Consider the following 52,434-nt stretch of genomic DNA (forward strand, 5'->3'; position numbering starts at 1 on the left):
GGCCTTTCCATACCTGAATTCTCCCAGCACCCTACGACAAACCAGGGGACCTTGAAACGTTCCCCAAAGGCACACGTGACATCAACAGCCGGTAGGGAAAGCACCCGGCTAAAGGACGAACCCGGCGCTCACCGCTCCCTCAGGATCGGGTTCAAGAGTGGCCCCGGCCGCAGCAAGCAGGTGCTGCGCAACGACGTTCCCCCCGGTGGTCGAAGCGGATAAGCGGGACACGCCGGCAGCCCGTGCTGCAGCCAGCACCAGCGCCAATGCTGCCGACCCGATGCCCCGGCCCCGATAACTCCTGCCCAGCCAGATCCCGGTTTCGGCCTCCCCAGCCCCGGCGCCCGTGGCTTCGGCTGCCGGAATCCGTTTGAGCCGCACGGATCCTGCTAACTCCCCGTTGGCCATAACAGCCCACGATTTCTCGCCGGACGGGCCATCCAGGCCGGTCGCCGAACGGTGGTACGCCAAAAACCACTCATGCCGTTCGTGGTTCCAGCCCGGACCGCCCAGCGGGGGAGTCACCTCGTCCGGGGCCGCGTCCCGCACCGCGAGTTCCCACAGGCCGGTCAGGACCGATTCGTCCACATCTGCGAGTTCAACTGCCATGCGCAGTGTCCACCCATTCGGTTCCTTCGAGCGTCAGGGTCGCGGTTCCGGCCGTCAGCGACTGCAGGCGGTGGTTGGCGGCGTCGATCGCCTCCGCGTCGTCCGGGAGGGCCAGTCGCAGGATGGTGTGGCTGCCTCCGTATGCGGTTTGCCCCAGGGTGAACCCCGCAGTCCGCAGGTCATTCTCCAGTCGCCCCGCCTGCCCCGGCGGCACGGAGGTGGAACAGATCCGCAGCCGGCTCCTGTGCGTCAGACGTGCCAGTGCCAGCGACGTCGAAACCGACTCCGAATATGCCCTGACCAGGCCCCCGGCGCCCAGCAGCACACCACCAAAATAGCGGACGACGACGGCCGTAACGTCACTGAGGTCCGTCACCCCGGGCACGGTCTCCCGTTTCGCCAGGGCTTCGAGCATGGGGGTTCCGGCGGTGCCGGCCGGTTCGCCGTCGTCGTTGGAGCGCTGGACGGTCCGGTCCGGACCCACAATAAAGGCGGAGCAGTGATGGCGGGCGTCGTGGAATTCGCGGCGCAATTCGGCCACGAGGTCCCTGGCCGCAGTTTCGTCAGGAGTCCGCCGAAGGACAGTGATGAACCGGGAGCGGCGGATCTCCAGTTCATGCCGGAAATCGTCGCCTGCAGCCAGCGTGGTGTACCGGGTGGCGCGGCTCTCCTGCTCTTGCACCGCTCAAGTGTAGTACGGGCAGCGGGGCCGGTTCCCGGGGGTTGCCCGGCAACGGCGATAGTGTTGAAGTGTGCTGAAAATCGGTTTGACGGGCGGCATCGCCTCCGGGAAGTCCATGGTGGCCACGCGCCTGAGGGAGTTGGGTGCCGTCCTGGTGGATGCCGACGCCCTGGCCCGCGAGGTGGTGGAGCCGGGGACTCCGGGGCTGCGGCGCATCGTTGCTGAGTTCGGAGCGGCCATGCTGGACGACGGCGGCCGGCTGGACCGGGCCAAGCTGGGCGCCGTGGTGTTCGGTGAGCCCGGGCGCCTGGCGGCCCTTAATGGAATCGTCCATCCGCTGGTCCGGGCCCGGTCCGCGGAACTCGTGGCAGCTGCCCCCGAAGGTTCTGTAGTGGTCCAGGACATTCCCCTGCTGGTGGAAACCGGGCAGGGGAGCGCCTTCCACCTGGTTCTGGTGGTGGATGCACCGGAAGAAGTGCGCGTGCGGCGGATGGTGGAACACCGCGGGATGACGGAGATGGAGGCGCGGTCGCGGCTGGCCGCCCAGGCCAGCCGGGATGAACGGCTGGCGGCTGCAGATGTGGTTCTCGACAACTCGGGCGGGCGTGGGGATGTCCTCGATCGGGTGGACAGGCTGTGGGCGGACCGCCTGCTGCCCTTTGCGCACAACCTCGCCGCGGGTGTCCGGGCCTCACGAAACAGCGGTCCGGTGCAGGAACCGTACCGGGACAGCTGGCCACTCCAGGCCGCCCGGCTGGGCGGCCGCATCCGGGCGGCCGCGCCGGATGAGATCCGGGCCGTGGACCACATCGGCTCAACATCCGTTCCTGGGCTCGGTGCCAAGGACGTCATCGACCTCCAGGTCACCGTTCCCGACCTTGCCGCAGCGGATCGGATCGCGGAACTCCTGGCCGCCGCCGGGTTCCCCCGGGTCCCCGGCGTCAACCGCGACACTCCCAAGCCCCCCGAGACTGACAGCGCCCGGTGGCAGAAGCGCTTCCATGCCAACGCGGACCCCGGCCGCGACGTCAACGTGCACGTCCGTGCCGTGAATTCGCCGGGATGGCGCTATGCCCTGATGTTCCGCGACTGGCTCCGCGCCGATCCCGGGGCCGCTGCCCGCTATGCAGAGCATAAAAACGTGCTGGCCAACCAGTTCGCCGGCGCCGGCACCACCCGCGGCTATGCCGAGGCGAAAGAGCCGTGGTTCACGGACGAAGCCTGGCCCCGGATGACCGAATGGGCTGCCCGCTCCGGCTGGGCGCCGCCGTCGTACACTCCCTGATGGCTGTCCGGGCGGGCACCGGATGTTCGCCGGTAACGGACTGGCAGCCTGGCTGTCGGTGCCCGGTTGTAGATTAGATGCATGAGCCTTGCGCAGGAAATAAACCGTGTTGTTTCGCCCTTCGAAGTCATCAGCGAGTTCAAACCTGCAGGCGACCAGCCGGCGGCCATCAAGGAGCTCACCGAACGTATCAAGAACGGCGAGAAGGACGTGGTGCTCCTGGGCGCCACGGGTACCGGTAAAAGCGCCACCACCGCCTGGCTCATCGAGCAGGTGCAGCGCCCCACCCTGGTGATGGTGCAGAACAAGACCCTTGCCGCGCAGCTGGCCAACGAATTCCGCGAGCTGCTGCCCAACAATGCGGTGGAGTACTTCGTCTCCTACTACGACTATTACCAGCCTGAAGCGTACGTGGCCCAGACGGACACCTTCATTGAGAAGGACTCGTCCATCAACGAGGAAGTCGAGCGGCTCCGGCACTCCGCCACCAACGCGCTCCTCACCCGCCGCGACGTCATCGTGGTGGCCACTGTGTCCTGCATCTACGGCCTGGGCACGCCGGAAGAGTACATCGCCGGCATGGTGACCCTGCGCAAGGGTGCCGAAATGAACCGGGATGACCTCCTGCGCAAATTCGTCTCCATGCAGTACGCCCGCAATGACATGGACTTCCACCGCGGCACGTTCCGCGTCCGTGGCGATACCGTGGAAATCATCCCCATGTATGAGGAACTCGCCATCCGGATCGAATTCTTTGGCGACGAAATCGAGAACATCCAGACCCTCCATCCGCTCACCGGTGAGGTGCTCCGGGAAGAGGACGAAATGTACGTCTTCCCCGCCTCCCACTACGTGGCCGGACCCGAGCGGATGGCCCGCGCCATCAAGCGGATCGAGGATGAGTTGGCCGAACGGCTCCAGGTGCTGGAGAGCCAGAACAAACTCGTCGAGGCCCAGCGGCTGCGGATGCGGACCACCTACGACCTTGAAATGATGCAGCAGATGGGGTTCTGCAACGGCATCGAGAACTATTCCTCCCACATCGACGGCCGCGCCCGCGGCACCGCACCGCACTGCCTGATCGACTACTTCCCGGACGACTTCCTCCTGGTGGTGGACGAATCACACGTGACCATTCCCCAGATTGGCGCCATGTACGAAGGCGACATGTCCCGCAAGCGCAACCTGGTGGACTTCGGGTTCCGGCTGCCGTCCGCCATGGACAACCGGCCGCTGAAGTGGGACGAGTTCCTGGACCGGGTAGGCCAGACCGTCTATCTCTCCGCCACCCCCGGCAAGTACGAACTGGGCAAGGCGGACGGCTTTGTGCAGCAGATCATCCGGCCCACGGGCCTGATCGATCCTGAGGTGGTGGTCAAGCCCACCAAGGGCCAGATCGACGACCTTCTGGGCGAGATCCGGACCCGGGTGGAGAAAAACGAACGCATCCTGGTCACCACCCTCACCAAGCGCATGGCGGAGGATCTTACGGACTACCTCCTGGGGCACGGGATCAAGGTCGAGTACCTGCACTCGGACGTGGACACCCTCCGCCGGGTGGAACTGCTGCGTGAACTCCGGATGGGCAGCTTCGATGTCCTGGTGGGCATCAACCTGCTGAGGGAAGGCCTGGACCTGCCCGAAGTGTCCCTGGTCAGCATCCTCGATGCGGACAAGGAAGGCTTCCTCCGGTCCTCGACCTCGCTGATCCAGACCATTGGCCGTGCCGCCCGCAACGTCTCCGGCCAGGTCCATATGTACGCGGACCGGATCACGGACTCCATGGCGCACGCCATCGATGAAACCAACCGGCGCCGTGCCATCCAGGTGGCCTATAACACCGAACGTGGCATCGACCCGCAGCCGCTGCGGAAGAAAATCGCGGACATCACCGACCAGCTCGCCAAGGAAGACGCCGACACCGATGCGCTGCTGGGCAGCTTCGACTACGGCAAGGGCAAGCGCGGGATCACGGGGGCAAACAAGGGCGGCGCGAAGAAGGGCTCAGCCCAGGTCCGCGCGGACGGGCTCGCTGCGGCGCCGGCCGAGGATCTGGTGGGGCTGATCGCACAGCTCACCGAGCAGATGCATGGCGCAGCCGCCGATCTTCAGTTCGAGGTGGCCGCACGGATCCGCGACGAAGTCGGTGAGCTGAAGAAGGAACTGCGCCAGATGCAGGCAGCCGGGCACGCCTGACCGCCACGTCATCTTGGGTGGGCCGGGGTCCTTTGGTGCCGGTCTGGGTTACAGTTAACGTCGCGTAGGGGAGTATCCCGAGTGCTACGATCGTCAACACGCAGGGCATGGTTGCCCCGCCGGGCGTAGCGGGCCGCCACATCAGCACCAAGTGCATCGGCAGGCCGGAGAGACTTACACGACTTTTCCGTACCCTGCGAAAGGCTACCTGTGCTCGATTTGCCCGTATGGTTCGAGGTTGGCTCGTTTGTCATCCTCGGCCTGATCCTCCTGATTGACCTCCTCCTGGTGGTGCGTCGTCCGCACGAACCCTCCATGAAGGAAGCCGGCCTCTGGGTGGCCTTCTACGTCAGCCTCGCGCTGGTGTTTGCCGGTGCCATGTTCTTCTTCACCGGCCCTGAATTCGGCGGCCAGTTTGTGGCCGGCTGGGTCACGGAGTACAGCCTCAGCATCGACAACCTCTTTGTCTTCATCATCATCATGGCCAGGTTCTCCGTACCCCGAAAGTACCAGCAGGAAGTCCTGATGGTGGGCATCATCATCGCCTTGATCCTCCGCGGCATCTTCATTCTGCTCGGCGCCATTGTGATCGAACAGTTCAGCTGGGTCTTCTACATCTTCGGTGCGTTCCTGCTGTGGACCGCCTGGAAGCAGGCACAGGACGAAGGTGAGGACGAGGAGGACAAGGAAAACCCGCTCATCGCCCGGATCCGCAAGATCATCCCGATGTCGGAGAAATTCGATGAAGGCAAGCTACGCACCACCGTGAACGGCAAAAAGGTCTTCACCCCGATGCTGATCGTGTTCATCACCATCGGCCTCACCGACCTGCTGTTTGCCGTTGACTCCATCCCGGCCATCTTCGGCCTCACGCAGAGCCCCTTTATTGTGTTCACCGCAAACCTGTTCGCCCTCATGGGCCTCCGCCAGCTGTACTTCCTGCTGGGTGGCCTCATGAACCGCCTGATCTACCTGAAGCACGCACTGTCGTTCATCCTGGCGTTCATCGGCGTCAAGCTGGTCCTGCACGCCATGCACGTGAACGAGCTGCCCTTCATCAACGGCGGCAACCACATTGAATGGGCCCCGGAGATCCCCACCTTTGTGTCCCTCGCAGTCATCGTCGGCACCATCATTGTCGCCGTCGTCGCCAGCCTGCTGAGCTCCAAAGCCAAGGACGCCCACGTGGACCCGCGGCTCGAGGAAGACGCCCGCAAGAGCCACAGCGACTAACACCCGCAGGCACAGCACCACAGCAATCCCGGCCGCACCTGCGGCCGGGATTGCTGCTTTAAACGCCATGCGCCGAGGGCTGGGGCTATGCTTCCAGCATGGCCGCCAGAACCCCCTCGGACCCCGACGTGCGCCGCATTCAACAGCGCACGGTGGCACTGTTGGCCGGCGCCCAGGTCTTCGGCGGCATCGGCGCAGGAGCAACGGTATCCATCGGCTCCATCCTCGCCGTGGAGCTCTCCGGGTCCAGCGCCTGGGCAGGAGTGGTGGCCACCGCCATGACCCTCGGTGCAGCCGTGGCCGCCGTTCCCCTGGCGGCGTTGGCAGACCGGAGCGGCCGGCGGATCAGCCAGGTGGGCGGACTGTTGACTGCCTTTGGCGGCACCGTCCTGATGGTCCTGGCAACGGTGACCGGCCTGTTCCCTTTGCTGCTGCTGGGTGCGGCTGGAATCGGCGTGGGTTCGGCCGCAGGCCTGCAGGCACGGTTTGCCGCCGTGGACCTTGCGGCGGCCGGGAGCCGGGGGAAGGCGCTGTCCACTGTTGTGTGGGCAGTGACAGTAGGTGCCGTTGCCGGACCGAACCTGATCCGGCCCGGTGCCGCGGTGGGGTTGGCCTTGGGCCTGCCGTCCACCGCGGGACCGTTCATCATCTCAGGCACCGGCCTGCTCGTCGCCGTCGTCATTGTCTTCGCCGGACTCCGCCCGGACCCGCTGCAGCTGGCCAGGGAACTTGCCGCCGTGCCCCGCGCCCCCGCCAAAGCTGAAGATCCCGCGGGGGCAAAAGGGTCCCTGGCCAGGGGTTTCCGGGCCATCCAGGGCTCCGCGGGTGCCCGGCTGGCCGTTGCCGCGGTTGTCGCCGCCCACGCGGTAATGGTGGGCATCATGTCCATGACGCCGCTGCACCTGCAGCATGTGGTGGAAGGACCCGCCGCCTCGCAGGCCGGGCACCATGCGTCAGCCGACGCCCTGGTTGTCATTGGCTTCACCATTTCCCTGCACATCGCCGGCATGTATGCACTCTCGCCGGTGATGGGCTGGCTGACCGACCGGGCAGGCCGGATCCAGACCATCATGATCGGGCTTACGCTGCTGCTGGGCGCGGCGGCCGTGGCCGGCCTCGGCCAGGGCTCCACCACCGCCGTAGCCGTGGGCCTCGTGCTGTTGGGCATGGGCTGGTCGGCGGCCACGGTGGCCGGGTCCACGCTCCTGGCCGAAAGTGTGGACCCGGACTCCCGCGTGGTGGTCCAGGGGGTGTCCGACATGCTGATGGGCGCCGCCGGTGCGGTGGGTGGTGCCGTCTCCGGGCTTGTGCTCAGCTGGGCAGGCTATCCGGGCCTGAACATGCTGGGCGCAGTGATCGGGGCAGGTGTCCTGGCCGTGGCCTTCCTCTCGCTGGCAGCGCGGCGCAGGCAGTCAGCGCCGGACTGACCGGACCATTCCCAGCAGCTGGCCGAAAATGGCTTCGCCGTCGTCGGCAATTCCGTCGTGGTGGAAGTCTGCAGTCTCCCAGACCTGCAGCCCGCGGACGGCTGAGGCGGTGCCCAGGGACAAGTCCCGGTCCACATAGATGTCCTCCGCATACACGGCGGCAGCCACGGGCACCGTGTTTGCAGCCAGCCGGTCGACGTCGTACAGCGGCGCCCAGTCCTCCTTCGCCGCCAGCAGTTCCGCGACGCCGCGCAGGGGCTGCAGCGCCGGGTCCTGGTCGAAGTACCACGGGTAGACCATTTCGCCCGTCAGTAGGACGTGGTCGGCGTCCGGCCGGAACTGCGGGTACTCGGCGAGGACCCGCCAGGCGGCCCACGCGGTGGCTGAACCCTGGCCGTAGATGGATTCGTGCACCACTGCGTACAGCGGGTTTGAGCGGCGGGAAACGATGCCGTGCACCTGCTCGAGGAAGGCGTCCGAAAGGCGGGTGCCGCCGTCGGCCGCGACGAACGCATCTTCCAGGAGGTGGTGCAGCGCGTCCACCCGGGTGTTGCCGCCCAGGAAGGAGCCCACCATCTGGAACCGTTCAACGGTGAGGACGCTGCCGTCCGGCAGCGTTTCGGCAGTGCTCCGCAGGTGCCGGGCAATCCGGTCCACCGTGTCCCGGTCTTCCGGGTACCAGCCGAAGTACTGCGCGTTCCGGGCTGCCACGCGCCGGAAGGTGGCCCGGTAGACGTCCTCCGCAGGTACTGACAGGGGAGCGAGCCCGCCGGTGATCAGGGCTTCCCTGAGGCCCTGCGGCGCAAACGAAAGGTAGGTCAGGGCGCAGAATCCGCCGTAGCTTTGGCCAAAAATGCTCCAGGCCGGCGAGCCCAGCGTGTTCCGGATGAGTTCCGCGTCGGCCACAATCGAATCAGCACGGAAGTTTTCCAGGTAGGCGGCCTGCGCTGCCTCGTCGCCCTGGAGCGCCAGCGTATTCCGGTCGATCGGCGTGGACAGGCCGGTGCCGCGCTGGTCCAGCATCAGGATCCGGAAATCCTTGGCAGCGGCTTTGCTCCAGCCGCCCAGGGACGCAAACCTGTTGCCACGGCCGCCGGGGCCGCCCTGCAGGAACAGCAGCCAGGGCAGGTCTTCCGCTTCCTGGGGGGTGTGCGCCGTGGAAACGTACTCCCGGGCAAATACGGTGATGGTTTCCGAGTCAGTCCCGTGCACCAGCGGCACGGTGAAGTAGTGCTCCACCGTCCGCATGCCGCGGTACTCGTGCCGCGCCTTGACCTGGTGGCCCGCGGTGCGGGCAGGCCCGACAGCCGTCACGGCCGCGTCAGCCATTGACCGCTGCCGGGACGGCCGTGCCGAACTGCGTCAGGGCCGCACCGGTGAGCCGGAACGTGGACCACCCGTCCATGGGGCGGGCGCCGAGGCTCCGGTAGAAGTTGATGGACGGCTCGTTCCAGTCAAGGACGCTCCACTCCACACGGGCGTACCCGTTGGCCAGGGCGATCCCTGCAAGGTGCTGCAGCAGGGCCTTGCCGTGGCCTTCGCCGCGGGCGGCAGGGCTGACGTAGAGGTCCTCCAGGTAGATTCCGTGGACACCTTCCCAGGTGGAGTAGTTCAGGAACCACAGCGCGAACCCCTGGACCTGGCCGGCCGCGTTTTCCGCGATGGCCGCGAAGACACGCGGGTCCGGACCGAACAGGACCTCCTGCAGCATTTCCGGGGTGTTCCGGACGGCGTCAGGCTCTTTTTCGTAGTCGGCCAGTTCGTGGATCATCCGAAGGACTGCAGGTACATCGTGCTGGTTTGCGGCGCGGATTACACTCATTGTTCGAGCTTACCGCCGTGACACCGCAGGACGCGCCGGGCAACGGGTGCCGTGCGCCAGGTCCTACAGGCGGTTCACGGCCGTCACGGTGAGGACCGCGGTGCCGGCCTCGTCCGAAGCCGCAAGGTCCACGTCGGCGGAGATGCCCCAGTCGTGGTTCCGGGCGGGGTCGTCAAAGATCTGCCGCACCTTCCACGTGCCGGGTTTCTCGGTGATGATCAACAGGCCGGGTCCGCGGGCATCCGGGCCGGTGCCGATGTCGTTGTGCTCGTCGAAGTAATCGTCAAGGGCATCCTCCCACCGGTCCGCATCGAAGCCGGCAGCGCCGTCCAGCAGGCCCAGCGCAGCGGCATCTTCGTCCGCGAAAAGTTCCACCCGGCGGAACATCTCGTTGCGCACCATTACCCGGAAAGCCCGGATATTGGCGGTCAGCAGCGGAGGCGGCGGCGGCGGAGCGTCGTGCGGGGTGAGCGTGTTGCCGGCGGCCAGCTCCTCCCATTCGTCCAGCAGGCTCGAGTCCACCTGGCGCACCATCTCACCCAGCCACGCCACCAGGTCCTCCAGGTCTTCGCGCAGCATGTCCTGCGGCACCGTCTGCCGGAGCGCTTTGAACGCGTCGGACAGGTACCTCAGCACAATGCCCTCGGACCGGGCCAGCCCGTAGAACTGGACGAACTCGCCGAAGTTCATGGCCCGCTCGTACATGTCCCGGACCACGGACTTGGGGGCGAGTTCGAAATCGCCCACCCACGGTGCCGCCTTCCGGTACACCTCGAACGCTTCACCCAGGATCTCGGCAAGGGGCTGCGGATACGTGACCTCCTCCAGCATCGCCATCCGCTGGTCGTATTCGATCCCGTCGGCCTTCATGGCCGCCACAGCCTCGCCGCGGGCCTTCTTCTGCTGGGCGGAAAGGATCTGGCGCGGCTTCTCCAGGGTCGCCTCGATCACGGACACCACGTCCAGGGCGTACGACGGCGACTCCGGATCCAGGAGCTCCAGCGCAGCAAGTGCAAAGGGGGAGAGCGGCTGGTTCAGGGCGAAATTGGCCTGCAGGTGCACGGTCAAACGGACTGTTCGGCCGTCCGGGCCCTGCTCCTGCACGGGGATGCGTTCGATGACCTCGGCCGCCAGCAGCTCCCGGTAAATCCCCAGCGCCTTCTTCATCAGCCGGAGCTGGGAGGACCTGGGCTCGTGGTTTTCCGTCAGCAGCCGGCGGGCGGCCGTGAAGGGGTCGCCCGGCCGCTCCATCAGGTTCATCAGCATGGCGTGGGTCACCGTGAAGCTGGAACCCAGTGGATCAGGAACAGACTCGACGAGACGCTTATAGGTGGGTTCGCCCCAGGAGACAAAACCCTCCGGCGGCTTCTTTTTGACCACCTGGCGCAGCTTCTTCTGGTCATCGCCGAACTTGGCGGTCGCTTTCGCCATGGCCTTCACGTTTTCGGTGACGTGCTCCGGCGCCTGGACCACCACGGTCCCGGCGGTGTCGTAGCCTGCCCGGCCTGCCCGGCCGGCAATCTGGTGGAACTCCCTGGAGTTCAGCAGGCGGGTGCGGACGCCGTCGTACTTGCTCAGGGCGGTGAACAGGACGGTGCGGATGGGCACGTTGATGCCCACACCAAGGGTGTCCGTGCCGCAGATGACTTTCAGCAGTCCTGCCTGGGCGAGCTGTTCCACCAGCCGGCGGTACTTGGGCAGCATGCCGGCGTGGTGCACGCCGATGCCGTGGCGGACCAGCCGGTTCAGGGTCTTCCCGAAGCCGGCGGCGAACCGGAAGCCGGCAATCAGCTCCGCGATTTTGTCCTTTTCCTCGCGGCTGCAGACGTTGATGCTCATCAGCGTCTGGGCCCGGTCGATCGCTTCGATCTGGCTGAAGTGGACCACGTACACGGGGACCTGTCGGGTGGAGAGCAGTTCCTCGAGGGTCTCGTGCACCGGGGTCTGGTGGTAGTAGTTGTGCAGCGGGATGGGCCGCTCGGCGGAGCTCACGGTGGTGGTGGGCCGGCCGGTCAGCTCCGTGAGTCCGTCCTCGAACCGGGCCACATCGCCGAGCGTCGCGGACATCAGGAGGAACTGCGCCTGCGGGAGTTCCAGCAGCGGGACCTGCCAGGCCCAGCCGCGCTGCGGGTCGGAGTAGAAATGGAACTCGTCCATGATCACGGTGCCCAGCTCCGCGGCTGTTCCCTCGCGCAGCGCCACGTTCGCCAGGATCTCCGCGGTGCAGCAGATGATCGGTGCGTCCTGGTTCACCCCGGAGTCCCCGGTGACCATGCCCACGTTTTCCGCGCCGAAGATCTCGCAAAGGGCAAAGAACTTCTCGGACACCAGAGCCTTGATGGGCGCCGTGTAGTAGCTGCGGCGGCCCTGGGCCATCGCCTGGAAATGCGCGGCGATGGCCACCAAGGACTTACCGGAACCTGTGGGGGTGGCCAGGATCACGTTGGCCCCGGTGGCGAGCTCCATGATGGCCTCGTCCTGCGCGGGATACAGCGCCAGGCCCCTGGCCTGCGTCCATTCAACGAACCGCGAATACAGGACATCGGGGTCGACGGCGGCAGCCGGGTTCAGAGCGGAAAGATCAGTCAGCTGGTCAACGAGTTTCATTGATTTCCAGCTTAGTGCCCCGGTACGCCCCGGAATCCGTTCCGGCCGGGCTAGGCTCGGCAGCATTGCTGCAGCACCAGAAACTGGAGGAAAACATGAAGTGGGATCCGGCGAAGTATGTTCAATTCGGCGATTACCGGGACCGCCCGTTCTTCGACCTCACCGGCAGGGTACACGCCCAGGCCCCGCAGCAGGTGGTGGACCTGGGCTGCGGGCCCGGCAACCTCACCGCAACGCTGGCGGAACGCTGGCCGGCTGCGACCGTGGTGGGCCTGGATTCCTCCCCGGACATGCTCACCAAGGCGGCGGGCCTGGCCGCCGGCGGCCTGCGGTTTGAGCAGGGCGACATCGCGGGCTGGCGGCCCCCGGCCGGGACGGACGTGGTGGTGACCAACGCCGCCCTGCAATGGGTTCCGGGGCACCAGGACCTCATGCGGACCTGGCTTGCCGCACTCCGACCAGGGGCCTGGTTCGCCATGCAGGTGCCCGGCAACTTCAACGCGCCCTCCCATACCCTGATGCGCGGCCTCGCCGCGTCGGAGCGCTGGGCCCCCCAGCTCGCAGGGGTCCTGCGGGGCGGCGAGTCGGTGGGGGAGCCGGCGGAGTATCTGGACCTGCTGCTTGATGCCGGCTTCACCGCCGATGCGTGGGAAACGAGCTACCAGCAACTGCTGCCGGGTGCCGATCCCGTCCTTGAATGGGTCCGCGGCACGGCTCTGCGGCCGGTCATGGCTGCACTGCCCGCTGAAGAGGGCGCCTTGTTCGAGGCCGAATACGCTGCCCTGCTGGCCGAAGCCTATCCGCCGGGCAAACACGGCACGGTCTTTCCCTTCCGCAGGATCTTCTCCGTCGGCCAAAAGAACGGCTGAGGCAGCCGCAGCGCCAGCCTCTACAAGACCGGTCACGCGATATGACACCGGTCGAATGTGATGTGCCCTACAATGACGGAATGGTTGATGGGGTGGAGGCTACCGCCCACCCCGGCCATTCGACCTGCACTGGAGGTTCCTTGCTGATTGCGTTGATGGGGCGGCTCCTTCGGGGCCACAAAGCAGCCGTGGTCGCCCTGGTCCTCCTGCAGCTGGTCCAGGCCGGCGCCACGCTCCTGCTTCCCACCATCAACGCCGCGATTATCGATGACGGCATCGTGGCGGGCGACGTCAGCGTGATTTCCCGCCTCGGCCTGGTGATGGCCGCCGTCGCCGCCGTCCAGGCCGCCGCCGCCATCGCTGCCGGGTACCTCGGCGCCGTGGTGGCGATGAAAATCGGTCACGGCCTGCGGGCCCGCATCTTCGACCGGATCCAAGCCCTGTCCTCCCAGGATGTGGCCCTGTTCGGAGCCCAAAGCCTCACCACCCGCGCCACCAACGACACCCAGCAGATCCAGGCGTTCGCGCTGCTGGTGTTCACCATGTTCTTCGCGGCCCCGGCCATGGGAGTGGGCGGCATCGCCCTGGCCCTGCACCAGGATGCGGGCCTGTCCGCAGTGGTGATCGCCATTGTGCCGCTGCTGGTGCTGATCATGTATCTGATCGTCCGGCGGCTCATCCCGTTGTACCGCGAAGGCCAGGACTTCCTGGACCGCGCCGGCGGCATCCTCCGCGAGCAGATCATCGGCGCCATGGTCATCCGGGCGTTTGTCCGCCAGGACCATGAGGTCCAACGGTTCGCCGGCGTGAACAGGAAGCTCACGGCCAACAACCTGCAGTCCGCGCTGCTGGTCGCCGGGATGCTGCCCCTGATCATGCTGGTGGTCAACCTTTCCTCCGTGGCCGTGGTCTGGTTCGGCGGGCACCGGATCCAGGCCGGGCAGATGAACCTTGGCGCATTAACGGCGTTCATCGCCTACATCCTGCAGATCCTGCTGGCCATCATGATGGCCATGTACGTCCTGATGACCGCACCCCGGGCCGCCGTTTGCGCAGAACGGATCACCGCCGTCCTGGACGCCGAACCGTCGGTCACCGATCCCGGCCCGGCCGCCACCGCGCCCCGCAGGTTTCCGGCAGCGCGCCACCTGCAGACACCGTCCCGTGCCGCCGCCGTCGAGTTCCACAACGTTGGCTTCTCCTACCCGGGTGCTGAGGCTCCGGTCCTCGCCGGCATCTCCTTCACGGCCGCGCCCGGAACCACCACTGCCATCCTGGGATCCACCGGCAGCGGCAAGTCCACCCTCCTGAACCTGCTGCCCCGCTTCCTGGACTCCACAAGCGGCCGGATCAGCCTCGACGGCACGGACATCAAGGACCTGCCGCTGGATGGCCTGCGCCGGAGCATGTCCATCGTCCCTCAGCACTCACACCTCTTTTCCGGCACCATCGCCGCGAACCTGAGGGTGGCTGCGCCGGAGGCCACAGACAGTGAATTGTGGGCGGCGCTGGAAACCGCACAGACCATGCGGTTCATGCGGGACCTGCCCCATGGCCTGGAGACACGCGTGGGCCAGGGAGGCACCAGCCTGTCCGGCGGGCAGCGGCAGCGCCTCTGCATTGCCCGGGCGCTGCTCCGGAAGGCGCCGCTTTACCTGTTCGACGACAGCTTTTCCGCCCTCGACTATGCAACGGACGTCAGGCTGCGCGAAGCACTCCAGTCCAACCTGTCCACGGCCACCGTGATTGTGGTGGCCGAGCGCATTTCGGCGGTGGAGGCCGCTGACCTGGTGCTGGTGCTCGACGGCGGGCACCTGGTGGCGCAGGGGACGCACCTTGAACTGCTGGCAGGGTCTGCCACCTACCGTGAAATCGCGGAATCGCAGCTTGCCCTGGATGGCCGGCAGTGACAGCCGGCGGCAGCGGGGGAGAGGAGCCCGGATTCTGGCCCACCGCGGGCAGGCTGCTGGGCCTGCTGCGGCCCTTCCGGCGGAGGATGGCGGGCGCCGTGGCAGCTACCTGCGCGTTCGCCGGATTCAACGTCGCAGCCCCGAAGTTCCTGGGCGACGCCACCGACGCAGTGGTTGATGGGCTGATGAGTGGCCGGCTGGACCAGGTCCGGCTGGCCGGGCTGCTGGCGCTGGTGGCGGGGATGTACATTTTCGCCTCGCTCTTCAACTGGATCCAGGGGGCGCTGACAGCACGCTCGGTGCAGGGCCTGATGTACGGGCTGCGCGAATCCGTCGCGGCCAAGCTGCACCGGCTGCCGGCGGGCTACTTCACGGACCGCTCCCGCGGCGACGTCCTGAGCCGGGCAACCAACGACATCGACAACATTGCCCAGGCCCTGAACCAGCTCCTCACCCAGCTGATTTCCTCCTGCCTGCTGCTGGTGGGTTCCCTGGCCATGATGCTCTGGATTTCCCCGCTGCTGGCGGTCATCGCCCTGGCCACCATCCCACTGTCCACCCTGGTCACCGTCCTGGTGGCCCGCCGGTCCCAGGCACAGTTTGACCGGCAATGGAATGAGACCGGCGTGCTGAACGCCCATGTGGAGGAGTTCATTTCCGGCCACGAGGTCATCAAGGCCTTCGGGTACCAGGACCGCGCCGCCGAGGTGTTCGGCCGCAGCAACGACCAACTGGCCCGCTCGGCCACCAGGGCCCAGTACTCGGCCGGAATGGTCCAGCCGCTGATGGTGCTGATTTCCAACCTGAACTACATTGCGGTGGCAGTGGTGGGTGCGCTCCAGGTGATTGCGGGCGCCATGACCATCGGCGGCATCCAGGCGTTCATCCAGTTCAGCCGGCTCTTCACCCAGCCTGTGGGGCAGATCGGCGGCCTCCTGAACCTCATCCAGTCCTGCGTCGCCTCCGCCGCCCGCGTTTTTGACCTCCTGGACGCCGGCGAAGTCCCCGGCCCCGCACAGCGCCGGGACAGCGGCCGCCCTCCGAACGCCCGCAAGGTACCGGACGGCCGCATCGCCTTCGAGAACGTCACTTTCGGCTACCCGGACGCTGCGCCGGCCGTCCGGAACCTGGCCTTCACCGTGGAGCCGGGCCAAACAGTGGCCATTGTGGGCCACACCGGCGCCGGGAAGACCACCGTGGTCAACCTGCTGCTGCGGTTCAGCGAACCCGGGTCCGGCCGGGTCACCATTGGCGGTGTTGACATCGCCACCCTGCCACCGGACAGGCTGCGGGAGCGGTTCGGTGTGGTGCTCCAGGACGCCTGGCTGTTCGCAGGCAGCATCCACGAAAACATCGCCTACGGCCGGCCCGGGGCCGCCCCGGCAGACATCCAGGCCGCGGCGGACGCGGCGCACGTGGACAGGTTCGTCAGGTCCCTGCCGGAGGGTTACGACACGATCCTGGAAAACGGCGGCGAGCCGCTTAGCACCGGCCAGCGCCAGCTGATCACCATCGCCCGCGCCCAGCTTGCAGGGCGCGAGATCCTGGTGCTGGATGAAGCCACCAGTTCCGTGGATTCCAGGACGGAGCTGCTGATCAGGCAGGCCATGAAGCGGCTGCTGCACGGCCGGACCAGTTTTGTGATTGCCCACCGTTTGTCCACGGTCCGGAACGCTGATCTAATTCTGGTCATGGACCACGGACGGATTGTTGAGCAGGGAACCCACGAGGACCTGCTGGCTGCAAACAGCTACTACACCGGGCTCTACCGCGCGCAGTTCGCTTCCCGCGAAATCCGGCCCGGAGTCCTGGAGCCCGGGCTGTGAGTCCCGACAACACCTTTCCCGGTACGTGGCTGCCCAACACCGCCAGCACCGTGGCGCTCTTCGACCAGCTCCGGCTCCAGATCATCCATCAGGTGGACAACGGCGCATTGGCGCCCGGGGCCAGGCTGCCCGCCGTCCGTGCACTGGCAAGCGCCCTGGACGTGGCACCGCACACCGTGGCCAGGGCCTACAAGGAGCTGGAGTCGGCCGGTGTGGTGGCCACCCGGGGGCGGAACGGCACCGTGGTGTGCGCGCCGGACGAACGCCTGGGCGGACTGTCCGCCGCAGCCGCAGCCTACGCAGCTGCTGCCAGGAGCCAGGGCGCCACTTTCGCGGAGGCCGTGAAGCTGCTGGCGGCGGCCTACGACGCCGGGTGAGCGCAGCATCACGTGGATATTCGAAGAAGTTTTCGATTAGCATTGGTAAGTGCCTAAAGCCGTAGCTGAAGAAACAGCCGTCCCCAACGATTCCACCGCCGTCGTCCCTGCTGCCTCCGTGCAGCGGCCGGACCTTTCCCGCCTGGTGGTGAAGGGCGCCCGGGAACACAACCTTCGCAACGTGGACCTTGACCTTCCCCGCGACGCCATGATCGTGTTCACCGGCCTGTCCGGATCCGGCAAATCGTCCCTGGCGTTCGACACCATCTTCGCCGAGGGCCAGCGGCGCTACGTGGAATCGCTGTCCGCCTACGCACGCCAGTTCCTGGGCCAGGTGGACAAACCTGACGTCGACTTCATCGAGGGGCTGTCCCCGGCGGTCTCCATCGACCAGAAGTCCACCAGCAAGAACCCGCGTTCCACGGTGGGCACCATTACCGAAATCTACGACTACATGCGCCTCCTCTGGGCCCGCGTAGGCCGCCCGCACTGCCCCGTCTGCGGCGAGCCCGTAGCCAAGCAGACGCCGCAGCAGATTGTTGACCAGCTCCTGGAGCTGGACGAAGGCACCCGGTTCCAGGTCCTGGCGCCGGTGGTCCGCGGACGCAAGGGCGAGTTTGTTGACCTTTTCAAGGAGCTGACGGCCAAGGGCTACTCCAGGGCCCGCGTTGACGGTGAACTCATCCAGCTCAACGAACCGCCCAAACTCGGCAAGCAGTACAAGCACACCATCGAGGTGGTGGTGGACCGGCTGGTGGTCAAGGATGGCATCAGCCAGCGGCTCACCGACTCCGTGGAAACCGCCCTGGGCCTCGCCGAAGGCCGTGTCCTGGCGGAGTTCGTGAACCTGGAGGCCGACGATCCCGCCCGGATCCGTGCCTTCTCCGAACACCTCGCCTGCCCCAATGAGCACCCGCTGGCCATCGACGAGATCGAGCCGCGGTCGTTCTCCTTCAACAACCCCTTCGGCGCCTGCGCGGCCTGCAGTGGCATCGGCACCCGGCTTGAAGTAGACGAGGAACTGATCGTCCCCAACGGCGAACTGTCCCTCTCTGAAGGTGCCATCGCGCCCTGGTCGCTGGGCACCGCCACCACCGAATACTGGAACCGGCTGCTCGAAGGCCTGTCCACGGAACTCGGGTTCTCCATGACCACCCCCTGGGAAAAGCTTGGCAAGGACGTCCGCCAGACGGTCCTGCACGGCAAGGACCACAAAGTGGTGGTGCAGTACAAAAACAGGTTCGGCCGCGAACGGAAATACAGCACCGGCTTTGAAGGTGCCATCCAGTACGTCCACCGCAAGCACGGTGAGACGGATTCGGACTGGGCCCGGGACCGCTACGAGGAATACATGCGGCAGATCCCCTGCCCCGCCTGCAACGGCGCCCGCCTCAACCCGGCGTCGCTGTCAGTGCTGATCAACGGCAAGTCCATTGCCGAAGTGGCGGCCCTTCCCATGCGGGACTGCTCCGAGTTCCTGAACAACCTGGTGCTGACCGGCCGCGAAGCCCAGATCGCACACCAGGTGCTGAAGGAGATCCAGGCACGCCTGACCTTCCTCCTGGACGTCGGCCTGGAGTACCTGAACCTGGAGCGGCCCTCCGCCACGCTGTCCGGCGGCGAAGCGCAGCGCATCCGGCTGGCCACGCAGATCGGTTCCGGCCTGGTGGGTGTCCTCTACGTCCTGGATGAACCCTCCATCGGGCTGCACCAGCGCGATAACCGCCGCCTGATCGACACCCTCACGAGGCTCCGCGACATGGGCAACACCCTGATCGTGGTGGAACACGATGAGGACACCATCCACGTGGCCGACTGGATCGTGGACATCGGGCCCGGCGCCGGGGAGCACGGCGGCCAGGTGGTCCACTCGGGTTCCTACCAGGACCTGCTGGCCAACACCGAGTCCCTGACCGGCGATTACCTCTCCGGCCGCAAAAAGATCGACGTACCCAAAAAGCGCCGCAAGTATGACCGCAAGCGGGAACTTAAGGTGGTGGGCGCCCGCGAGAACAACCTCATCAACGTGGACGCGGCCTTCCCGCTGGGCCTCTTCACGGCCGTGACCGGGGTCAGCGGCTCCGGCAAGTCCACCCTGGTCAACGAGATCCTCTACAAGGTGCTGGCCAACAAGCTCAACGGCGCCAAGCAGGTGGCCGGCCGGCACAAGAGCGTCCAGGGACTTGAGCACCTGGACAAGGTGGTCCACGTGGACCAAAGCCCCATCGGCCGCACCCCGCGCTCCAACCCCGCCACCTACACCGGCGTGTTCGACAACATCCGCAAGCTTTTCGCCGAGACCACTGAGGCCAAGGTCCGCGGCTACCTTCCCGGCCGGTTCTCCTTCAACGTCAAGGGCGGCCGCTGCGAAGCGTGCTCGGGTGACGGCACCCTGAAAATCGAAATGAACTTCCTGCCGGACGTCTACGTCCCCTGCGAGGTCTGCCACGGCGCCCGGTACAACCGGGAAACCCTGGAAGTCCACTACAAGGGCAAAACCATCGCCGATGTCCTGAACATGCCCATCGAGGAAGGCGCCGAGTTCTTCGCGGCGTTCACGCCCATCGCCCGGCACCTGAGCACCCTGGTGGACGTGGGCCTGGGCTACGTGCGGCTGGGCCAGCCTGCCACCACACTGTCCGGCGGCGAGGCGCAGCGCGTCAAGCTTGCCGCGGAACTCCAGAAGCGGTCCAATGGCCGGAGCATCTACGTCCTGGACGAGCCCACCACCGGCCTGCACTTCGAGGACATCAGGAAACTGCTGATGGTCCTGCAGGGACTGGTGGACAAGGGCAACACCGTGATCACCATCGAGCACAACCTGGACGTCATCAAGAGTGCCGACTGGGTGGTTGACCTGGGTCCCGACGGCGGTTCCGGCGGCGGCCAGATTGTGGCCACCGGAACACCCGAGCAGGTGGCCAAATCGACCACCAGCCACACAGCGGCGTTCCTGGCGGAAATCCTCGGCTGATCCGGCGGAAGTATTCCGGTATCGGCATGGGAGTTTCAGGCATGAGTGCTGTCGTGAGAAACTAACCCGGTGACTCAAACAACAGTGCCCGTGATCTTTGACCTGGACGGCACTCTTGTCGATCCGGCCGGCGGCATCACCGACGGAATTGCCGCCGCCCTGGGCGGGCTGGGACTTCCGGTCCCGGCCCAGGACCTGCTGGAGGCCATGATCGGCCCCAAGCTCAGTGATTCCCTGCTGAACGTAGCCGGCGTACCCGAACACCTGCTGGACCAGGTGATCACCCGGTACCGGCAGTACTACGTGGCCACGGGCATCGGCCAGGGCCGGGTCTACCCGGGGGTCCGGGAGCTGCTGGGCGCCTACGCGGCCGCCGGCCGGCCGGTGGCAGTGGCAACCCAGAAGCCGCAGGGGCTGGCGCGCACCGTGCTGGCGCACCATGGCCTGGACGGGTACTTCAAGGGCATCCACGGTTCCGCGGATGACGAAACGGCAGTGGCCGGGGTCCCGCTGGGCAAAACCGAAATCATCGCGGCTGCCTTGGCTGACCTGGGCACGCACCACGCCATCATGGTGGGGGACCGGGCGCAGGACGTCGCCGGTGCCATCGCCAACGGCCTTGACTGCATCGGTGTTGCCTGGGGATTCGCGCCCGACGGCGAGCTGGACCTTGCCGGGGCAGTGGCCGTGGTGCAGGACGCCGACGCCCTGGCCGCCGCCGTCGACCGCCTCGAGTCCATCCACTCCGCCGCCATGAGTGAGGTGACCAACGATGGAAATGTTTGACGCCGTCCGCTGGACCACCCGCACCCTGATCGGCGGCTCCTGCCGGCCCACCGTCATCGGGCTCGAAAACGTGCCCACTGACGGGCCGTTCATCGTGGCGCCGAACCACCTGTCCTTCTTCGACAGCGTTATTGTCCAGGCCCTCATGCCCCGGCCCGTCGCATTTTTCGCCAAGGCCGAGTACTTCACCACGCGGGGCGTCAAGGGCCGCGTGATGAAGGCCTTTTTCGAATCCGTCGGGTCCATTCCCGTGGAACGCGGGGAGCAGGCAGCCAGCGTCCAGGCCCTCAAAACGCTGATGGACATCCTGGAGGCCGGCAAAGGCATCGGCATCTACCCGGAGGGCACCCGCTCCCGCGACGGCATCCTGTACCGCGGCCGCACCGGTGTGGGCTGGCTGGCGCTGACCACCGGTGCACCCGTGATCCCGGTGGGCCTGATCGGCACCGAGAACCTGCAGCGCGCCGGGGAGAAGGGTGTCCGGCCCCAGCATTTCACCATGAAGGTGGGGGAGCCGCTGTACTTCGATAAAACCGGCCCGGACCACTCTTTGCCGGCCCGCCGCCAGGTCACGGACCGGATCATGGACGCCATCGCCGAACTCAGCGGACAGGAACGCTCCACCAGCTACAACCAGAGCAAGATCGCCGAGTAAGCCTGCCCGGGGGCACGGCGGTGTCCCCGGCACCCGCCGGGCCTCAGTAGACTGGACAGGTGGCAAATCCAGCAAGTTACAGGCCCCGGACGGGAGAAATCCCCATAAACCCCGGTGTCTACCGGTTCCGCGATCCGCACGGCAGGGTCATCTACGTTGGCAAAGCCAAGAACCTCCGCTCACGCTTGAACTCGTACTTTGCCAACCCGGCGGGCCTGCCGGCCAAGACCTACGCCATGGTCCATGCCGCCAGCAGCGTCGAATGGACGGTGGTGGGCAGCGAGCTCGAATCGCTGCAGCTCGAGTTCACCTGGATCAAGGAATTCAAGCCCCGCTTCAACGTGGTGTTCCGGGACGACAAAACCTACCCGTACCTGGCTGTCACCCTCAGCGAGAAGTATCCCCGCGTCCAGGTGCTGCGCGGCGACAAACGCAAAGGGACCCGGTATTTCGGTCCCTACACCGCCGGTGCCATCCGGGAAACCATGGACACTTTGCTGCGGGTCTTCCCCGTCAGGAGCTGCAGCGCAGGCGTCTTCAAGCGCGCCGAAGCCAGTGGCCGGCCCTGCCTGCTGGGCTACATCGACAAGTGCTCGGCGCCGTGCGTGGGCAGGATTTCACCGCAGGACCACCGCGCGCTGGCCGAGGACTTCTGCGCGTTTATGGGCGGCGAAGCGAAACGGTTCACGGCCAAGCTGGAAAAGCAGATGCAGGCCGCAGTGGCGGAGCTGGACTACGAACACGCAGCACGGCTCCGCGACGACATCACCGCCCTCCGGAAGGTCTTTGAGCGCAACGCCGTGGTACTGGCGGAGGAGACGGACGCCGATATCTTCGCCCTGCACGAGGACGAACTGGAAGCCGCCGTGCAGGTCTTCCACGTCCGCGGCGGACGCATCCGCGGCCAGCGCGGCTGGGTGGTGGAAAAGGTGGAGGACTTCAGCACCCCCGACCTCGTGGAGCACCTGCTGCAGCAGGTCTACGGCGAGGATGGCGACACCCATGGCCGGCTGCCCCGCGAAGTCCTGGTCCCCGTGGAACCCAGCAATGCCGGTGACCTGGCTGAATGGCTGGCCGGGATCCGCGGCGCCAAGGTGGACATCCGGGTGCCGCAGCGCGGGGACAAGGCAGCCCTGATGTCCACCGTGCGGGAAAACGCCGAACATGCCCTGCGGCTGCACAAAACCCGCCGGGCCGGTGACCTCACCGTCCGGTCGCAGGCCCTGCAGGAACTCCAGGAAGCCCTGGACCTGCCCGTGGCCCTGCTGCGGATCGAATGCTACGACGTCTCGCACGTCCAGGGCACCAACGTGGTGGCCTCCATGGTGGTGGTGGAGGACGGCCTGCCCAAAAAGTCGGACTACCGCAAGTTCGCCATCACCGGCCCCGCGGCCTCCGACGATACGGCCGCCATGCACGACGTCCTGACGCGCCGCTTCCGCTACTACCTCCAGGACAAAACAGCCCAGGTCACCGAGGCGGCCCTGGCCCCGGCGGCCGTCCCGGCACCGGCTGCCGGCGAGGAAGCGGCCGGCACGGAAGCGGCCGGCACGGAACACGCCCCGGAAACCACCACCACAGTGGACGACTCCACCACCCCCGCCCCGCGGAGCAAATTCGCCTACCCGCCCAACCTGGTGGTGGTGGATGGTGGCAAGCCCCAGGTCAACGCCGCCGCGCGCGCCCTCGCTGACCTCGGCGTCGACGACGTGTACGTGGTGGGCCTGGCCAAGCGGCTTGAAGAGGTGTGGCTGCCGGACAGTGACTTCCCGGTGATCCTGCCCCGGACCTCGCAGGGCCTGTACCTCCTGCAGCGGATCCGCGACGAGGCGCACCGGTTCGCCATCACCTTCCACCGGCAAAAGCGGGGAAAGGCGATGACGGTGTCCGCCCTGGACGCCGTTCCGGGCCTTGGTGCCGCCAAACGCAAGGCCCTGCTGGCCCACTTCGGGTCCGTCAAGGCCATCAAGGCCGCGACGGCCGCTGAACTGACCGGAGCGAACGGGGTTGGCCCGGCCCTGGCCGGTGCCATCATGGCCCACTTTGCGGCCGGCGGCACTGAGGCTCCGGACCTGCCCGCCATCAACATGACCACCGGCGAAATCCTCGAAACTTAGCTAGGGTAAAGTCCGGGGGTTTCCGCCGCGGCGGCCGCCCCACGTGATAACTACAGGAACGGGGCGGACCTCATGGCAGACACAACAGCGGAATCCGGAGCGGGGGACGAGGGGCTGCAGCCCGTCAAGCCGCTTGAAGCGGAGCTGCTGGTGGTCACGGGGATGTCCGGCGCGGGCCGGAGCACCGCAGCTGACGCACTTGAGGACCACGGCTGGTACGTGGTGGAAAACCTTCCGCCGCAGATGCTTGGAACCCTGGCCGAACTGGTCTCGCACGCCCCGCAGTCCATCCCGCGGCTGGCCGTGGTGATCGACGTCCGCAGCAAGGGCCTGTTTGCGGATATCCGGGCCGCGCTGGGGGCACTGGCCGCCAGCGGGGTGGCCTTCCGCGTCCTGTTCCTCGATGCCAGCGACAACGTCCTGGTCCGCAGGTTTGAACAGGGCCGCCGGCCGCATCCGTTGCAGGGCGGCGGCCGGATCCTTGATGGTATTGCCGCCGAACGGGAGCTGCTCCAGGAACTGCGCGACAGCTCCGACGTCGTACTGGATACCAGCGGTTACAACGTGCACGGCCTGGCCACGGCCATCACTGAACTCTTCAGCGAGACCGGTCCGGTGGCGCTGCGCCTGAATGTGATGAGTTTCGGCTTCAAGTACGGCCTGCCGGTGGACTCCAACTACGTGGCCGACGTCCGGTTCATCCCCAACCCGCACTGGGTCCCGCAGCTGCGTCCGCTGACCGGCCTGGACCAGGGCGTCAGCGATTACGTCCTCGAAGCGGAAGGCGTCAAGAACTTCGTGGACCGCTACGTGATGGCCCTCGAGCCTGTCCTGGACGGTTACCGCCGCGAAAACAAGCACTACGCCACCATCGCCGTGGGCTGCACGGGCGGCAAGCACCGCTCCGTCGCTGTCGCCGTGGAGCTTTCCAAAAAACTTGCTCAATACCCCAGGGTCACGGTGACCACCACCCACCGGGACCTGGGCCGCGAGTAATGGCACTGTTCACGGGCGCACTGCCGCTTGTCCCCGTCCCTGCCGGCTCGGCCGCAGCCCAGCAGGACAAGGGGCCCAACGTGGTGGCGCTGGGGGGCGGGCACGGGCTGTCAGCCTCCCTGTCCGCCTTACGCCTGCTCACCTCGGAACTGACGGCGATCGTCACGGTGGCGGACGACGGCGGGTCTTCCGGGCGCCTGCGTGAAGAGTACGGTGTCCTCCCGCCGGGAGACCTGCGGATGGCCCTGTCCGCGCTGTGCGACGACACCGACTGGGGCCGGACCTGGCGGGACGTGATGCAGCACCGGTTCCAGCCCGGCAAAGGCACCGGCGGCTCCCTGGACGAGCACGCCATGGGCAACCTGCTGATTGTGACTCTTTGGGAACTGCTGGGCGATGCCGTGGCCGGACTCACCTGGGCAGGCGCCCTGCTGGGCGCCCGCGGCCAGGTGCTGCCCATGTCCACGGTTCCGCTCACCATAGAAGGTGATGTCCGGGTGACCGCGCCGAACGGCGAGACGGCCCTCAACACCGTCCGCGGCCAGGCCCGCTGCGCCGTGGCAGGTTCCCTGGAACAGGTCCGGCTGCTGCCCGTGGACGCACCGGCCTGCGTGGAGGCCCTTACGGCCATTGAGCTGGCGGACTGGGTCATCCTGGGCCCGGGGTCCTGGTACACGTCCGTGCTGCCGCACCTGCTGCTCCCCGAAATGCGGCAGGCCCTCTGCGACACGCCGGCAAAACGCTGCCTCACCATGAACCTCGCCACAGACACCAAGGAGACCTCCGGCATGAGTGCGGCGGACCACCTGCACGTGCTGCGGCGTTACGCCCCGGACTTCAGCGTGGACGTTGTCCTGGCCGATCCGGCGTCCGTCCCGGACCGGAAGGAGTTCGAGAAAGCAGCCGGGATGATCGGTGCCGAGGTGGTCTTGGGTAAAGTAGGGGCGTCGGGACGCCGGCCCGTCCATGATCCGCTGCGTCTCGCGACGGCGTACCAGGACATTTTCGGGAACAGTTAGGAAGGTGCCATGGCACTGACAGCATCAGTCAAGGAAGAACTGTCCCGTCTGGACATCAAAAAGTCATCAGTCCGCAAGGCTGAGGTCTCGGCGATGCTCCGCTTCGCCGGCGGCCTGCACATCATTTCCGGCCGGATCGTGATCGAAGCGGAAGTGGACCTGGCGTCCACCGCCCGACGCCTCCGGGCCGCCATCGCTGAGGTGTACGGCCACCAAAGCGAAATCATCGTTGTTTCAGCAGGCGGCCTTCGCCGTGCCAGCCGGTACGTGGTGCGTGTAGTGCGCGACGGCGAGGCGCTGGCCCGCCAGACCGGGCTCCTCGATGGGCGTGGCCGCCCCGTGCGCGGGCTGCCGTCCGCCGTCGTCAACGGCTCCGCGGCCGACGCGGAAGCTGTGTGGCGGGGCGCGTTCCTGGCCCACGGCTCCCTCACCGAACCCGGCCGGTCCTCCTCACTGGAAGTCACCTGCCCCGGTCCCGAGTCCGCGCTGGCCCTTGTTGGCGCCGCACGGCGGCTGGACATCCAGGCCAAAGCCCGCGAAGTGCGGGGCGTTGACCGGGTGGTGATCCGTGACGGCGACACTATCGCCGCGCTGCTGACCCGGATGGGCGCCCACGACGCCCTGATGGTCTGGGAAGAACGCAGGATGCGCAAGGAAGTCCGCGCCACCGCCAACCGGCTGGCCAACTTTGACGACGCCAACCTCCGCCGCTCCGCCCAGGCCGCCGTGGCCGCCGGCGCCCGCGTGGACCGGGCCCTGGAAATCCTTGGTGACGATGTCCCGGACCACCTCAAATACGCCGGCGAACTCAGGGTGGCCCACAAGCAGGCAAGCCTTGACGAACTGGGACGACTGGCTGACCCGGCAATGACCAAGGACGCCATCGCGGGCCGGATCAGGCGCCTGCTGGCCATGGCGGACAAACGCGCCCAGGACCTGGGCATTCCCGGTACGGACGCCAATGTGACGCCCGAAATGCTGGACGAGTGAGCGCCCCCTAGAATCGGAAATGGCGTGACGGAAATATCCGGCCCCGGCTGCAGGTTAGGCCAAGGGGAGGGGCTTTCGTCACTGGAACGCCACCGCCGCAAGTTTCCGGGCGCCTGACGCCCGGATGCACAATCCAAGAAGTAGAAACCGGACCGAGAGTCCACGATATTGGAGGATTTTGTGACCGAGTACGTATTGCCGGAACTCAGCTACGACTACGCAGCACTGGAACCGCACATTTCCGCGCGGATCATGGAGCTGCACCACAGCAAGCACCACGCTGCCTACGTGGCCGGCGCCAACAACGCCCTGAAGCAGCTGGCAGAAGCCCGCGAAAAGGGCGACTTCGCCAACATCAACCGGCTCTCCAAGGACCTGGCCTTCCACACCGGCGGCCACGTCAACCACTCCGTCTTCTGGAACAACCTGTCCCCGGACGGCGGCGACAAGCCCGAAGGTGAGCTGGCAGCAGCCATCGACGACGCCTTCGGCTCCTTCGACGCCTTCCGCGCCCAGTTCTCCGCAGCAGCCCTTGGCCTGCAGGGATCCGGCTGGGGCTTCCTGGCCTACGAGCCCATCGGTGGCAACCTGGTCATCGAGCAGCTTTACGACCAGCAGGGCAACGTGGCGCTCGGCACCACCCCGCTGCTGATGCTGGACATGTGGGAGCACGCCTTCTACCTGGACTACGTCAACGTCAAAGCCGACTACGTGAAGGCCTTCTGGAACATCGTGAACTGGGCCGACGTCGCCAAGCGCTTCGAAGCAGCACGCACGAATGCAACGGGCCTGATCACCCTCCCGTAGTGATCCCTGCTACACATTCGTGTAACAAATCTCACAATCCGGTGCTTTAAGGCCGGGATGTGGACGGTCCGCCCCTGCACTTGCGGGGGCGGACCCAATTAAACGTAAGATAGGTCACGGAAGGCGGTTAGCCTTCAGCAATGAGGCTGGTCGCCCTCCGATCTGTAAATCATCTCTGCCCAATGGCGTGCGGGATCTGTTAGTTGGCTTGAACGCCCGCTCAACTAGTAGTGCTTCACAAAGCACCAAGGAGACTGAAACAACGTGACGACCCGTATTGGTATCAACGGCTTCGGCCGTATTGGCCGCAACTACTTCCGCGCAGCACTGGCCCAGGGCGCGGACCTTGAGATCGTTGCAGTCAACGACCTCACCAGCCCCGAAGCGCTGGCCCACCTGCTCAAGTACGATTCCGTCGGCGGCCGGCTGAAGGAAACCATCGAAGTCAAGGACGGCAACATCGTCGTCAACGGCAACGTCATCAAGGTCCTGGCTGAGCGCGATCCCGCCAACCTGCCCTGGGGCGAGCTGGGCGTGGACATCGTCATCGAGTCCACCGGCTTCTTCACCAAGGCCGCGGCCGCGCAGAAGCACATCGATGCCGGCGCCAAGAAGGTCCTCATTTCCGCCCCGGCGTCCGATGAAGACATCACCATTGTGATGGGTGTGAACCACGGCCTGTACGACAACGCCACGCACCACATCATCTCGAACGCTTCCTGCACCACGAACTGCCTCGGCCCGCTGGCCAAGGTCATCAACGACGAGTTCGGCATCGAACGCGGCCTGATGACCACCGTGCACGCCTACACCGCGGACCAGAACCTGCAGGACGGACCCCACAGCGACCTGCGCCGCGCCCGCGCCGCCGCCATCAACATGGTCCCCACCTCCACCGGTGCAGCCAAGGCCATCGGCCTGGTCCTGCCGGAGCTCAAGGGCAAGTTGGACGGCTACGCCATCCGCGTTCCCGTACCCACCGGTTCCGCCACTGACCTCACCGTCACCGTCGGCCGCGAAACCACCGTCGAGGAAGTCAACGCCGCCCTCAAGCGCGCTTCCGAGTCCGAGGAACTCCAGGGTTTCCTGACCTACACCGACGAGCCCATCGTGTCCTCGGACATCGTGGGGGACCCGGCGTCGTCCATCTTCGACTCCGGCCTGACCAAGGTGATCGGCAACCAGGTCAAGGTTGTTTCCTGGTACGACAACGAATGGGGCTACTCAAACCGCCTCGTTGACCTCACGGAGCTCGTCGCATCCAAGCTGGGCTAGGGTTAGACACATGACATCAAACACCCTCAACGACCTCATCGCTGAAGGTGTCCGCGGGCGGTACATTCTGGTTCGAAGTGACCTGAATGTGCCGCTCGACGGCTCTGCCGTGACTGACGACGGACGCATCAAGGCGTCCCTCCCGGTGCTGGCAAAGCTCACGGACGCCGGTGCCCGCGTGCTGGTTACAGCCCACCTTGGCCGCCCCAAAGGCGCACCCGAGGACAAGTACTCCCTCAAGCCCGCAGTGGACCGCCTGGCGGAACTTGCGGACTTCCCGGTGACGCTGGCCGCGGACACCGTGGGCAACTCCGCACGGGAAGGAGCTGCGGCGCTCCAGGACGGCGAAGCGCTGGTTTTGGAGAACGTCCGGTTCGACGCCCGCGAAACCAGCAAGGACGACGCCGAACGCGGAGCCTTCGCTGATGAGCTTGTCGCGCTGACCGGCAGCAACGGCGCGTATGTCGATGACGCCTTCGGGGCTGTGCACCGCAGGCACGCCAGCGTGTACGACGTCGCCACCCGCCTGCCGTCGTACCTCGGCGACCTGGTCCACACCGAGGTCGAGGTGCTGCGCAAACTGACGGCCGACACCCAGCGCCCCTACGTGGTGGTTCTTGGCGGCTCGAAGGTCTCGGACAAACTCGCCGTGATCGAAAACCTGCTGGGCAAGGCTGACACCATCCTGGTGGGCGGCGGCATGCTGTTCACGTTCCTGGCAGCAGCCGGGCATAAGGTGGCCGGCAGCCTGCTCGAGAAGGACCAGATCCCCGTGGTCCAGGACTACCTCAAGCGCGCAGCCGACGCCGGCACCGAGTTCGTGGTGCCCACAGACGTTGTGGTGGCGGAGAAGTTCGCCGCCGATGCGGCACACGAAACCGTGGCAGCAGACGCCATTGAGGCCAGCAGCTTCGGCAGCCAAGGCATCGGCCTGGACATCGGACCCGATTCCGCCGCCGCTTTTGCTGCCCGCATTGCCGGGGCCAAAACGGTCTTCTGGAACGGGCCCATGGGCGTCTTTGAGTTCGACGCCTTCGCCGCCGGCACCCGTGCCGTGGCCAAGGCCCTGACCGAGACCGAAGCGTTCACCGTGGTTGGCGGCGGCGATTCCGCCGCGGCCGTCCGTACGCTGGGATTCGCTGACGACCAGTTTGGCCACATCTCCACCGGTGGCGGCGCCAGCCTGGAATACCTTGAGGGCAAGGACCTGCCGGGACTGAGCGTCCTGGACCGCTAGCAGTACCGGACTGCACAGTCCGCCGGCCGGCAGGCTGCTCCCGCAGCCTGCCGGCCAAACACTTATTAACGACTTTTGGAGAACACGTGACTACGTCAACAAACGGCGCCTTTGACCGTAAGCCCTTCATTGCGGGCAACTGGAAAATGAACATGGACCACGTCCAGGGCATCACGCTCCTGCAGAAACTCGCCTGGACCCTCTCCGATGCCAAGCACGACTACAACCGCGTCGAGGTTGCCGTCTTCCCGCCGTTCACCGACCTCCGCGGCGTGCAGACCCTGGTGCAGGGCGACGACCTCGACGTTGCCTACGGCGGCCAGGACCTGTCCCAGTTCGATTCCGGCGCCTACACCGGAGACATCTCCGGCGCGTTCCTTGCCAAGCTGGGCTGCTCTTATGTCCTGGTGGGCCACAGCGAACGCCGCACCATCCACAACGAAACGGATGAGGTCCTCAACGCCAAGGTCAAGGCCGCGTTCAAGCACGGCGTGACCCCCGTGCTGTGCGCCGGTGAGGGCCTGGAAATCCGCCAGGCCGGCACCCACGTGGAACACACGCTTGACCAGGTACGCGCCGGTGTTGCCGGGCTCACCAACGAGCAGGCAGCCGAACTCGTCATCGCCTACGAACCCGTTTGGGCCATCGGCACCGGCGAGGTCGCCGGCCCCGGCGACGCACAGGAACTCTGTGCTGCCATCCGGACCGAACTGGAAAAGCTCTTCGGCGCCGACGTGGCAGCCAAGACCCGCCTGCTGTACGGCGGCTCCGTAAAGGCCAACAACGCGGCAGCCATCCTGCAGGAAACGGATGTGGACGGCCTGCTCGTGGGTGGCGCCAGCCTTGATCCCGCCGAGTTTGCTAATATTGTCAGGTTCGAGAGTCACCTGCTGACGGACTAGTCCGTCAGCACCCCCGCTCCCGCAATCCCAACTTCCTGAAAGGCCGTCGTGGACGTTCTTCATGTCATTCTGCAGATCCTCCTGGGCATCACCAGCCTCCTGCTGACGCTGCTCATCCTCCTTCACAAGGGACGCGGTGGCGGTATGTCGGATATGTTCGGCGGCGGCATGAGCTCAGGGCTGAGCTCCTCGGGCGTAGCGGAACGGAACCTCAACAGGTTTACCGTGGTCCTCGGCGTGACCTGGGGCGTGGTGATCATCGGCCTTGGCCTGATCATGCGGTTCAGCGGAGCCGGCGACTCCTGAGCAAAGCTTCAGGCAAGGATTACGCGGCGGCACTCCCGCCGCGGGTCCATCCAAACTAAACTGTGGCTGTCGGTTACCGACGGCCACAGTTTTTTTGGTTAAGCAGCCCTGCCTGCCTACCCGGCACCCGTTGCCAGTCAGGAGTTCCCATGGTCCATCCAGGCTCAGGATTTCGGGGCACCCGCGCCGGTGTCACGGCAGGCAGCGGCTCCAGCCTCCAGTCCGGGGACTCGCCGGGCAGCCCCTTGCCCCGCATGCGGGTATCGTATTGGTGCGTCTCAGGCCACGAAACCCAGCCGGTTTTCCTGCGCCTGCCGGAGGACCAGATCCCGGCCGTCTGGGATTGCCGCAGATGCGGAGCCACGGCGTCAAGGGACGGCCAGGCGGCAGCCATGGCCGACGCGGCCGACGACGGCTACAAAACCCACCTCGAATACGTTAAAGAGCGACGCTCCGGCCAGGACGCCGAAGACGTCCTGGCCGGAGCGTTGGAAAAGCTACGCGCCCGCGGCGTCCTTCCGGACGAGCTGCTGCGGGACCCGTGAGGCCGCATTCTCATCGATGAGCCACAGGGTCCGTGAGGTGCCCCGCGGCCCGGCAGCCGGAACCTGGATGGGATTGGCACCCGCAAGGGCCAGGCCCACGGCGCCTGCCTTGTCCTCTCCGGCCACCACCATCCACACCTCGGATGCGGTGTTGATGGCCGGCAGGGTCAGGGAAACCCGCAACGGCGGCGGCTTCGGTGAGTTGTGCACGGCAATAACGGTGCCGACCTTCTCGCGGATGCCGCCCTGCTCAGGGAACAGGGAGGCAACGTGTGCGTCGGGGCCAACACCCAGCAGGACCACGTCCAGGCGCGGCAGCACCGAAGGATGCTCCGGCCGGTCATCGGACATATCTGCAGCGTGCTCGGCTGCCGCCGCTTCAGCCAGCTGGCGGGCGTAGTCCGCTGCGGCCTCCTCGACGCTGCCGAAGTCGTCCGAGGAACCCGGAGCGTGGACCCGGGCCGGGTCCACCGGGATGTGGGACAACAGCGCGTCGAAGGCCTGCTGGGCGTTCCGCTCCGGATCACCGGAGGCAACAAAACGCTCATCGCCCCACCAGAAGTTGACCCTGGACCAGTCGACGGCCGGGGCCGCCGGCGAGTCAGCAACAGCCTTCAGCGTACCGATGCCCACAGTGCCCCCGGTCAGGACCACGGTGGCTTCACCGTATTTGTCCTGGACGTCAACAAGCTTGGTGATAAGACGCGCGGCGATGGCTGCCATCAGGACGGACGAATCAGGATGAATGCTTACTCGTGGATCAACGCTCACTGGGTCGGACGCTCCTTAGATTGGTACGTGGCAGTCCAATAGTAATCACTTCGCCGAACACTTCGTCGGGGTCGAGCCGGCGAAGCTCCTCTGCCAGGCAGTCGCGGAGGCTGCGGCGGGGGAGGGAGATCCGTTGGGCCGGCTGGCCCGGCTGGGTCAGTTCCGCCACGGACAGGCCGGGACGGAAGAGCTGCACGTCGCCGCTCTGCCGGCTGAGCCGGACCCTGCGGATGCCGGTGCCGGCGGGGTCGGCCACAATGGTGACCGGAGCGTCCAGGGTCAACGTGAGCCAGGCTGCCAGCAGGAGGGTGCTGGGGGAGTCGGAGGCTCCTTCGACGGCAACAGCCGTAACCGGCGAGGAATCCACCTGGTCCAGGACTGCCGCGAGCTGGATCCGCCAGTTGGTGAGCCGGGTCCAGGCCAGGTCCGTGTCGCCGGCCTTATAGGTGGCCCGGATAATCTCCAGGGCCGCCTGCGGGTCCGGTTCGTTGGCAGAGTCCGTGATCCGGCGGTGCGCGATTTTCCCGATGGAGGTCTCGCACGCGTTTTCCGGGGCGCCGTGCGGCCACCAGGCCACAATCGGCGCGTCCGGGAGCAGCAGTGCTGCGACCAGGGATTCGCTTTCGTGCGACAGTTCGCCGTAGCCGCGGAGCACAATTACTTCCGAGGCTCCGGCGTCGCCGCCCACGCGGATCTGCGCGTCGAGCCTGTCCTTGGCGTCCGACCCGGCGTCGGCAAGCACAATGATGCGGCACGGGTGTTCGCGGCTGGCCTCGTTGGCCGCCTCGATGGCTTCCTCCTCCAGCCCGGACTTGGTGACCACCACCAGGGTGAGCACCCGACCCAGCGCAATCACGCCGCCCTGCTCGCGCAGGGACATGATCTTCTTGGAGACCTTTGAGGTGGTGGTGTCCGGCAGGTCTACAATCATGGCCTTCTCCAGGTTCGTCCGTCACGGGCCAGCAGCTCGTCGGCGGAGGCAGGGCCCCAGCTGCCGGGAGCGTACGGCTCGGGCTGTTCGTTCAGTTCCGCCCAGTATTCCTCGAACGGGTCAAGGATCTTCCAGGACAGTTCCACTTCCTGATGCCGCGGGAACAGCGGCGGTTCACCCAGGAGCACGTCCAGGATCAACCGCTCGTACGCTTCCGGGCTGGATTCGGTGAACGAGTGTCCGTAGCCGAAGTCCATGGTGACGTCGCGGACTTCCGTCTGCGTGCCCGGGACCTTCGAGCCGAAGCGGATGGTGACGCCCTCGTCGGGCTGGACCCGGATGACGACAGCGTTCTGGCCGAAGTCGTCCTCGCCATGGTCACGGAACAGCAGGTTGGGCGCGCGTTTGAAGACCACTGCGATTTCCGTCACGCGGCGGCCCAGGCGTTTGCCTGCACGCAGGTAGAACGGCACACCTGCCCAGCGGCGGGTGTGGATGTCCACCCGGATCGCCGCGAAGGTTTCCGTGGTGGAATCGGCGGGAATGCCCTCCTCCTCCAGGTACCCCTGGACCTGCTCACCACCCTGCCAGCCGCCGGCGAACTGGCCGCGGGCTGAGTGCTGCGACAGGTCGGCAGGCAGCTTGACCGCGGCCAGGACCTTTTCCTTCTCGGCGCGCAGGTCATCGGCGTTGAAGGAGATGGGCTCCTCCATCGCGGTCAGGGCCAGCAGCTGCAGCAGGTGGTTCTGGATCACGTCGCGGGCCGCGCCCACGCCGTCGTAATACCCTGCCCGGCCGCCCGTGCCGATGTCCTCGGCCATGGTGATCTGGACGTGGTCAACGTGGTTGGAGTTCCACAGTGGTTCGAAGAGCTGGTTCGCGAACCGGAGCGCCAGGATGTTCTGGACGGTTTCCTTGCCCAGGTAGTGGTCGATCCGGAAAACAGCGTCCGCCGGGAAGACGGACTCGACGATGTCGTTCAGCTGGCGGGCCGACTCCAGGTCGTGGCCGAACGGCTTCTCGATGACCACGCGGCGCCACTTGTCGCCGTCTGCCTGAGCCAGCCCGTGCTTGGAGAGCTGCCGGCAGACCTGTTCGAAGGCCTTGGGCGGGATGGACAGGTAGAAGGCGTGGTTGCCGCGTGTTCCGCGCTGCTCATCGAGTTCGTCGATGGTTTCACCCAGGCGCTCGAAAGCGTCGTCCTCGTCGAACTCGCCCTGCACAAACCGGATGCCCTCGGACAGCTGGTTCCATACGGCCTCGTCGAACGGCGTACGGGCGTACGCCTGCACGGAGGCCTTCACCTCCGCGGCGAAGTCCTCCTTGTCCCACTCGCGCCGGGCGAAGCCCACCAGCGCGAAGCTGGGCGGCAACAGCCCCCGGTTGGCAAGGTCATACACAGCCGGCATGAGCTTTTTACGGGCAAGGTCGCCGGTGACTCCGAAGAGCACCAGGGAGGACGGCCCGGCAATCCGGTTCAAACGCCGGTCCCGCGGGTCCCGGAGCGGATTACGCCCCCGGCCCGCGGTTTTCCGGCCGAATTCAGTTTCTGGCATGGTTGCTTTTGCGCCTTAGCTTTCGGTAGCGGATGCCCGGGCGGACAGTGCAGCGACGGTGTCCTGCAGCTGCGCCACACCGGCGGCACGGTTTGTCAGGTGCAGGCGGAGCACGGGCCGGCCGTGTTCCGCGAGGACCTGGGCGTCGCCTGCGGCCTGCGCGGAGATCAGTTCCCCGAACGTGAACGGACGGTCCGGAATGGCCAGGTCCTCCGCTTCGGCGGCAGTGACCTGGAGGAACACGCCGATCGCGGGTCCGCCCTTGTGGAACTGGCCGGTGGAGTGCAGGAACCGCGGTCCCCAGCCAAACGTGACCGGCCGGCCGCTGACGGCTGCCAGCTCGTCCCGCACGCCTTCGAGCTGCGCAAAGGCAAGCCGGTCGAAGTAGGCCTGGACACTGAGGTAGCTGTCGTCATCCAACGTGCCCAGGAGTGCCGTGACGGCTGCCTCCGCAGTTGTTGCGTCGCCGAGCCAGTCACCACCCCGGACCTCGATGGACCCGTCCACGAAGGCCGCCGGCGTGGGTTCGGGCTGCGCGTCCAGGAGTCCGCGGGCTGCCACCTTGGCGGCCTCAACGTCCGGCTGGTCGAAGGGGTTGATGCCCAGCAGGCGGCCGGCCACGGCCGTGGCGAATTCCCAGACCATCATCTGGCTGGCCAGGCCGCCGGCGATGGCCACCTCGTTGGCGCCGGGTTCGACGTCGGCATCAGCAGCCACCAGGCGTACCACCAGGACGTCGGGGGCGCCGGAGCCGGCCTCGGGGGATGCGGGTCCGGCGACCACCGGAAGCACGCCGGTGCCCAGCTTGCCGGTGGATTCGGCAATGAGCTGTTCGGCCCAGTCGGCGAAGCCCACAATGCCGGAGCCGTCCTCCGCGATGACGATCTTGTTGCGCAGCGGACTGGTGCCGCCGAGGGCAGCGCCCAACGCGAGTCCGATGTTCCCAGCAGCGTCATCGTTGAGGATTTCTGCGGCTTCCTCGGCTTCGTCCAGGAACTTCTGGATGTCCACACCGGCCAGGCCGGAGGGGACCAGACCGAAAGCCGTCAGCGCCGAGTAGCGGCCGCCCACGTTGGGGTCCGCGTTGAAGACGGCACGGTAGCCGGCTTCGCGGGAGGACTTGTCCAGCGGGGAGCCGGGGTCGGTGACAATGATGATCCGGCTCTTGGCGTCCAGGCCCGCCTCGGTGAAGGCGTGCTCGAAGATGCGGCGCTGGGAGTCGGTTTCCAGCGTCGACCCGGACTTGGAGGAAACCACAATGGCGGTGTGGGCAAGGCGGTCGGCCAGTGCGGCGCGGACCTGGTCCGGGTCGGTGCTGTCAAGCACTGTCAGCTCGACGCCGGCGGTGCCGGCAATGACCTCGGGCGCCAGCGAGGAGCCGCCCATGCCGCAAAGCACGATGCGGGTCACGCCTTCGGCGCGCAGGGCGTCCCGGAGTTCCAGGATGGCCGGCACCAGGGCCTGCGAGACAGTGGCGGCTTCCACCCAGCCGAGCCTGAGGGCCGACTCGGCTTCGGCGTCGGGACCCCACAGGGTGTGGTCCTTGGCGAAGATCCTGGTGGCGATGCGGTCCGCCACCAGGGAGGGGAGGTGCTGTTCAAGAGCCTGCCGGGCAGCGCCGGTGGCGTCGTAGCTGAGAGTACTCATAGGGGACTAGGAAGCCTTCCGTGCAGCGGCGAGGGCGCCTTCGACGTCGGCCAGCAGTTCCTTCCAGCTGGCCACGAACTTGTCCAGGCCTTCCGATTCCAGAAGGGCCACAACCTCGTTGTAGGAGATGCCGAGGCCTTCGAGGGCGTCCAGGACGCCGTTCGCTTCCGCGTAGGTGCCGGTGATGGTGTCACCAGTGACAACGCCGTGGTCGAAGCTGGCGTCAAGGGTCTTCTCCGGCATGGTGTTCACAACGCCGGCGGCCACCAGTTCGGTGACGTAGAGGGTGTCCGGGTAGGCCGGGTCCTTCACTCCGGTGGAGGCCCACAGCGGACGCTGGGGGAGTGCGCCGGCTTCGGCGAGGAGCGCCCAGCGCTCGGTGCTGAAGAGTTCCTCGTAGACCTGGTAGGCCAGGCGGGCGTTGGCCACGCCGGCCTTGCCCTTGAGGGCCTTCGCTTCATCGGTGCCGAGGGCGTCGAGGCGCTTGTCGATTTCGGAGTCGACGCGGGAGACGAAGAAGGACGCCACGGAGTGGATCTTCGAGAGGTCGTGGCCGTTTTCCTTGGCCTGTTCCAGGCCGGCCTGGAAGGCGTTGATGACGGCGCGGTAACGCTCCAGGGAGAAGATCAGGGTCACGTTGACGCTGATGCCCTCTGCCAGGGTGGCCGTGATGGCTTCGAGGCCTTCAAGGGTGGCGGGGATCTTGATCAGGACGTTGTCCTTGTTGACCTTCTTGTAGAGGTTCTTGGCCTCGGCAATGGTGCCGGCGGTATCCCAGGCCAGGCGGGGGTCCACCTCGATGGAGACACGGCCGTCAACACCCTTGGTCGCGGCGGCGACGGGGGCGAACAGGTCGCAGGCGTCGGCTACGTCGGTGGTGGTGATTTCGAAGATGGTTTCCTCGACGCTGGAACCGGCGGCTGCCTGCGCGGCGATGGTGCCGTCATAGTCGGTGCCGGCGGTGATGGCGGCGTGGAAGATCGACGGGTTGGTGGTCACACCCACCACGTTCTTCTCTTCGATGAGCTTGCGGAGGGTGCCCGTGTCCAGGCGGCCGCGGGACAGGTCATCGAGCCAGATCGAAACGCCGGCGTCGGACAGCTGCTGTGTGGGAGTAGTCATTGTTGTTTCTCCTAAATTCGGGTTCAGGCCTGGAGGCCGGAGAGGGAGTCCTTGGCGGCGGCAGCTACTGCTTCCGCGGTGATGCCGAACTCCTGGAAAAGGCGCTTGTAGTCGGCGGATGCGCCGTAGTGCTCGAGGGAGATGGAACGGCCGGCGTCGCCAACGAATTCCTTCCAGCCCAGCGAAAGGCCGGCCTCGACGGAGACGCGTGCCTTGACGGCAGCAGGCAGGACGGATTCGCGGTAGGCGGCGTCCTGCTTGTTGAACCATTCGACGCACGGCATGGACACAACGCGGGCGGCGATGCCTTCCGCCTGGAGTGCCTCGCGGGCCTGGACGGCCAGCTGGACCTCGGAACCGGTGCCGATGAGGACAACGTCGGCGGGAACGGTGGCACCGTCCCGGCTGGCTTCGGCGAGGACGTAGCCGCCCTTGGCGGTGCCTGCGGCGGAACCGAAGACGTCGCCGTCGGCTGCACCTTCGCCGCGTTCCCAGGTGGGGATATTTTGCCGGGTCAGGACAATGCCGGCCGGGTTGGCGTGGTTTTCCAGCATGGTCTTCCAGGCAATGGATACCTCGTTGGCGTCACCGGGGCGGACAACGTCCAGGCCCACAATGGCGCGCAGGGTGGCGAGCTGTTCCACGGGCTGGTGGGTGGGTCCGTCCTCACCCAGGCCGATTGAGTCGTGCGTCCATACGTACAGGGATGAGGCCCCCATCAGGGCGCCGAGGCGGATGGCGGGCCGCTGGTAGTCACTGAAGATCAGGAACGTACCGGAGAAGGCGCGGGTCTTGCCGTGCAGGCTGATGCCGTTGACGATTGCTGCGGCGGCGTGCTCACGGATGCCGAAGTGCAGCACCCGGCCGTAGGGGTTTCCGGACCAGGCGTCGGTCTGCTTGGACGCCGGGATGAAGGACGGAGAGCCTTCAATCGTGGTGTTGTTGGACTCGGCGAGGTCGGCGGAGCCGCCCCAGAGTTCCGGCAGGACCGGACCCAGTGCGTTCAGTACCTTGCCGGAGGCGGCGCGGGTGGAAACGTCCTTGCCGGCCGGGAAGACAGGCAGTGCCGCGTCGACGCCGTCGGGAAGTTCCTTGGACTCGATGCGCTGCAGGAGTGCTGCACCCTCCGGGTTGGCTGCCTGCCAGGCGTTGAAGGACTCTTCCCATTCCTTGTGCGCTGCTGCGCCGCGGTCCACAACGGAGCGGGCGTGTGCCAGGACGTCCTGGTCCACGTCGAAGGACTTGGCGGGATCAAAGCCCAGTACCTCCTTCAGGCCTGCGACTTCCTCTGCGCCCAGCGCGGAACCGTGGATCTTGCCGGTGTTCTGCTTCTTCGGGGCCGGGTAGCCGATGATGGTCCGCAGCGAGATGATGGACGGCTTTGAGGTCTCGGCCTTGGCGGCCAGCAGTGCCGTGTACAGCTCCTGGACGTCTTCGACGTAGTCGCCGGTCTTGGTCCAGTCAACGCGCTGGGTGTGCCAGCCGTAGGCCTCGTAGCGTTTCAGGACATCCTCGGTGAAGGAGATGTCGGTGTCGTCCTCGATGGAGATGTGGTTCTCATCGTAGACAACAACAAGGTTGCCCAGTTCCTGGTGGCCGGCAAGGGAGGATGCCTCCGCGGTGACGCCTTCCTGGAGGTCGCCGTCCGAGGCGATGACCCAGATGGTGTGGTCGAACGGGCTGGTGCCCGGGGCGGCGTCGGCGTCGAAGAGACCGCGTTGGCGGCGCTGGGAGTAGGCGAAGCCCACGGAGGAGGCCAGGCCCTGGCCCAGCGGACCGGTGGTGATCTCTACGCCGGCGGTGTGCTTGTACTCGGGGTGGCCCGGGGTCAGCGAGTCCCAGGTGCGCAGCGCCTCGAGGTCCTTCAGTTCCAGGCCGTAGCCGGAGAGGAACAGCTGGATGTAAAGGGTCAGCGACGTATGGCCGGGTGACAGGATGAAGCGGTCGCGGCCCAGCCAGTCCGGGTTCCGGGGATCGTGGCGCATCAGTTTGTGGAACAGGAGGTAAGCGGCCGGGGCCAGGCTCATCGCCGTTCCGGGGTGGCCGTTGCCCACCTTCTCCACTGCATCAGCGGCAAGTACGCGGACGGTGTCCACGGCGCGCTGGTCCAAGCTGGTCCATGACAGTTCTTGCTCTTCCAAATGTGGCACGAAAACCGGGCCCCTCTCTGTGCTGATGGCAGGTGGTACACCGGATCCGGTCAGGGGCACGCCGTGTGGCGCCCGCTGCGGTGTGTACCAGCCGTTCACCATCGAAACGTTATCTATCACTCAGCCGCGAACCGGCTTGGAATGCGTTTTCCAAGGCATTCCTGCCGCGCGCTGATCTGGTGACAGCTTAGCCCGCCCGCGCGCCGGAAATCGGAAAAATCTCACGTTGTGGACGCTATTTCCCCTTTTATGAATGGCCCTGCTGTGAGGTTGAGTTAATCTGCTCGAATTGGCACGTGAGCGATCATCACCGCATATCAGCCGGACTGGCGGCGGGTTCCGGCACGCTATGATGAGGGGAGGCCAATTCCAGTCAGCGGACGTCAACGTCCGGGCCGGAATCCGGCTGTTTGCGGATCGCCGGTTGAAGCTGCGGGTGCGCGGACGGGCCGGCCGCCGGACATGAGCTGCATTGCCAGACAGAACTGCCACACAGAACGGGTGACTGCCACCGTGAGCACAACCGATACGCCGCTGAAAGCATCCGGGACCACGGGCCCTGGGTTTGCCCGTAAGGCCAAGGCGTACCTCGCCCTCACCAAGCCCCGCGTGATCGAGCTGCTCCTGGTGAGCACACTTCCCACCATGATCTACGCCGAGCGCGGCTTTCCCTCCATCGGTTTGATCCTTGCCACCCTGGTGGGTGGCGCTTTCGCCGCGGGCAGTGCCGGCGCCTTCAACTGCTACATCGACCGCGACATCGACAAACTGATGCACCGGACCGAAAAGCGGCCCCTGGTCACCGGTGAGGTGACCCCGCGCGAGGCTTTGGTTTTTGCCTGGCTTTTGGGCGCCGCGGCCATCGCCATCCTGTGGTTCGGCGCCAACCCCCTGTCCGCCTGGCTGGGGCTCGCGGCCATCTTCTTCTATGTGGTCATCTACACCATCATCCTGAAACGGCGCACAGCCCAGAACATCGTCTGGGGCGGTGCCGCCGGCTGTTTCCCCGTTGTCATCGCCTGGGCGGCAGTGACCAACTCGGTGGAATGGCCCGCCATCATCCTGTTTATGGTCATCTTCCTGTGGACGCCGCCCCACTACTGGCCGCTGTCCATGCGCTACGGCGAGGATTACCGCAACGCCAACGTCCCCATGCTTGGCGCCATCGCGGGCGCCAAGGTGGTCTCCGTGCAGGTGGTGCTGTATGCCTGGGCCATGGTGGCCTGCTCCCTGCTGATGGTTCCCGCCGGCGGGGCCGGTTGGGTCTACACCGTCACGGCCGTGGTGGCCGGCGCATGGTTCCTCTACGAGTCGCACTCGCTGTATAACCGCGCCCAGCACGAGGAGATCTCGGACAAGCGCGCCATGAAGGTGTTCCACGGCTCCATCAGCTACCTCACCCTGCTGTTCATCGCCCTGGCCGTTGACCCGTTCGTCGGCCCCGCCGTGATGGCAGGTTAGCCGCCAACTTTACGGCCCGGCATCACCACTCGAGGTCGGCTCCGCCCAGCGCGCAGAACCGCAGGGGAGCCGGGTCGCCGCTTTCCACCAGCTTGAGAAGTTCGACGGCGGCCGTTGCCGGCAGCTTCGACGCCCCGGGAACACCCATGGCCGTGGCAAGTTGGCCCGGGTGAACTGCCCAGCATCGGACTGAGCCACCGAGTTCATTGGCCAGGGAGATGGTCAGCATGTTCTGCCCGGCCTTCGAGACGCGGTACGCATAGCTGGTGCCCAGGTGGACGTAGTGCCCGGCGGCCTGCCGGGACAGGGAGCCCAGCCGCGAGCTGACGTTGATAATGAGAGGCGCGGGAGTCAACTGCAGGGCCGGCAGCAGTTCCTGCACCAGCCGGAGCGGCCCCGCCACGTTGGTATCGAGGCTTGCCAGCAGCAGGTCCGGATCCACATCGCGGACCCCGCCGCGCGGGGCACCCTGCGCGGCGTTGTTGACCAGCAGGTCCACGCCACGCCCACCCAGCGCCTCCCGGAAAACGCCTGCGGGATCGGCCGTGACGTTGTGCTCGACGACGGTGATGCCGCCGTCGAACGGTTCCAGCCCCTGGGCCGACCTGACCACCGCCACCACGTCCCAGCCCTGTGCGCTGAATTCTTCGGCGCAGGCACGGCCGAATCCCCGTCCGGCACCCGTTACCACCATCAGTTGTCCCATGGAAAAACCCTACTGCGGCACGTGGAACTTACTTCGGCAACCTAGATATGACAGGCTTGTCATATTGATCACTTTTTTGGTCACTCGGCGTTACTGACTGGTTACGGTGGAATGGATCCTTCCCGCAAGCAAAGGAATATCCATGGCCCCCGGTCACTCGAACCTCCCGTCCACCAGCCACAGCCCGCCGAACCCAGGCCAGCCGGGCAGCAAGCGTCCCGGGCTCCGCAGGCCGGCTTTCCTGCGTCACCTGGGTGCCGACATTCCAGCGTCCCTGGTGGTCTTCCTGGTGGCCTTGCCGCTCTCCCTCGGCATCGCGGCCGCCTCCGGCGCCCCCATCATGGCCGGACTCATCGCCGCTGCCGTCGGCGGCCTCGTGGCCGGCAGCCTGGGCGGCTCGCCGCTGCAGGTCAGCGGGCCTGCCGCCGGACTGACAGTGATCGTGGCGGGCCTGGTGGACCAGTTCGGCTGGCAGGCCACCTGCGCCATCACCGCAGCTGCAGGCATCGTCCAGCTCCTGCTGGGCATCAGCCGGGTGGGCCGGGCAGCGCTGGCGGTGTCCCCCGTAGTGGTCAAGGCGATGCTGGCGGGGATCGGCATCACCATCATCCTGCAGCAGCTCCAGGTCCTGCTGGGCGCCCAGCCGGCCGGCTCGGCCCTGGAAAACCTCGCATCACTTCCGGCCGCCATCACCGGACTCGAAATCCATGCCGCACTGCTGGGCCTTGCTGTCATCGGCATCCTGCTGGGCTGGAAATACCTTCCGCCTGCCATCCGCCGCATTCCCGGTCCGCTTGCCGCCGTCACCGCCGGCACCGCCCTCTCCGTGGCACTGGCGCCAGGCCTGGAACGGATTTCCTTTAACGGATCAATTTTCGACGCCGTGGCGCTGCCGGAACTTCCGGACGGCAACTGGCGGACCATTGCGTTTGCCGTGCTCTCCATGGCCCTGATCGCCAGCATCGAATCCCTGCTGTCCGCCGTCGCCGTCGACAAGATGCAGAACGGGCCCCGCACCAACCTCAACAGGGAACTGGTGGGCCAGGGCGCAGCCAACATTGTTTCCGGATCGCTTGGCGGCCTGCCCGTAACGGGCGTGATCGTCCGGAGCGCCACCAACGTCGAGGCCGGCGCCCGGACCCGTTCCTCGGCCGTGCTGCACGGCATCTGGATCCTGGCTTTCTCGGCCCTCTTCGCCGGACTGATCCAACTGATTCCGTTGTCGGTCCTCGCCGGACTCCTGGTGGTGATCGGGGCGCGGCTGATCAAGGTGGCGGACATCCGGACCAGCCTGCGCACCGGTGACCTGCTGGTCTACGCCGTGACGTTGCTGTGCGTGGTGTTCCTCAACCTGCTCGAGGGTGTGATCATCGGCCTGGCCCTTGCCGCGGCAAGCGTACTGTGGCGGGTGCTCCGGGCCGAGATCAAGGCCCACCAGCCTGCCGGCCCAGACGCCGCCTGGCGGATCACCATTGCCGGCTCCTGCAGCTTCTTCGCGTTGCCCCGCCTCAACCGGGTCCTGCAGGCAGTCCCGGAAGGCCATCAGATGGTGGTGGAGATGAACGCCGACTACCTGGACCATGCATTCCGCGAGGCGTTGATCGCCTGGCAGAACCAGTACCAGGCAACCGGCGGCAGCGTCAGCCTCGAGGAACACGGCAACACCCTGTTCCAGGACGCGGCGGACAATACCCCCAAGCGGCAGGAAGCCCGTGAGCTGCCGCTGCCGCCGCGGACCACGTGGCAGGAGCCGGCTGCCGCTGTCACCGGCCACGCGGCAGCTGAGGGCGGTTCCGCCGCAGCCAGGCCGCTGCGCTCCATCCTGCTGGGGATCAACAAGTACCACCGCCGCTTTGCGGACCAGGTCAAGCCACTGGTGCAGGACCTGGCGGACAGCCAGAACCCGGACACCCTCTTTGTTGCCTGCGTGGACTCCAGGGTCAACCCGAACCTCATCACCAGCAGCGGACCGGGTGACCTGCTGACGCTCCGGAACATCGGCAACGTGGTGTGCCACGACGGCCAGGATGCCTCCATCGATTCTGCGCTTTCCTTCGCGGTCAAGGGCCTGGACGTGGATTCGATTGTCATCTGCGGGCATTCGAACTGCGGCGCCATGAAGGCCCTCTTCGACGATGCCGGCGGAACGGGAAACGCTGCGCTGGGCACCGGTTTCGAGGCCTGGCTGGACCACGCCCGGCCCAGCTACCGCGAACTGGTGGCCGGGCATCCCGTGGCGCTGGCGGCAGCCGGGGCAGGCTACTGCCGCCTCGACCAGCTGGGAATGGTCAACGTGGCCGTTCAACTGGCCAAACTGGAAAGCCACCCCCTGGTGGGCCCGGCCCTGGCGGCCGGCACCGTCCAGGCGACCGGGCTGTTTTACGACATCGCCTCCGCGCGGGTGGTGCTGGTGACGCCCGGCGGGATCGAGGTCCTCGATCCCGCGCATGCCGCTGCCGGCAACACTCCTGTGCCTGCAGCGGCATCCTGACGTCTTAAAAATGGAAGGCGCCCCGGTCCAGGTGGACCGGGGCGCCTTGCGCAGGGACTGGAGTCCGCGCTGCTACCCGGCAGCCACGGGGCTGCTGCGGGCAACATCCCAGGCGTTGGTAGCGGCTGACATCAAGAGCGCGGCTCCGAGCATGTGCGCCGCAACCAGCAGTTCAGGAATGCCGTTGTAGTACTGCGTGAAGCCGATGACGCCCTGCAGCAGCGTCACGGCCAGCAGGCCCAGCACGGCTGCACGGAACGGACCCTTGATCCGGCGCAACAGGACCACTGCCACCGCCACCAGGGTTCCTGCTGTAATCAGGTAAGCCGGTACGGCATGGATGTGTGAGAACAGGTCCCAGTCAAGGTTGTTGCGGGGGGCGTCGGCGTCGCCGGCGTGGGGCCCGGCTCCGGTGACCACCACGCCCAGCATCACGGCCAGGATGGAGAAGATGGCGACGGCGGCGGTCAGCGGGCGCATAACGCCCGGAACAGCGGGAAGCCGAAGGGCGGGGAACCTGCCGGTCCGCCCGTAGGCCCGGTTCACCAGCAGGGTGGCGAAGACCACCAGGGCCATGGAGACCAGGAAGTGCAGGCCCACCACCCAGGGGTTGAGTTGGGTCAGGACGGTGATGCCACCGATCACAGCCTGCGCCGGAATGCTGGCGAGCAGGCCCAGGGCCAGCAGGAACAGGTCCCGGCGTTCCTTGCGGAGGTTCCACAGGTACACCAGCAGGAGGGCGGCGACGGCGGCCAGCGCAAAAGTAAGCAGCCGGTTGCCGAATTCGATGAAGCCGTGGATTCCCATCTCCGGCGTGTTCACCAGGGACGTTTCGGTACAGCGCGGCCAGGTGGGGCAGCCCAGTCCGGAAGCGGTCAGCCGGACAGCGCCGCCGGTCACCACCAGCAGGGTCTGCCCGATCAGGGAGGCCACGGCCAGGCGGCGGACACTCTTGTCCACCGTGCGGGGCAGCCGCGCGGCAAGGCGGCCGGCTAGTTGAGGAAGGCGGGAAACCGTGCTCACGAAAAACTCAATTCCATTTGAACCAGCGGATGGCTGCTGCACCGGCGATAACCGTCCACAGCAGCAGGACAAGGGCAGCGGCGCCGTTCAGGGTGCCGCCAAGGAATGCCTCACGCAGGGACTCGCCCAGCGCACCTGAGGGCAGGTAGTGCACCACTGCCTGCGCGGCACCCGGGAGCCGTTCGCCCGGGATGACAATCCCGCCGAGGGCGCCCAGCAGGATCCACAGCAGGTTGGTGATGGCCAGGGTGGCTTCCGGCCGGACGGTTCCGGCAACCAGCAGGCCCAGCGCCGTGAAGGCGCCTGCACCAAGGACCAGCAGCAGCAGGCCGGGCAGCCACCCCGCGGCGGGCGGCTGCCAGCCAAGCAGCAGCGCCACCAGGGTCACCACCACCACCTGCAGGCACAGGACCACCAGGACGGAGAGGGCCTTGCCGGCGATCAGTCCACCGCGGCCCAGGGGAGTGGTGGACAGGAAGCGGAGCACACCGTAGCGGCGGTCAAACCCCGTGGCGATCCCTTGGCCGGTGAAGGCCGTGGACATGGCGCACAGGGCCAGGATGCCCGGTACGGCAACGTTGATCCGGCTGGCACCCATGCCGTCCAGGAAAGGCGTGACCGTGAGTCCCACCAGTGCCAGCAGCGGAAGGATGATGGCAAGGATCAGCTGCTCACCGTTCCGCAGCATCGCCAGCGCCTCGTATTTGCCCTGCAGCAGCACCCGCCGGAAGAGCGTCGCCGGACCGGAAAGCGTGCTGCCGCCCGGGTTTCCGGCAGCGCCGGGGGACGGCGCAGGGCCGGTGGTTGCGGGGGTCCCGTTCATCGGACGTCCTTTCCCGAAATATCCAAAAAGACGTCTTCAAGGCTACGCGCCTGCAGGCTCATGGCGGTCGGCATGATGTTGCGTGCTTCCCACCAGGTGGCCAGAGCGGCCAGGTGCGCCGGGGCCAGGGCGCCGGTCACCGTGTAGCTGCCGGCCCGGACCTCGAGGATTTCCGCACCGGGCGGCAGGACGCCGTCGAACTCCAGTCCGGGGTCCGCATCAAAGACCAGGGTGCGCACCTGCTCCGCGCCGGGTGTTACGCCATGGTCCCGCTGCAGCAGTTCCTGGACCGTGCCCTCGGCTACGTTGCGGCCGCCGTCGATGATGTAGACATAATCGGCAAGCCGCTGGGCGTCATCCATCAGGTGCGTGGTGAGGATGATTCCCATGCCGGCGTCGCGGAGTTCTGCGATGAGCTCGAACACCACCTGGCGTGACTGCGGGTCCAGGCCGGCGCTTGGCTCATCCAGGAAGAGCACTTCGGGGCGGCCGATCAGCGCCGCAGCCAGGGCCAGGCGCTGTTTCTGGCCGCCGGAGAGCCGGCGCACAGTGGTTCGGCTGAAGGCGTCGATGCCCAGCCGTTCCACGAGTTCGGGCACCGGCCAGGGGTTGGCGTAAAGGCCTGCGACGTGCCGCAGCAGCGGGATGGGCCTGGCCGACGGCGGGAGGCCGCCGTCCTGCAGCATCACGCCAACGCGGGACCGCAGGTCAGCCCCCGCCGCAGCGGGGTCCTGGCCCAGCAGGGTGATGGTTCCCCCGGTACGCTTCTGCAGGCCCTGCGCGCACTCGAGCGTGGTGGTTTTACCGGCTCCGTTGGCGCCGAGGAGGGCGGTGACCTGGCCGCGTTCCGCGGTCAGCGACACACCGCTGACCACGCGGAGCATCCGGCCGTCGAGGCTGGAAAGGGGGCCGACGTCCTTGATAAGCCCGTCAATGGACAGGACCGGGGAAGATGGGGATCGCACCCACGTATTCTACGGGACGTAGTACTTACGGCCGCCGCGCCGGCCGCCAGGCCGAGGCCAGCCTGTCCTTACTGGAGGACGGGACTAAATTACGACATGATTGTGTTGTGTATTCCGTGAGTAACGCTACTGTTGCGCCCGTCACCGGGCGCGGGGCCGCACAGGCCCCCACCCACCGCAGCCCTGTGGCCGCCGGTGCGGTGGCCGACGCGGATGACCGAACCCGGGACCGCGTCCTGTCCGCCGTCCTGGAGCACGGGCCCGTGAGCGCCGCCGAACTCGGCGACCTTCTGGGCTTCACCCCTGCCGCCGTCCGGCGCCACCTGGATAACCTTTCGCGCGCGGGCGTCATCGAAGTCAAGCGTGCTGCCCGCTCCGGCGGCGGCGCAGGACGCCCCGCCCGGCGGTACGTCCTGAGCTCGCAGGGCCAGTCGAGCCTGGGGAACGATTACCTGGACATCGCCGCCCTGGCGCTCCAGCAGCTCCAGAAAGCCGCCGGCCCGGACGCTGTCCGGGCGTTCGCCGTCGAACGCTTCGCCGACATGGAACGCCGCTACGCCCCGGAAATCGACAAGGCAGGCCCGGACATCGCCGACCGTGCCAAGGCGCTCTCCGATGCCCTGAGCCGGGACAACTTCGTGTCCTCCGCAGCCTCCATCGAAGCCAAGGCCCCGCTGCCGGCGGCCCTGTCCAGCGTCCAGCTGTGCCAGGGACACTGCCCCATCCAGGAACTCGCGTCCCGTTTCCCCGTATTCTGCGACGTTGAGACCGAAGTTTTCTCCCGGCTGGTGGGCGTCGACGTCCGCCGGCTTTCCACGCTGGCCCGCGGCGGCCACGTCTGCACCACCCACATTCCTACAGGCAGGCTGTCTGCCCCGGAGCCCGCAGGCTCCCCGGCAGCCCCCGCCAGCCTGGTTGAAGTAAACAACCATCAGCAAGAAAGGCCGTGATGACGGACCAACTATCAGAGAAAGCGGTAGCCGAAAGCACTGTGATCTCGGAGATTCTCGAAAAGAATCCCGAGCTCCACGGCATCGGTAACTACGAGTATGGCTGGGCTGACAAAAACGACGTCGGCGCCAACGCCCGACGTGGGCTCAGCGAAGAGGTCGTCCGGGACATTTCGGCCAAAAAGAGCGAACCCCAGTGGATGCTTGACCTGCGCCTGAAGGGCCTGAAGTACTTCGACCGCAAGCCCATGCCCACCTGGGGTGCAGACCTCTCCGGCATCGACTTCGACAACATCAAGTATTTTGTGCGCTCCACCGAGAAGCAGGCTGCCACCTGGGAGGACCTGCCCGAGGACATCCGGAACACGTACGAGAAGCTTGGCATCCCCGAAGCCGAGCGCAGCCGCCTGGTTTCCGGCGTGGCAGCCCAGTACGAGTCGGAAGTGGTGTACCACCAGATCCGCGAGGACCTGGAACAGCAGGGCGTCATCTTCCTCGACACCGACACCGCGTTGAAGGAACACCCGGAGATCTTCCAGGAGTACTTCGGCACCGTCATCCCCGTGGGCGATAACAAATTCGCGTCGCTGAACACCTCCGTCTGGTCCGGCGGTTCCTTTGTGTACGTCCCCAAGGGCGTCCACGTGGACATCCCCCTCCAGGCCTACTTCCGCATCAACACGGAAAACATGGGCCAGTTCGAGCGGACGCTGATCATCGCGGACGAGGACTCCTACGTCCACTACATCGAGGGCTGCACGGCGCCGATCTACACCTCAGACTCCCTGCACTCCGCCGTTGTGGAGATCGTGGTGAAGAAGGGCGCCCGCGTCCGCTACACCACCATCCAGAACTGGTCGAACAACGTCTACAACCTGGTGACCAAGCGCGCCATCTGCGAAGAAAGCGCCACCATGGAGTGGGTCGATGGCAACATCGGCTCCAAGGTCACCATGAAGTACCCGGCCGTCTACCTCGTTGGCGAGCACGCCAAGGGCGAGACGCTGTCCATCGCCTTCGCCGGCGAAGGCCAGCACCAGGACACGGGTTCCAAGATGGTCCACATCGCACCGAACACCAAGAGCTCCATCATCTCCAAGTCGGTGGCACGCGGCGGCGGCCGAGCCGCCTACCGCGGCCTGGTCCAGGTCCGTGAAGGCGCCAAGCACTCCGCCAACACCGTCCGCTGTGACGCGCTGCTGGTGGACACCATCAGCCGCTCGGACACGTACCCGTACATCGACATCCGCGAGGACGACGTTGTGATGGGACACGAGGCCACCGTGTCACGCGTCAGCGAAGAGCAGCTGTTCTACCTGATGTCCCGCGGCATGCGCGAAGACGAGGCCATGGCGATGATCGTGCGCGGCTTCATCGAGCCGATCGCCCGGGAACTCCCCATGGAATACGCACTTGAGCTGAACCGCCTGATTGAACTGCAGATGGAAGGGTCCGTCGGATAACGATGACTGAAATCACTACCGAAAAAGCGCGCATCGGCGCGCCCTCAGCCCAGCCGTTCATCGACGGTTTCACTGAAGAGGGCGAAAGCCTTTCGCCCATCAACGCTGCGGGCGCCAAGTCCCCGCTGGCGGGGGCCTCTGCCAAGAGCCACTCCCACGGCGGCGGCGAAGGCATTCCGGACAGCTCACGCGCCGGCCGCCTGACCTCCTACAAGCTGGCGGACTTCAAGCCGCTGACCGGCCTGGAAGAGGACTGGCGCTTCACCCCGCTCAAACGGCTCCGCGGCCTGCACAGCGAGGTCCTCTCCGGCGCGGCCCCCGCCGTGTCCGTCAGCGGTCCTGACGCTGTCATCGTGGAAACGGTTGGCCGCGACGACCAGCGGATCGGCACCGCCGGGATCCCGGAGGACCGGGTCTCCGCCAACGCCTGGGAGAACTTCGCCGAGGCCACCGTGGTGACCATCCCCGAAGAGTTCGAAGCCGATTCGGAAATCACCGTCAACATCACGGGCAGTTCGGCCGACGCCGCCGCCCAGCACCTGGTGATCGTGGCGAAGAAGTTCTCCAAGGCCGTTGTTGTGCTCAACCACACCGGCAACGCCGTGGTGGCCGAAAACGTCGAAATCGTTGTTGAGGACAGCGCCAACCTCACGGTGGTGTCCCTTCAGGAATGGGACGACGCAGCAGTGCACGCCTCCTCGCAGCAGGCAAAGATCGGCCGCGACGCAAAGCTCAAGCACGTTATGGTCAGCCTGGGCGGTGACCTGGTCCGGGTCACGCCGTCCGCGCGTTTCACCGCCCCCGGCGGCGAAGCCGAACTGTTCGGCCTGTACTTCGCCGACGCCGGCCAGCACCTTGAGCAGCGCCTGTTTGTTGACCACGCCGTGGCCAACTGCAAGTCCAACGTGCTGTACAAGGGTGCCCTGCAGGGCCGCAACGCGCACGCCGTCTGGGTGGGCGATGTCTTGATCCGCAAGGAAGCAGAAGGCACCGACACCTACGAGGCCAACCGCAACCTGCTGCTCACGGACGGCGCCCGCGCCGATTCCGTCCCGAACCTCGAAATCGAGACGGGCCTGATCGAGGGTGCCGGCCACGCCAGCGCCACCGGCCGGCTGGATGACGAGCACCTGTTCTACCTGATGGCCCGCGGCATCCCGGAAAACGTGGCCCGCCGCCTCGTGGTCCGTGGCTTCCTGAACGAGATCATCCAGCAGATCAAGGTACCCGCCCTTGAGGAACGCCTCACGGACGCCGTGGAGCGCGAACTCGCGCTGACGGAAAACTAAGGCACGGGGCACGGGAACACATGACTGACCAGCCAAAAGGCGAACTCGTCTGCAAAGTCGATGACATTTCGCCGAAGCAGGCCCTGCGGATCCTGATCGAGGACTACCCGGTGGCCATCGTCAAGGACTCCATGGGGGAGATCCATGCGATCGGCGACACCTGCTCGCACGCGGACATTTCCCTGTCCGAGGGCGAAGTGGAAGGGTGCGCCATCGAGTGCTGGGGCCACGGCTCCCAGTTCGACCTGCGCAGTGGCCAGCCCCTGCAGCTGCCCGCCTACGATCCCGTTCCTGTGTTCGCTGTTGAAATCCGGGCCGACGAGGTCTACGTGGACTTCAGCAACGTCCTCAACGGCGCCGAGGCACCAACCTTCAGCTAGCACCACAGATTCACGAACCAACTTCCAGACAAAGACCGCACCGCAGCCGCCAGGCCGGTGCAGAGGAGAACAAGACATATGTCTACTCTTGAGATCAAGGACCTGCACGTCAGCATTGAGACGGAGCAGGGCACCAAGGAAATCCTGAAGGGCGTCAGCCTGACCATCCGGACCGGCGAAACCCACGCCATCATGGGTCCCAACGGGTCCGGCAAGTCCACGCTGGCCTCCACCATCGCCGGACACCCCCGCTACAACGTCACCAGCGGCTCCATCACGCTGGACGGCGAAGACGTCCTGGAAATGAGCGTTGACCAGCGTGCCCGCGCCGGCGTTTTCCTCGCCATGCAGTATCCTGTCGAGGTTCCCGGCGTGAGCATGACCAACTTCCTGCGCACCGCCAAGACCGCCATCGACGGCGAAGCCCCCAAGCTGCGCACCTGGACCAAGGACGTCAAGGCTGCCATGGAGCAGCTGCGCATCGACGCCGACTTCGCCCAGCGCAATGTCAACGAAGGCTTCTCCGGCGGCGAAAAGAAGCGGGTCGAGATCCTTCAGCTTGAGCTCTTCAAGCCCAAGTTCGCCATCCTGGACGAAACCGACTCAGGCCTGGACGTCGACGCGCTCAAGGTCGTCTCCGAAGGCGTCAACCGCGCCCACTCCGAGGGCAACATGGGCACGCTGCTCATCACGCACTACACCCGGATCCTGCGCTACATCAAGCCTGACTTCGTCCACGTCTTCGTTGACGGCCAGGTTGTTGAAGAGGGCGGCCCGGAGCTCGCCGACCGCCTGGAAGACGAAGGCTACGACCGTTACGCCAAGGGCGCCGGCGCTGCCGCCATCGCTGCGGCACCGGCCCTGTAAGGGACCCGCCATGACTGATATCAAGCCGGGCCAGACGGCCCTGGAGGACGTCGAAGAGGCGTTGAAGGATGTCATCGATCCCGAGCTCGGCGTCAACATCGTGGACCTGGGCCTGCTCTACGGGCTCAAGTACTCCGACGACGACGGCGCGCTGCTGATCGACATGACGCTGACCACCGCAGCATGCCCGCTCACCGACGTCCTCGAGGAGCAGGTGGGCAAGTCCCTCGACGGCGTTGTGGACGAGTGGCGCCTGAACTGGGTCTGGATGCCGCCGTGGGGTCCCGAGCGGATCACGGACGACGGCAAGGACCAGATGCGGGCCCTCGGCTTCAACATCTGAAAGTACGACGACGGCCGGTTACCTGGCGGGTTCTAGCGGTCGTT

General features: G+C 66.3%; 44 protein-coding genes. 29 read left to right on the top strand and 15 right to left on the bottom strand.

The window, feature by feature from the left end:
- Nucleotides 1–108: 108 nt before the first annotated feature.
- Together ACU18_RS06860 and ACU18_RS06865 are read right to left on the bottom strand one after the other, a co-directional pair.
- The gene (locus ACU18_RS06860) at nucleotides 109–609 is read right to left on the bottom strand and encodes a GNAT family N-acetyltransferase (protein WP_050684789.1); all 501 of its coding nucleotides are present in this window, start codon (nucleotides 607–609) and stop codon (nucleotides 109–111) included.
- Nucleotides 599–1,291: an IMPACT family protein gene (locus tag ACU18_RS06865; RefSeq protein ID WP_050684790.1), complete on the bottom strand. Its 693-nt coding sequence runs from the start codon at nucleotides 1,289–1,291 to the stop codon at nucleotides 599–601. Before ACU18_RS06865 ends, ACU18_RS06860 begins: the two co-directional genes overlap by 11 nt.
- A gap of 70 nt (nucleotides 1,292–1,361) precedes the next feature.
- Between ACU18_RS06865 and coaE the strand changes: the two genes are divergently transcribed.
- The 4 genes from coaE to ACU18_RS06885 all read left to right on the top strand — a co-directional run bounded on the left by coaE (nucleotide 1,362) and on the right by ACU18_RS06885 (nucleotide 7,432).
- Nucleotides 1,362–2,576 (top strand): dephospho-CoA kinase, encoded by a 1,215-nt coding sequence (coaE, locus tag ACU18_RS06870; RefSeq protein ID WP_050684791.1) that lies wholly within the window; start codon nucleotides 1,362–1,364, stop codon nucleotides 2,574–2,576.
- 81 nt (nucleotides 2,577–2,657) lie between these two features.
- Complete coding sequence (gene uvrB, locus ACU18_RS06875; protein ID WP_050684792.1) at nucleotides 2,658–4,772, top strand: excinuclease ABC subunit UvrB; 2,115 nt, start codon at nucleotides 2,658–2,660, stop codon at nucleotides 4,770–4,772.
- 210 nt (nucleotides 4,773–4,982) lie between these two features.
- Complete coding sequence (locus ACU18_RS06880; protein ID WP_050684793.1) at nucleotides 4,983–6,005, top strand: TerC family protein; 1,023 nt, start codon at nucleotides 4,983–4,985, stop codon at nucleotides 6,003–6,005.
- A gap of 98 nt (nucleotides 6,006–6,103) precedes the next feature.
- A complete protein-coding gene (locus ACU18_RS06885) occupies nucleotides 6,104–7,432 on the top strand; it encodes an MFS transporter (RefSeq protein ID WP_050684794.1) in 1,329 nt (442 codons plus the stop codon).
- Here ACU18_RS06885 and ACU18_RS06890 read toward each other — a convergent pair.
- From ACU18_RS06890 to ACU18_RS06900, 3 genes are all read right to left on the bottom strand, one after another.
- Entirely contained in the window at nucleotides 7,418–8,761 is a 1,344-nt protein-coding gene (locus ACU18_RS06890) for an alpha/beta fold hydrolase (protein ID WP_050684795.1), read from the bottom strand. The genes ACU18_RS06885 and ACU18_RS06890 overlap by 15 nt on opposite strands.
- Nucleotides 8,754–9,254 carry a GNAT family N-acetyltransferase gene (locus ACU18_RS06895; RefSeq protein WP_050684796.1) on the bottom strand — a complete coding sequence of 167 codons (501 nt, stop codon included), beginning with the start codon at nucleotides 9,252–9,254 and terminating at the stop codon, nucleotides 8,754–8,756. Before ACU18_RS06895 ends, ACU18_RS06890 begins: the two co-directional genes overlap by 8 nt.
- Before the next feature lie 63 nt (nucleotides 9,255–9,317).
- On the bottom strand, nucleotides 9,318–11,861 hold the full coding sequence (locus tag ACU18_RS06900; protein ID WP_050684797.1) for a DEAD/DEAH box helicase: 2,544 nt from the start codon (nucleotides 11,859–11,861) through the stop codon (nucleotides 9,318–9,320).
- A gap of 95 nt (nucleotides 11,862–11,956) precedes the next feature.
- Here ACU18_RS06900 and ACU18_RS06905 point away from each other — a divergent pair, with 95 nt between their 5' ends.
- From ACU18_RS06905 to ACU18_RS06985, 17 genes are all read left to right on the top strand, one after another.
- Nucleotides 11,957–12,730: a trans-aconitate 2-methyltransferase gene (locus ACU18_RS06905; RefSeq protein ID WP_050684830.1), complete on the top strand. Its 774-nt coding sequence runs from the start codon at nucleotides 11,957–11,959 to the stop codon at nucleotides 12,728–12,730.
- Nucleotides 12,731–12,885: 155 nt separating this feature from the next.
- On the top strand, nucleotides 12,886–14,640 hold the full coding sequence (locus ACU18_RS06910) for an ABC transporter ATP-binding protein (RefSeq protein WP_082178216.1): 1,755 nt from the start codon (nucleotides 12,886–12,888) through the stop codon (nucleotides 14,638–14,640).
- A gap of 86 nt (nucleotides 14,641–14,726) precedes the next feature.
- Nucleotides 14,727–16,466: an ABC transporter ATP-binding protein gene (locus tag ACU18_RS06915; RefSeq protein WP_082178217.1), complete on the top strand. Its 1,740-nt coding sequence runs from the start codon at nucleotides 14,727–14,729 to the stop codon at nucleotides 16,464–16,466.
- On the top strand, nucleotides 16,463–16,843 hold the full coding sequence (locus tag ACU18_RS06920; protein WP_050684800.1) for a GntR family transcriptional regulator: 381 nt from the start codon (nucleotides 16,463–16,465) through the stop codon (nucleotides 16,841–16,843). The genes ACU18_RS06915 and ACU18_RS06920 overlap by 4 nt, the downstream gene beginning before the upstream one ends.
- A gap of 49 nt (nucleotides 16,844–16,892) precedes the next feature.
- Nucleotides 16,893–19,817 carry an excinuclease ABC subunit UvrA gene (gene uvrA / locus ACU18_RS06925; RefSeq protein ID WP_050684801.1) on the top strand — a complete coding sequence of 975 codons (2,925 nt, stop codon included), beginning with the start codon at nucleotides 16,893–16,895 and terminating at the stop codon, nucleotides 19,815–19,817.
- A 69-nt stretch (nucleotides 19,818–19,886) separates the two neighbouring features.
- Complete coding sequence (locus tag ACU18_RS06930; protein WP_050684802.1) at nucleotides 19,887–20,603, top strand: HAD family hydrolase; 717 nt, start codon at nucleotides 19,887–19,889, stop codon at nucleotides 20,601–20,603.
- Complete coding sequence (locus tag ACU18_RS06935) at nucleotides 20,590–21,258, top strand: lysophospholipid acyltransferase family protein (protein WP_050684803.1); 669 nt, start codon at nucleotides 20,590–20,592, stop codon at nucleotides 21,256–21,258. Before ACU18_RS06930 ends, ACU18_RS06935 begins: the two co-directional genes overlap by 14 nt.
- 59 nt (nucleotides 21,259–21,317) lie before the next feature.
- Nucleotides 21,318–23,375, top strand: coding sequence for an excinuclease ABC subunit UvrC (gene uvrC, locus ACU18_RS06940; RefSeq protein WP_050684804.1), 2,058 nt, complete (start codon nucleotides 21,318–21,320; stop codon nucleotides 23,373–23,375).
- A 72-nt stretch (nucleotides 23,376–23,447) separates the two neighbouring features.
- Nucleotides 23,448–24,371 carry an RNase adapter RapZ gene (gene rapZ, locus ACU18_RS06945; protein ID WP_050684805.1) on the top strand — a complete coding sequence of 308 codons (924 nt, stop codon included), beginning with the start codon at nucleotides 23,448–23,450 and terminating at the stop codon, nucleotides 24,369–24,371.
- Complete coding sequence (locus ACU18_RS06950) at nucleotides 24,371–25,390, top strand: gluconeogenesis factor YvcK family protein (protein ID WP_050684806.1); 1,020 nt, start codon at nucleotides 24,371–24,373, stop codon at nucleotides 25,388–25,390. Before rapZ ends, ACU18_RS06950 begins: the two co-directional genes overlap by 1 nt.
- Nucleotides 25,391–25,399: 9 nt before the next feature.
- Nucleotides 25,400–26,380 carry a DNA-binding protein WhiA gene (gene whiA / locus ACU18_RS06955; RefSeq protein WP_050684807.1) on the top strand — a complete coding sequence of 327 codons (981 nt, stop codon included), beginning with the start codon at nucleotides 25,400–25,402 and terminating at the stop codon, nucleotides 26,378–26,380.
- Nucleotides 26,381–26,560: 180 nt separating this feature from the next.
- Nucleotides 26,561–27,187 (top strand): superoxide dismutase, encoded by a 627-nt coding sequence (locus ACU18_RS06960; RefSeq protein ID WP_050684831.1) that lies wholly within the window; start codon nucleotides 26,561–26,563, stop codon nucleotides 27,185–27,187.
- Between the two features lie 264 nt (nucleotides 27,188–27,451).
- Nucleotides 27,452–28,462, top strand: a complete 1,011-nt coding sequence (gene gap / locus ACU18_RS06965; RefSeq protein WP_050684808.1) for a type I glyceraldehyde-3-phosphate dehydrogenase — start codon at nucleotides 27,452–27,454, stop codon at nucleotides 28,460–28,462.
- A 10-nt stretch (nucleotides 28,463–28,472) separates the two neighbouring features.
- Complete coding sequence (locus ACU18_RS06970; protein ID WP_050684809.1) at nucleotides 28,473–29,699, top strand: phosphoglycerate kinase; 1,227 nt, start codon at nucleotides 28,473–28,475, stop codon at nucleotides 29,697–29,699.
- Nucleotides 29,700–29,785: 86 nt separating this feature from the next.
- Nucleotides 29,786–30,601, top strand: coding sequence for a triose-phosphate isomerase (gene tpiA, locus ACU18_RS06975; protein ID WP_050684810.1), 816 nt, complete (start codon nucleotides 29,786–29,788; stop codon nucleotides 30,599–30,601).
- 48 nt (nucleotides 30,602–30,649) lie between these two features.
- On the top strand, nucleotides 30,650–30,907 hold the full coding sequence (gene secG / locus ACU18_RS06980; RefSeq protein ID WP_050684811.1) for a preprotein translocase subunit SecG: 258 nt from the start codon (nucleotides 30,650–30,652) through the stop codon (nucleotides 30,905–30,907).
- Between the two features lie 149 nt (nucleotides 30,908–31,056).
- Nucleotides 31,057–31,452 carry an RNA polymerase-binding protein RbpA gene (locus ACU18_RS06985; protein WP_050684812.1) on the top strand — a complete coding sequence of 132 codons (396 nt, stop codon included), beginning with the start codon at nucleotides 31,057–31,059 and terminating at the stop codon, nucleotides 31,450–31,452.
- On the opposite strand, the gene pgl is transcribed toward ACU18_RS06985, so the two are convergent.
- Genes pgl through tkt form a run of 6 tightly spaced genes read right to left on the bottom strand, consistent with a single transcriptional unit; the run spans nucleotide 31,405 to nucleotide 39,620 of the window.
- Complete coding sequence (gene pgl, locus ACU18_RS06990; protein WP_050684813.1) at nucleotides 31,405–32,223, bottom strand: 6-phosphogluconolactonase; 819 nt, start codon at nucleotides 32,221–32,223, stop codon at nucleotides 31,405–31,407. The two genes, ACU18_RS06985 and pgl, sit on opposite strands and share 48 nt — an antisense overlap.
- Complete coding sequence (locus ACU18_RS06995) at nucleotides 32,213–33,154, bottom strand: glucose-6-phosphate dehydrogenase assembly protein OpcA (RefSeq protein WP_050684814.1); 942 nt, start codon at nucleotides 33,152–33,154, stop codon at nucleotides 32,213–32,215. The genes pgl and ACU18_RS06995 overlap by 11 nt, the downstream gene beginning before the upstream one ends.
- The gene (gene zwf, locus ACU18_RS07000; RefSeq protein ID WP_050684815.1) at nucleotides 33,151–34,710 is read right to left on the bottom strand and encodes a glucose-6-phosphate dehydrogenase; all 1,560 of its coding nucleotides are present in this window, start codon (nucleotides 34,708–34,710) and stop codon (nucleotides 33,151–33,153) included. Before zwf ends, ACU18_RS06995 begins: the two co-directional genes overlap by 4 nt.
- Nucleotides 34,711–34,725: 15 nt before the next feature.
- Complete coding sequence (locus ACU18_RS07005; protein WP_050684816.1) at nucleotides 34,726–36,357, bottom strand: glucose-6-phosphate isomerase; 1,632 nt, start codon at nucleotides 36,355–36,357, stop codon at nucleotides 34,726–34,728.
- Nucleotides 36,358–36,363: 6 nt separating this feature from the next.
- Nucleotides 36,364–37,479: a transaldolase gene (tal, locus tag ACU18_RS07010; protein ID WP_050684817.1), complete on the bottom strand. Its 1,116-nt coding sequence runs from the start codon at nucleotides 37,477–37,479 to the stop codon at nucleotides 36,364–36,366.
- 23 nt (nucleotides 37,480–37,502) lie between these two features.
- On the bottom strand, nucleotides 37,503–39,620 hold the full coding sequence (tkt, locus tag ACU18_RS07015) for a transketolase (protein ID WP_050684818.1): 2,118 nt from the start codon (nucleotides 39,618–39,620) through the stop codon (nucleotides 37,503–37,505).
- Nucleotides 39,621–40,130: 510 nt separating this feature from the next.
- Between tkt and ACU18_RS07020 the strand changes: the two genes are divergently transcribed.
- Nucleotides 40,131–41,090, top strand: a complete 960-nt coding sequence (locus ACU18_RS07020) for a heme o synthase (RefSeq protein WP_050684819.1) — start codon at nucleotides 40,131–40,133, stop codon at nucleotides 41,088–41,090.
- A gap of 22 nt (nucleotides 41,091–41,112) precedes the next feature.
- Here ACU18_RS07020 and ACU18_RS07025 read toward each other — a convergent pair whose 3' ends face one another.
- Entirely contained in the window at nucleotides 41,113–41,796 is a 684-nt protein-coding gene (locus ACU18_RS07025; RefSeq protein ID WP_050684820.1) for an SDR family NAD(P)-dependent oxidoreductase, read from the bottom strand.
- Nucleotides 41,797–41,938: 142 nt separating this feature from the next.
- Between ACU18_RS07025 and ACU18_RS07030 the strand changes: the two genes are divergently transcribed.
- On the top strand, nucleotides 41,939–44,287 hold the full coding sequence (locus ACU18_RS07030) for a SulP family inorganic anion transporter (protein WP_050684821.1): 2,349 nt from the start codon (nucleotides 41,939–41,941) through the stop codon (nucleotides 44,285–44,287).
- A gap of 72 nt (nucleotides 44,288–44,359) precedes the next feature.
- On the opposite strand, the gene ACU18_RS07035 is transcribed toward ACU18_RS07030, so the two are convergent.
- The 3 genes from ACU18_RS07035 to ACU18_RS07045 are packed head-to-tail and all read right to left on the bottom strand — an operon-like array spanning nucleotide 44,360 to nucleotide 47,098.
- On the bottom strand, nucleotides 44,360–45,310 hold the full coding sequence (locus ACU18_RS07035; protein ID WP_050684822.1) for a COX15/CtaA family protein: 951 nt from the start codon (nucleotides 45,308–45,310) through the stop codon (nucleotides 44,360–44,362).
- A gap of 7 nt (nucleotides 45,311–45,317) precedes the next feature.
- On the bottom strand, nucleotides 45,318–46,133 hold the full coding sequence (locus ACU18_RS07040) for an ABC transporter permease (RefSeq protein ID WP_082178214.1): 816 nt from the start codon (nucleotides 46,131–46,133) through the stop codon (nucleotides 45,318–45,320).
- A complete protein-coding gene (locus ACU18_RS07045; RefSeq protein WP_050684823.1) occupies nucleotides 46,130–47,098 on the bottom strand; it encodes an ABC transporter ATP-binding protein in 969 nt (322 codons plus the stop codon). Before ACU18_RS07045 ends, ACU18_RS07040 begins: the two co-directional genes overlap by 4 nt.
- Nucleotides 47,099–47,205: 107 nt before the next feature.
- On the opposite strand from ACU18_RS07045, the gene ACU18_RS07050 reads away from it, so the two are divergent.
- From ACU18_RS07050 to ACU18_RS07075, 6 genes are all read left to right on the top strand, one after another.
- Nucleotides 47,206–48,048 carry a helix-turn-helix domain-containing protein gene (locus ACU18_RS07050; RefSeq protein ID WP_082178215.1) on the top strand — a complete coding sequence of 281 codons (843 nt, stop codon included), beginning with the start codon at nucleotides 47,206–47,208 and terminating at the stop codon, nucleotides 48,046–48,048.
- Complete coding sequence (sufB, locus tag ACU18_RS07055; RefSeq protein ID WP_050684825.1) at nucleotides 48,048–49,511, top strand: Fe-S cluster assembly protein SufB; 1,464 nt, start codon at nucleotides 48,048–48,050, stop codon at nucleotides 49,509–49,511. The genes ACU18_RS07050 and sufB overlap by 1 nt, the downstream gene beginning before the upstream one ends.
- A 2-nt stretch (nucleotides 49,512–49,513) precedes the next feature.
- Entirely contained in the window at nucleotides 49,514–50,800 is a 1,287-nt protein-coding gene (gene sufD, locus ACU18_RS07060; protein ID WP_050684826.1) for a Fe-S cluster assembly protein SufD, read from the top strand.
- Nucleotides 50,801–50,820: 20 nt separating this feature from the next.
- Nucleotides 50,821–51,180 carry a non-heme iron oxygenase ferredoxin subunit gene (locus tag ACU18_RS07065; protein WP_050684827.1) on the top strand — a complete coding sequence of 120 codons (360 nt, stop codon included), beginning with the start codon at nucleotides 50,821–50,823 and terminating at the stop codon, nucleotides 51,178–51,180.
- Between the two features lie 78 nt (nucleotides 51,181–51,258).
- Nucleotides 51,259–52,047 carry a Fe-S cluster assembly ATPase SufC gene (gene sufC, locus ACU18_RS07070; RefSeq protein WP_050684828.1) on the top strand — a complete coding sequence of 263 codons (789 nt, stop codon included), beginning with the start codon at nucleotides 51,259–51,261 and terminating at the stop codon, nucleotides 52,045–52,047.
- A gap of 10 nt (nucleotides 52,048–52,057) precedes the next feature.
- Nucleotides 52,058–52,390, top strand: a complete 333-nt coding sequence (locus tag ACU18_RS07075; RefSeq protein ID WP_050684829.1) for a metal-sulfur cluster assembly factor — start codon at nucleotides 52,058–52,060, stop codon at nucleotides 52,388–52,390.
- Nucleotides 52,391–52,434: the final 44 nt, after the last annotated feature.

The sequence above is a fragment of the Arthrobacter sp. ZBG10 genome, assembly GCF_001238605.1.
In the GTDB taxonomy this organism is placed as follows: Bacteria; Actinomycetota; Actinomycetes; order Actinomycetales; family Micrococcaceae; genus Arthrobacter.

Excerpts from the sequence above, each read along its gene's own strand:
- ACU18_RS07075 (WP_050684829.1), top strand. The coding sequence starts at position 52,058 with ATGACTGATATCAAGCCGGGCCAGACGGCCCTGGAGGACGTCGAAGAG.
- ACU18_RS06910 (WP_082178216.1), top strand. The coding sequence starts at position 12,886 with ATGGGGCGGCTCCTTCGGGGCCACAAAGCAGCCGTGGTCGCCCTGGTC.
- ACU18_RS07040 (WP_082178214.1), bottom strand. The coding sequence starts at position 46,133 with ATGAACGGGACCCCCGCAACCACCGGCCCTGCGCCGTCCCCCGGCGCT.
- ACU18_RS06860 (WP_050684789.1), bottom strand. The coding sequence starts at position 609 with ATGGCAGTTGAACTCGCAGATGTGGACGAATCGGTCCTGACCGGCCTG.
- sufC (WP_050684828.1), top strand. The coding sequence starts at position 51,259 with ATGTCTACTCTTGAGATCAAGGACCTGCACGTCAGCATTGAGACGGAG.
- tal (WP_050684817.1), bottom strand. The coding sequence starts at position 37,479 with ATGACTACTCCCACACAGCAGCTGTCCGACGCCGGCGTTTCGATCTGG.
- ACU18_RS06895 (WP_050684796.1), bottom strand. The coding sequence starts at position 9,254 with ATGAGTGTAATCCGCGCCGCAAACCAGCACGATGTACCTGCAGTCCTT.
- ACU18_RS06970 (WP_050684809.1), top strand. The coding sequence starts at position 28,473 with ATGACATCAAACACCCTCAACGACCTCATCGCTGAAGGTGTCCGCGGG.
- ACU18_RS06995 (WP_050684814.1), bottom strand. The coding sequence starts at position 33,154 with ATGATTGTAGACCTGCCGGACACCACCACCTCAAAGGTCTCCAAGAAG.
- ACU18_RS06915 (WP_082178217.1), top strand. The coding sequence starts at position 14,727 with ATGGCGGGCGCCGTGGCAGCTACCTGCGCGTTCGCCGGATTCAACGTC.
- ACU18_RS07025 (WP_050684820.1), bottom strand. The coding sequence starts at position 41,796 with ATGGGACAACTGATGGTGGTAACGGGTGCCGGACGGGGATTCGGCCGT.
- sufB (WP_050684825.1), top strand. The coding sequence starts at position 48,048 with ATGACGGACCAACTATCAGAGAAAGCGGTAGCCGAAAGCACTGTGATC.
- ACU18_RS06905 (WP_050684830.1), top strand. The coding sequence starts at position 11,957 with ATGAAGTGGGATCCGGCGAAGTATGTTCAATTCGGCGATTACCGGGAC.
- ACU18_RS07065 (WP_050684827.1), top strand. The coding sequence starts at position 50,821 with ATGACTGACCAGCCAAAAGGCGAACTCGTCTGCAAAGTCGATGACATT.
- ACU18_RS06890 (WP_050684795.1), bottom strand. The coding sequence starts at position 8,761 with ATGGCTGACGCGGCCGTGACGGCTGTCGGGCCTGCCCGCACCGCGGGC.
- whiA (WP_050684807.1), top strand. The coding sequence starts at position 25,400 with ATGGCACTGACAGCATCAGTCAAGGAAGAACTGTCCCGTCTGGACATC.
- uvrB (WP_050684792.1), top strand. The coding sequence starts at position 2,658 with ATGAGCCTTGCGCAGGAAATAAACCGTGTTGTTTCGCCCTTCGAAGTC.
- ACU18_RS06985 (WP_050684812.1), top strand. The coding sequence starts at position 31,057 with ATGGTCCATCCAGGCTCAGGATTTCGGGGCACCCGCGCCGGTGTCACG.
- sufD (WP_050684826.1), top strand. The coding sequence starts at position 49,514 with ATGACTGAAATCACTACCGAAAAAGCGCGCATCGGCGCGCCCTCAGCC.
- ACU18_RS07005 (WP_050684816.1), bottom strand. The coding sequence starts at position 36,357 with ATGAGTACTCTCAGCTACGACGCCACCGGCGCTGCCCGGCAGGCTCTT.
- ACU18_RS06885 (WP_050684794.1), top strand. The coding sequence starts at position 6,104 with ATGGCCGCCAGAACCCCCTCGGACCCCGACGTGCGCCGCATTCAACAG.
- ACU18_RS06950 (WP_050684806.1), top strand. The coding sequence starts at position 24,371 with ATGGCACTGTTCACGGGCGCACTGCCGCTTGTCCCCGTCCCTGCCGGC.
- rapZ (WP_050684805.1), top strand. The coding sequence starts at position 23,448 with ATGGCAGACACAACAGCGGAATCCGGAGCGGGGGACGAGGGGCTGCAG.
- ACU18_RS06935 (WP_050684803.1), top strand. The coding sequence starts at position 20,590 with ATGGAAATGTTTGACGCCGTCCGCTGGACCACCCGCACCCTGATCGGC.
- zwf (WP_050684815.1), bottom strand. The coding sequence starts at position 34,710 with ATGCCAGAAACTGAATTCGGCCGGAAAACCGCGGGCCGGGGGCGTAAT.
- ACU18_RS06900 (WP_050684797.1), bottom strand. The coding sequence starts at position 11,861 with ATGAAACTCGTTGACCAGCTGACTGATCTTTCCGCTCTGAACCCGGCT.
- ACU18_RS07030 (WP_050684821.1), top strand. The coding sequence starts at position 41,939 with ATGGCCCCCGGTCACTCGAACCTCCCGTCCACCAGCCACAGCCCGCCG.